Consider the following 57,671-nt stretch of genomic DNA (forward strand, 5'->3'; position numbering starts at 1 on the left):
TTCGGCAATTTTGGTTCTATTTTCTTCGTCGATGCCAATATTTACATTTTTTACTGTTGCTTGAGATGACATAATTTTCTCCTAAACTTATTATTTGAGGATGAGGGGCTAAGAATGATGAAGTTTAAAGGCTGAATTATGAAAGTTCATACTTCACACTTTATACTTCTTTACGCTAAGTGCATCTTGAGAACGCTGCGAGGAGCTTTACGGACTCTGGCTAATATGGTTTCTTGTCCTAAACGCTGACAAGCTTCATAACGATGGCAGCCAGAAAAGCCATAATATTGGCCGTCTACTTCTAAAATATCGATGGGTTCTTGCTGTCCAATCTCCGCAATGGATTCCATTAAGGCTTTAACCTTGTTGGGATCGTTGGCACGGGGTAGGGGACGTTTAATTTGATTTAAGGGAATTTCTTGGACTTTAGCCATCAGGAGTTAATCCAACTAATTCTGTTTTGTGCCTATAGATAAATCATAGTCGTTATGACTTTGATTTGCAAGTAATTTAGGTAGCTACATTGGCAATGGTACTATTGGAGCATTCATGCGACAAAACCACTACGCTACAAAGCAAATGGTAACTCTGCCCCGACGCAATACGAAAAGGCAGAATCAAGTCACAGTCGAATTTTCGTTTTGGCGTTTGTCTTACACAGTAGTAACGACATTTTGCCTATTGGGGCTGACAGCCGCATCCGGGCCGGGAAGTAACAGCCAAGATGTAGAATTAAGAGTCGGAATTATTCAGAGATTTGGCGAAAAATCCACAGCCAAGCTGCAACTAGAACCGACAAAAGGCGATCGCTTGCGGTTAAGCTTTCCTCTAGGTAACAAGCAACAGACCATAGTCACTGACAAACCGGTAAAACTAGAAACAGTGATGCAAGCTGTGGCTAAACCTGTAGTTCAGGAAGTAGTGGTTTTAGGGACATACCGTACCTTTGAAACAGCAGAAGATAGCGCCAAAAAATGGCGATCGCAAGGGGTAGAAGTAGAAATTGCCCAGCCAGAACGTTGGCAAGTTTGGGCCAAGCGGGATGTTTACAGCACAGCTTTATTGCGTCGCTTGCTATTTGAGAACTTGCAAAAGTCTGGCGCAAAAATGGCATATATCGATACGAAAGTGCAGAAAGAAGTACCGAAAATCAGTTGGGTAGTGAATGGTAAACGTTACAGCCCAATGAACTTAGCCATCAGCGCCGATAAAAACTTAATTCGCATCAACAAAGGTGAAAAATCGGGAACTGGGCGGGTGTATGCGGGGCGAATGGCATTGCAGCCCAATGCTTACGGTACATATACATTAGTCAATGAAGTCTCCTTAGAAACTTATTTACGCGGTGTTGTTCCTAACGAAATTGGTTCAAATGCGCCCAAAGCCGCCTTAGAAGCCCAAGCAATTTTAGCCCGTACCTACGCTTTAAGAAATTTGCGGAGATTTGCTGTTGATAACTACCAATTATGTGCTGATACCCACTGTCAAGTTTATTATGGGCTGAGTGGGGCAACTAGCAAAACAGATCAAGCGATCGCCGCAACTAGAGGCATGGTAGTAACTTATAACAACCAATTAATTGATGCCTTGTATTCTTCTACAACCGGTGGTGTCACAGCCTTTTTTAGTGATGTCTGGAATGGGGAAGATCGTCCTTATTTAAAACCAGTAGTTGATACGCCGATTAATTTTTGGGACTTATCACAACAGAGTTTGGCTGATGAAGAGAACTTCCGCAAATTTATTAACATGAAGCAAGGCTTCAATGAAAGCAACTGGGATGTGTTTCGCTGGAATAAAGAAACTTCCCTGGAAGATATAGCCAAAGATTTACAAAAATTCTTGCGCGTCAAAAACAGCCCCTACGCTAAATTTAAAACCATTGAGGCGATCGCAGTCACCAAGCGTAGTCACAGTGGGCGTATCCTCGATTTAGCAGTCAAAACCGATATTGGCGTATTTACCCTACACAAAGATGAAGTACGCAGCGCCTTTGCTGCACCTGTGAGTACATTGTTTTACCTACAACCCTTAAATAAAGGCCAAGCTGAATTATGGGGTTACGCTTTTATTGGTGGAGGGCTAGGACATGGTGTCGGCTTGAGTCAAACTGGCGCACAAAACTTAGCCAAACTGGGCTGGGAAACGTCAAAAATTCTCCAGTTTTACTATCCAGGGACAAAAATTCAAATCTTTAACGACAACATTAAGTTGTAAATCTTGCTGAGTCAGATCAACTCACACTCATAACGGCTGAAGCCAGAAAACGAAAAATGAAGGTTTGGTAGAAGGGTTTAAGGGTGTAGGGGTGTATGTATCTAAAGCTTTTACACCGTTCGGAAGTTCGGCGAAGCCTCATACCCTTATACCCCTACACCCAATCTCCACATACAAACTTTGTACGTAAATCCTCTATTAGTAGAGGTCTTCTTCTTTGTGAGTTTGGATTGTAACGTCAGAAGTAGGATAAGCTACACAAGTCAACACATATCCAGCTTCGATTTGATCGTCATCTAAAAAGGATTGGTCTCCCTGATCAACAGTACCACTGACCAACTTACCTGCACAGGTGGAGCAAGCACCAGCACGGCAAGAGTAAGGTAGATCCAGACCAGCTTCTTCAGCAGCGTCTAAAATGTATACATCATCATCAACATCAATTACGTTGGTTGTACCTTCAGCTTCATTGATCAGGGTAACTTTGTAAGTTGCCATTTCAGTATTCCTCTCTTTTATAAACGGCAGTATAAGTTATGCTAAAGCATTACTTACGGCTTAACTTATAGGATGAGCCGCGCATGAAAATTTACTTCAATTCTGATACTACGGGAAAAATTAAACTATGTAACAAGAAATCCAACGCGATTAGTAATGAAATTTAGTCACATCAAAACAATAAGTTTAATTTATAACTATCGACCCATAGGTTATAGGACAATGACGACAAAAAAGGAATGCACCTTTTGATTAGGGTACATTCCTGCTATTTCTTACTTGCTCTGATACTCAAGTTTTTACGTTGCAGTTACACATCTCACTGAATCAATAAGCTGTAAGGATTGTGAGAACCCAATTTTTAGTAAAGGTCTTCTTCTTTGTGAGTTTCAATTGTACAGTCAGAGGTAGGATAAGCTACACAAGTCAGGACATAGCCCTTTTCGATTTGTTCATCATCTAAGAAAGACTGATCAGACTGGTCAATAGAACCACTGACCAATTTACCTGCACAGGTGGAGCAAGCACCAGCACGGCAAGAGTAAGGTAAATCTATACCTTGTTCTTCAGCTACGTCTAGAATATATTCATCATCAGGAACATCAATTGTTGTATTTAAGCCTTCAGCTTCGTTGATCAGTGTAACTTTGTAAGTTGCCATTTCAGGATTCCTCTCTTTTGTAAACGGCAGTATAAGTTATGCTAAAGCAGTACTTACGGCTTAACTTATAAGATTAGCCGGTCATGAAAATTTACTTCAATTCTGATACTACGGGAAAAACTAAACCTTGTAACTGGAAATCCAACGCGATTAGTAATGAAATTTAGTTACATCAAAATAATAAGTTTCATTTATACTTGGCAGTCAGTATAGATGGAACCAAACCCAAAGGGGAGGAACGGAAAAGAACTTGCAATAAATCCTACCTACCAATCCTATTTCCCAGCGATGCCCCGGAGTGTTCTCTGTTCCCTTTTAAAATCATGTATAATTCAGAGGCAGTTTTGGGACAAGCATAAGTGCGCGTCGGCTTGGTAGGTACTGGGTATGCAGCAAAACTCAGGGCAGAAGCACTGCTGCAAGATGAGAGATCGCATCTCGTCGCAGTGGTTGGTCATACCCCAGAAACAACAGAAATTTTCGCAAAAGAATATCAAACCTCAGCTTTAAGTTCTTGGCAAGAGTTAGTAGCACGAGAAGATGTGGATATGGTAGTGATATCCACAGTGAATCGAGATCATGGCGCGATCGCCCGTGCTGCCCTGATCCACGGCAAGCATGTAATTGTAGAATATCCTCTAGCAGTTGATCTCACAGAAGCCAAGGAAATTATCGCCTTGGCCAAAGCCCAAAAGAAATTGCTGCATGTGGAACATATAGAACTTTTGGGTGGCTTACACCAAGCTTTAAAACAAAATTTAGAGCAAGTGGGGGATGTGTTTTATGTGCGCTACAGCACAATCAATCCTCAAAATCCGGCTCCGCGCAAGTGGACTTATAATCATGAATTATTTGGCTTTCCGTTGATTGGGGCAATTTCTCGTTTGCATCGCCTGATTGATTTGTTTGGTAAAGTCTTTACAGTCAACTGTCATCAGCGATATTGGGCAGTAGAATCAGAGTACTACCAAACTTGTATGTGTGTGAGTCAACTGTGCTTTCATAGTGGACTGTTAGCACAAGTAATTTACGGCAAAGGTGAAACAATTTGGCAGCCAGAGCGCAAATTTGAGGTTCACGGCGAAAAAGGCGGTTTAATTTTTGATGGTAATACTGGCTACTTAATTAAATCAGGAGAAACCACAGCCATAAATGTGGGAACACGCCGGGGTTTGTTTGCCAAAGATACCACTATGGTCTTAGACCATTTGTTTGATGATGCTCCTTTGTATGTCACTCCCGAAGCAAGTTTATATACGCTCAAGGTAGCAGATGCTGTCCAAAGAGCAGCAAACTCAGGGTTAACTATATTTTTGAATGATGCTTTAGATTAATGCCCATGAAAACCGAAACAATTGTTATTTTATCCTCAAGAGAAATTGAAAAAATGCGTCGGGCAGGGCGCTTGGCAGCTAAACTCCTAGAGCATCTTGAACCACTAGTAAAACCAGGGGTAAGTACACTGGAACTCAACGATGAAGCTGAACGTTGGACACAAGCGCACAATGCGAAAAGCGCACCCTTGGGTTATAAGGGTTTCCCCAAATCAATCTGCACCAGTGTGAATGAGGTCATCTGTCATGGCATTCCCAATGCTAAACAAATCCTCAAAGATGGTGACATTATTAATATTGATGTTACGCCGATTGTAGATGGATATCACGGTGATACATCAAAAACATTTATTGTCGGTAATGCTGCTGCTAAAACGCAAAAGTTGGTAGAAGTAACTCAAGAGTGCCTATATCGTGGAATTGCGGAAGTCAAACCAGGCGCAAAGATTGGGGATATTGGCGCAGCAATTCAAGAATATGCAGAGTCTCAGGGTTTTTCTGTGGTGCGGGATTTTGTCGGACATGGCATTAGTAATATTTTCCATACAGCGCCTGATATCCCGCATTATGGGACTCGCGGCAAAGGTAAGCGCCTGAGACCTGGAATGGTATTTACCATTGAGCCGATGATTAATGAAGGGACTTGGGAAGTAGAAATGTTGAGTGATGGTTGGACGGCTGTAACCCGCGATCGCAAATTATCAGCCCAATTTGAACATACAATTGTGGTGACAGAAGATGGGGTAGAAATTCTGACTCTGCCTGAAGCTGAGTAAAAAACTCACATTTACAGTGTTCCTTAGAGCTTATTCCGTTTAATTTTCACTTCAAGTTTGATACAAATAGGCCGCAGGGGGGCAGGGGGAAAGAATGAAAAACCCATAAATTTGTATCATTTTTTTTGTGAAACGGTATAGGCACATGGAAAAAATCATTATCGTGAAATGGAGAATTAAGGAGTCGGAAACGTCGCGGATCTTGAAATTGCTACCGGAACTGGCCGAGAAGACCAGATCGGAGGAAGGCAATATTTCCTACATGATTTATCAGTCGGAAAATGATCCTTGCGAACTCATTCTTTGCGAACACTACACCGACACCACTGCCGCAGAATCTCACAGGCAATCAGAACACTATAAAAGAATCGTTGCAGAAGAGATCATCCCCTATCTGGAAAGCCGCGAGGTGATATCGGTGAAGAAGCTTGTTTAAAGCTTTGTCCCGAACTGAGCTAAAAAACCACATTCAGGAGAAACTATGTCAAAGAAGATTCTTTTTATCGTGTCGAATGCGTGCGTTATTGGCCCGAACAACCGCAGGACGGGAAATTTTCTGCCAGAGGTCGCACATCCTTATGCTGAATTCGACAGAGCAAAATACCAAATTGATTTTGCAAGCCTCACCGGAGATACACCGTTTCTGGATGCGCTCAATCTTGCTGACGACCCTGATAACTTAGCCTTCTTGGTAGGAAAAGGGTGGGAATCAATGCAGAAAGCGAAAAAGCTCTCAGATGTAGACGTTAGCCAATACAACGCCATTTTTATGCCTGGCGGTTTGGCACCGATGGTCGATATGCCTGAGCATCCACTCCTCAAAAAGGTTGTGAAAGAGACGTACGAGCGGGGTGCTGTTGTTGGGGCTGTTTGTCACGGCCCAGTCTCGTTGCTGAACGTCAAGTTGAGTGATGGCACCTATCTGCTCGCTGGGAAGAATATCAGTTCATTTACAAACGACGAGGAAGAAAACTACGCAAAAGCTGATGTGCCTTTCGAGTTGGAAACGGCGCTCACTCAACAAGGCGCACTCTTCCACAAGACGGCACCTTGGCAGGCATTCAGCATCGTCGATGGAAATCTTGTCACCGGACAGAATCCTGCTTCTGCCAAAGGTGTTGCCGAGAAAATGATCGCACTCTTGGAGTCTGCATAACAATTGCGGTGCAATGAATTGAATGAAGTCGCTGGTGCTGAGTTCAAAGAGAATATCAGATCAGAACAGTTGGTGTAACCAAAAGAAGTTCGTAAACAGCGATCGCTTCATCCTTACCTTTTAACTTTACTGCTTGATCCACCAATTTTAATGAGAACAAATCTGGTTGAGATAAACTCTCAATCACTGCTTCTGTTACCAAAATTTTGCAGCCATATTGTTTAGTCAAGCCTTCAATGCGTGAGGCAATATTCACAGCATCACCAATGACTGTAGAATCAATGCGTCCAGTAAATCCGACTGTCCCCATGACTACTTCACCACGATGCAAGCCAATGCCAATGTTAATTTTTGGGAGTTCTTTTTGCATCCGTTCTTGATTAAACTGATCTAGGGCTTGCTGCATTAAAATTGCTGCTTTGAGTGCGCCATCAGTGTTGTCATCATCAAATAATGCCATGACAGCATCGCCAATATATTTATCAATAAACCCTCCTGAACGATCAATTACTTGCCCAATACAAGCTAGGTAGTCATTCAAAAATGTAAATATCTCGATTGGTGTCATCATTTCTGAAATGGAAGTGTAACCGCGAATGTCACAGAATAAAATTGTGATGTGGCGTGTGACTGCGATACCTACCTCAATATTTTCGATGCCTTGGGGTGCGATCGCTAAAATAAATTTATTCGGCACAAATAATTCAAAAGATTCTAAAGTTCTCTGTAATTTACTAAATGAACTTTGCAATGCAGCAGACATCTCATTAAACGATGTTGCTAATGCACCAATTTCATCTGCATTGGTAATTGCTGCCCGGTGTTGCAAATCTCCAGCTGCAATTTGAGCAGCACTAATTTGTAAACGACGAATTGGGTTACTCAAGCGTCTCGCCAGAATATATGCACACACCCAACTCACCAACAGCCCAATAGCACCGACTATTAATGCTTGATTGACTGCATTGGCGACAGCAAGGTTAACTTGGCGCAGAGACACACCTAAGCGTAAAGTGCCAATTTTTTCACCTGATAGCCGTGGAATAGATGAAGCTACTTCGATAATGCGATCGCCACGTTTCGCCCTGATATGATTAGCAAAGAGGATATCTGTTAATGCAAAAGTCTCAATAGAACTAGATTTTGGCGATGCTTTCTGCGCTGCATTGCTCACCTTCACAGGCACAATATCGGGAATGTATTGTCCTTGTAGATACTCAGGTGAAGCAGCAATAATCTGATTCTCCAGCCGTGCATCAGTTACCAAAATATAGACAAAATCCTCGTTTTCTCGCAGCATCACATTCAAGTTAAGACGCATTTGACTCCAGTTGCGCTCTTCTAGGTGATTAGCAAAGGTGGAAGTCCCCAACACCCTAGACATGAACCTGGCTTCATTCAATTTCTGCTCCCGGTAAAGGGTACTTTCAGTTTTTGCCCATACCAAAACAACTGCACCCACCAACGCCACACTTAATAGTGTTGTTGCAGTCATGATTCGGGTACGAATCGAGCGGAAACTAAATAATTTCATGGTGTAGTGGTTAATTCTTCTACAAATGTTACCCAGCGCGATTGGCTAATTTTGGCAGGACATTGAGAACTAAAAGCTAAAGTTACTGGGCCTCCCATCTTAGCGGGAATTAACTCGCGGCTTTCGCCCCAACGAGTTACTAGTAAAATATCGCACTTACTTAAATCTTTAGTAGTCAATCGTACTGGAGCATCATCATAAAATGGTGCTTTACCGCGAATTATGACTCCTCCCTGTTGGGGTAATGGTTCATTGAGGTGAGTGAAAATATCACGCAGCCTGACTCCAGAGAGTTTGATTTTGCCACTAGGCCAAGATATTCTGTAGCCGACTGTTTGCTCTAAGGTGATTTGCGATAATTGATCTAAAGTAGCTAAGTTAACTTGATGCTGATTAACTTGGAGTTTGACTGGTTCAGTCCCAACTACGATGTGACTGACATAAAATGCCCAATTCGCTGAGTCATACTTTTGCTTCAGTTGCGGATACTGAGTATAGGGAAAGACTAAATAAAGAGGCCCACCTTGAGTGCGGGCAATTGGTTGATTATTTTTAGCGATCGCCAACATAATTGGATATGTCAGCAAATCCTTGAGACTCAGGGTAGTTTGGTAAGAATCAAAGGAAACAAAAGTTACATCCGTAACATGACTGGCGACAGCAAATTGTTGTAAAAGTACCGCTACAGGCACACCCCGAAAATCAAAAATCTCGTTAGAATGCAGGATGTCTAGAGGATCAGTTGTTTTGAGATGATTGGTTGCTAAAGTTTGTAACTGCTGCCAATTGAAATTTAAAGATTCGCCAGTAGTCGTTTCACCTTGAATAACCAAATTCCACTGACTTTGCTGTGCTTTTTTAGTGTTATTTGCAACAATTTCCGCATTGCGAGCGATTGCTTCTTTGCGCCATACTTCCAGTTGTTTATCTGTTGGTTGGTTTGTGCAACCACCCACACAGACAATTGCGATGGTTAAAGGTATTAAGGCTAAGTTTTTCCACATTTTTAAGTGCTGAGTGCTGAGAATTACCCCCAGCGATTAGAAATCGCGGCTATACAGGCAAAACCCGCCTGCGCGGGTTAAAACCTTGATTTTTTATTAGTCCGCGCAGGCGGACTTAGTTTGTGTAGCCGCGACTTCCAGTCGCCCAGTGCAAGATATAAACGAGGTAATACAGTTTTACTCTGTGTGCCAAACTACTCTAGAAAAACTTAACTATCCTAAGTTTCTATAGCTGTAGCCAGACTCAGCAACGCCAGTTGCTACAACGGAGGGAACCTCCGCAACGCACTGGCTCCTCAGCACTTTGCTACAAGCAAAATTCAAGAGTCACAATAGAAGACGCGGACTGTCTATAAACAGTTATGCACTAAGTTAAGGAGATTATTATCTGTGGTGTTACAAATACAAACCAGCATCTACGAACCTAAAACCCAGGAAATTGCTAAACAACTCTTATCAGCTACCCAAGAAAATCGTTCGTTTTTAGCTTCCTTGCGCGACCAAATGCGCTGGGATGATAAATTACTTGCTTGGGCGATGAGTAATCCGGGTTTGCGGGTGCAACTTTTCCGCTTTATTGATACTTTGCCAGCGTTACGCAGTAAACCTGAAATTGCTGCCCATTTACAAGAATATTTAGGCGATGAAACTGTCGAATTACCAGCCGCCCTCAAGGGGATGTTAAATTTTGCTAACCCCGATTCGATGCCGGGACAAGTGGCTGCAACAACTGTCTCGACTGCGGTGGAAACTTTAGCACATAAATATATTGCTGGCGAAAATATTAAACAAGTCATCAAAACAGTTGAACGCCTGCGGAAAGAAAAAATGGCGTTCACAATTGATTTACTTGGCGAAGCTGTAATTACAGAAGTAGAGGCGCAGTCTTATCTAGAACGCTATCAAGAATTGATTGCCCAATTGGTAGAAGCATCAAAAAATTGGACGCATATTCCCGCAATTGATGAAGCAGATGGCGAAAGGCTGGCAAAAGTCCAAGTTTCTGTGAAATTAACCGCGTTTTATTCGCAATTTGACCCTTTAGATGCTAAAGGTAGTGAGGAAAGAGTTAGCGATCGCATTCGTAACTTATTACGTTATGCCAAAGAGTTAGGCGCAGCTATTCATTTTGATATGGAACAGTATGCGTATAAAGATTTAACTCTGAATATTTTGCAAAAGTTATTACTAGAAGATGAGTTTCGCCAACGCACAGATATAGGGATCACAATCCAAGCATACTTGCGTGATAGTGAGCAAGATGCCAGAAATGTGATTGCTTGGTTGAAACAGCGCGGATATCCTTTAACAATTCGCTTGGTGAAGGGTGCGTATTGGGATCAGGAAACTATTAAAGCAGCCCAGAAGCATTGGCCGCAACCTGTTTACAATGACAAGGTGGCGACTGATGCCAATTTTGAAGCGATAACTCAGTTGTTGCTGGAAAATCATCAATATGTCTATGCTGCCATTGGTAGTCATAACGTGCGATCGCAAGCACGGGCGATTGCGATAGCGGAAAGTTTAAAGGTTCCCCGCCGTTGTTTTGAAATGCAAGTTCTGTACGGGATGGGGGATAAATTAGCGAAGGCTTTGGTTGATCAGGGTTATCGGGTGAGGGTTTATTGTCCTTACGGGGAATTGTTACCGGGGATGGCGTATTTGATTCGGCGGTTGTTGGAGAATACGGCTAATAGTTCATTTTTGCGGCAGAATTTGGAGAATCGGCCTGTGGAGGAACTGCTTGCACCGCCGGATATATCTCGCGCAGAGGCGCAAAGTCGCAAAGAAGAGGAGGGGAGGTTTGTAGGTGCGGCGGATACTGATTATGCTGAGGAGGAGAGAAGGAGGAAGGCGGCGCTGGCTTTTGAGGGGGTGCGTCGGCAGTTTGGGAAGAGTTATCTACCTTTAATTAATGGGGAGTATGTGAATACTCTGGAGGTGATTGATTCTGTTAATCCTTCTAATTTTACTCAGGTGATTGGCAAGGTTGGCTTGATTAGTGTGGAACAGGCGGAACAGGCGATGCAGGCGGCGAAGGCGGCGTTTCCTGGGTGGAAGAAAACGCCTGTGAAGCAACGGGCTGATATTTTACGCAAGGCTGCGGATTTGCTGGAAGAACGCCGTGCGGAGTTGTCGGCTTGGATAGTTTTGGAGGTGGGTAAGCCTGTTAAGGAAGCTGACGCAGAGGTTTCAGAGGCGATAGATTTTTGTCGCTACTATGCTGATGAGATGGAACGGTTATCTCAAGGTGTTAATTATGACGTACCTGGAGAAACAAACCGTTATATCTACCAGTCACGGGGAATTGCGGTGGTGATTTCGCCTTGGAATTTCCCGTTGGCGATCGCCTGTGGAATGACTGTGGCTGCTTTGGTTACGGGTAATTGTACACTGCTGAAACCTGCGGAAACATCTTCGATTATTACTGCCAAACTCACAGAAATTTTGGTTGAGGCGGGGATTCCCAATGGTGTTTTTCAATACGTCCCCGGTAAGGGTTCCCAGGTTGGCGCTTACTTGGTGAGTCACCCTCATACTCATGTAATTGCTTTTACTGGTTCTCAAGAAGTGGGCTGTAGAATTTACGCAGAGGCAGCAACCCTAAAGCCTTTGCAAAGGCACATGAAGCGAGTAATTGCAGAGATGGGTGGCAAGAATGCCATCATCGTTGATGAAAGTGCTGATTTAGACCAAGCAGTTGTGGGGGTTGTGCAGTCAGCTTTTGGTTACAGTGGGCAGAAATGCTCGGCTTGTTCGCGGGTGGTGGTTGTCGAATCAATCTACGATACTTTTGTGGCGAGGTTAGTTGAGGCGACAAAATCTTTGAATATTGGCGAGGCTGAGTTACCTAGTACGCAGGTAGGGCCTGTGATTGATGCTAATGCCCGCGATCGCATCCGGGAGTATATTGAAAAGGGTAAAGCAGAAGCAAAACTAGCCCTAGAGTTACCATCTCCAGCCCAAGGTTATTTTATCGGCCCGGTTATCTTTAGTGAAGTTCCAGCCGATGGCATTATTGCTCAACAAGAAATATTTGGGCCTGTGTTAGCTGTAATTAAGGTGAGGGATTTTGCTGAAGCATTAAAAGTTGCTAACGGGACAAATTACGCCTTAACTGGCGGTTTGTATTCCCGCACACCTTCCCATATTCAACAAGCACAGGAAGAATTTGAAGTCGGTAACTTGTACATTAATAGGAATATTACAGGAGCGATCGTAGCTCGGCAACCCTTCGGCGGCTTCAAACTTTCTGGTGTCGGTTCTAAAGCAGGCGGCCCTGACTACTTGCTACAGTTCCTCGAACCGCGCACAATCACAGAAAATATTCAACGCCAAGGTTTTGCACCCATCGAAGGCGCAGAATAATCCTTGTAATTAGGGAAATTCAAATTCATTACTTCAAACAAGTTGATGAACAATGGAAAGGTTTTCGCCAACAAGTTTATAACTGGAATTGAGTGAATGAATTAAGCTACGCCAATTTTGTCACGGCTAGTAATAGCAAGTAATCGCTTTCCCACACACTGTTATGCTTTGTGTGGGGATATAAATTTAATTTTGAGCTTGTTTGTTTACGGATGGCGATCGCACAAAAAAACATCCATCAAATTAGTTGATTTGTATTACCATCGATAAAAGTAGCGCGAGAACAAATACGTCCGTTCTAAATCCCTCATTTCTTTCATAGTAGGAGTTAGAGGTCAGTTTTCCTCCTGTCTCCTGCCCTCTAACTCCTGCCTTCAAATGTAAACATGAGTATTATTCTTACCGACTACAGCCTCATTCAAGTTCTTGACGATAATACTAATACCTGTATTTATCGTGCCTACCAAGAATCAACACAAATATCGGTAATTATTAAAACTCTGAAAACTGAGTATCCTACAATCGAACAAATAACTCGCCTGAGATACGAGTATCAAATACTGCAATCTTTAGCAATAGAAGGAGTCATTCAACCTCTATTTTTAGAAAGTACACAAAATAAAATCGCACTGATTTTAGAAGACTTTACTGGCGAAACACTGCATAATTTTATTAGCACAAATAATTTAGAATTAACTCAAATTTTACAAATTGCAATTCAACTAGCCTTAACCTTATCTCAGTTACATCAAAATAATATTATTCATAAAGATATCCAACCCCATAATATTTTAATCAACCCCAATACCAATAAAATCAAAATTATCGACTTTAGTATTGCTTCATGCTTACATAGTGAAAATCCAACAATAAATAACATCAATTTGCTCGAAGGTAGTCTGGCTTATCTTTCACCCGAACAAACAGGGCGAATGAACCGTTTAATAGACTATCGTACTGATTTTTATTCTTTAGGTGTCACACTTTATCAAATGTTAGTTGGTAAACTGCCATTTGTAGCAAGTGACCCTTTAGAACTCATTCATTCTCATATTGCTAAAACTCCCATATCGCCTCAAGAATTAAATTCGCAAATTCCGGCAGCAGTATCTAATATTGTGCTGAAATTATTAGCTAAGACTGCTGAAGACAGATATCAAAACGCCTTGGGTTTAAAAGCGGATTTAGAATCATGTTTACATCAGCTACAAAAAACTGGTGAAATTACAGACTTGGTTATCGGTCAACTTGATTTAAACAGTCAATTTCTGATTCCGCAAAAACTTTATGGCCGTGAGCAAGAAGTTACTCAATTGATGAGTATTTTTGAGCGAGTCAGTTCAGGAATCACTGAGTTAACATTAATTAGTGGTTATTCAGGAATTGGTAAATCTTCCCTAGTTAATGAATTTTCCAAATCGATTATTCGCCACCGGAGTTATTTTATTGCAGGAAAATTTGACCAGTATAAACGTCATATACCTTATGCGGCATTCATCCAGGCTTTTCAAGAATTAATTCGGCAGATATTAACAGAAAATGCTGAAAAAATCACAAACTGGAAGATGAAAATCTTATCAGCAGTTGGGGTTTATGGGCAAGTAATCATTGATGTTATTCCTGATGTTGAAAAAATTATCGGTACTCAGCCAAAAATCCCATTATTAGGAATTAACGAAGCCCAAAACCGTTTTAATCGATTATTTCAACAATTTATTTATGTATTTTCCCAAACAGAACATCCTTTAGTAATTTTTCTAGATGACTTGCAGTGGGCAGATGTAGCATCTCTTAAGTTAATTCAACTACTCATCAGTGATATTGAGAGCAAATATTTATTACTCATGGGCGCATATCGTGATCATGAAGTCAATTTAACTCATCCCTTAATATTAACTCTCGCGGAAATCCAGAAAAATGGTGTAAATATCAATAAGATTGTACTTCAGCCCTTGAATATTATTCATGTTAAACAATTAGTTAGTGATACCTTGAGTATTTTTTCAGAAGATTCCCAAGAACTAGCTGATTTAGTTTTTCATAAAACCCAAGGTAATCCATTTTTTGTAACGCAATTACTCAAATCTCTGCATCAAGAAAATCTCTTGTTTTTTAATTTTGATATAGCTTGTTGGCAGTGGGATATCGAAACTATAAAAGATATTGACATTACCGATAATGTTATTGAATTGATGGTGAATCAAATTCAAAAATTATCACTGAGAACCCAAAAAATTTTACAACTAGCTGCTTGTATTGGCGATAAATTTAACTTAGATGTTTTGAGTATTGTGAATCAAAAATCTTGGGCAGAAACAGCTAAAGAACTTTGGGAAGCTTTACAAGCAGGCTTAATTTTACCTTTAGATTCGTCTTATAAAATACCTTTAGTTTTGACTGAAGAGCAAGTAGAACAGCAAATTAGCTATAAGTTTTTACATGATCGTGTACAGCAAGCATCTTATTCGCTAATTCCCGATGTTGAGAAAAAAATCACTCATTTTAGTATTGGTAGATTACTGTTACAAAAATTTTCACCAGAAGAACAGAAAGAGCATATTTTTTATTTAGTCAATCACCTCAACTATGGCATTGATTTGCTCACCTCAGATTGGGAAAGATATGAGTTAATAAAACTGAATTTGATAGCTGGAAAAAAAGCAAAAGACACTGCTGCTTATGAGTCTGCTATGGGCTATTTAAAGATAGGTTTAAGCCTTCTGAATAATTCTAGTTGGCATCAGCAGTATGAATTGACATTAAATTTACATCAACAAGCAGTAGAAGTAGCATTTCTGAGCGGTGACTTTGAGCAAATGGAGTCATTAGCAAAAGTTGTCTTACAACAAGCAAAAACCCAACTGGAAAAAGTGAAAGTTTATGAGTTGCAAATCAAAAGTTGTGAGGTACAAAGAAAATTAATAGCGGCGGTGCAGCTTGGTTTAGAAGTTTTGGAAATGTTGGGAATAAAACTCAAGCAAGTACCAACCGAGTTAGATATCCAGCAAGCTATTCAAGAAACCACAAATTATTTAGCAGAAAAACAAATTGAAGATTTAATTCATTCGCCTGCGGTGACAGATCATCATAAATTAGCAGCAATGAGGCTAATAGCAAGTTTAGTACCTGCGGCTTATCAATCTGCTCCGAAATTATTTATTTTGATGGCTTGTCAGCAAGTCAACTTATCTATTCAATATGGCAATACGCCATTTTCAGCCAGTGGTTTTGCTGATTTTGGCATAGTGTTTATTGGCTTATGCCAAGATATTGACGCTGCTTATCAAGTTGGACAATTAGCTTTAAATTTATTAGAACGTTTAGATACTTATGAAGTTAGAAGTCAAGTTTTATTTAAAGTTGCTACTTTCATAATTCATTGGAAACATCATGTCAAAGATACCTTACCACTTTTAGAAGCTGCTTACTTTAGTGGCTTAGAAACTGGGGATTTAGTACATACAGGATATTCAGCCAGTAAGAAGTGTCAATATGCCTATTGGAGTGGCGCAGAATTAACCAGTCTCGAACAGGAAATGGCAAGATATAGTAAGGCGATCGCACAAATTCACCAAGAGACTGCGCTAAAATGGCACCAAGTGTTTCATCAAGCTGTTTTGAATTTATTAGGATTATCAGAAAACCCTTGTCTGTTAATTGGTGAAGCTTACAACGAAGCAGAATTATTAGCAATTCATATCCAATCAAATGAGCGCACAATTATTCACTATGTGTTTCTCAATAAATTAATTTTGTGTTATCTCCTGGGAGATTTTCATCAAGCTGTAGAAAATGCCAGCAAAGCAGAACAGTATTTAGATGGAGTTACAGGATGGTTAAATGTGCCGTTATTCCATTTTTACGATTCTTTAGCACGACTGGCAATCTATCCATCGGCCACATCTGAGCATCAAAAGCTACTGCTAAATAAAGTCAATCATAATCAACAAAAAATGCAAACATGGGCGAGTTATGCGCCAATGAATTTTCAACATAAATATGAGCTTGTCGAAGCAGAAAAAGCTAGAGTTTTAGGGCAGTATTGGCAAGCAATGGCACATTATGACAAAGCTATTATGCAAGCGAAAGAGCAAGTATATATCCAAGAAGAAGCTCTTGCCAATGAACTAGCAGCAAAGTTTTATTTTGAAACTGGTAGAGATAAGCTAGCCCAGATTTATTTAATTGATGCTTACTATGGATATAGTAACTGGGGAGCCATAGCAAAATTGCGAGATTTGGAAGTTAGATATCCCCAAATTGTCGCGCGGCTGTCGGAACGGCAAATACCAAACTTAGGTAAAAATCAACTCATCAACTCTATCAATCACAATACAAGTGAAGCTTTTGATTTAGCAACAGTGATGAAAGCGGCTCAAGCACTTTCTGGCGAAATTGTTTTAGACAAATTACTCGCTAAATTAATGCAAATTCTCCTAGAGAATGCTGGTGCAGCCACAGGATATTTAATTTTAAATCAAGCAGATACTTTATTAATCGCCGCATCAGGTAGTTTTGATCAACCTGAAATTAATGTCCGTCAGTATACCCCTGTAGAATCAAGTGGAAATTTGCCCATATCCGTGATTAATTATGTTTATCGCACTGGGGAAAATGTAGTTCTCAGTGATGCCAATTGCGAAGGTGTATTTACCACTGATGATTATATTGTTAAGCATCAACCAAAGTCGATTTTATGTAGCCCAATTGTGAATCAAGGCAAGTTAATTGCCATACTTTACTTAGAAAATAAATTGATTGCTGGAGCATTTACGCCAGAACGATTAGAAGTTTTACAACTTTTATCATCACAAGCAGCAATTTCTTTAGAAAATGCCCGCCTTTATCATGATTTAGAAGAGTATAATCGGACATTAGAAACAAAAGTTAAAGAACGCACGCTGGAATTACAAGCAAAAAATTTTCAATTACAACAAGAAATTCAGGAACGCCAAAGAGCCGAAGAAGCAGCCGCATCTGCTAACCGTGCCAAGAGTGAATTTTTAGCTAATATGAGTCATGAACTGCGGACACCTTTAAATGGCATCTTAGGTTATACACAAATATTTCAAACAGATGCTTCTTTGAGTAGTCAACAGAGAAATGGTGTCAATATTATTCATCAGTGTGGTGAACATCTCTTAACACTGATTAATGATATTTTAGATATTTCTAAAATAGAAGCTCGGAAAATGGAGCTTGAGTTGAAAGAATTTAACTTTCCCGCATTTTTAGAAGGTATCGCCGAAATTTGCCATCTGCGGGCAGACATTAAAGGTATCGCTTTAGTTTATCAGCCGCTTGGTTATCTACCCAGGCGCATTCGGGGTGATGAAAAACGCTTACGGCAAGTTTTAATCAATTTATTAAGTAATGCGGTTAAATTTACAAAAAAAGGTAGGATAAATTTTAAAGTAGGTTATGTAAACCACGACGAAGACTGGATATTAAATGGAGAAGAACTTATTAGCCAATCTCCAACACCAAAAATTCGCTTTTTAGTAGAAGATACAGGAATTGGCATTGCTCATGAGCAATTAGAAGAAATATTTCTGCCCTTCAAACAAGCGGGTGAGGATAGTTTGAAGACGGAAGGAACCGGGTTAGGCTTATCAATTAGCCGTCAATTGGTGCAGATGATGGGTGGGGAGTTATGTGTCAAAAGTGAACTAGGTAAAGGCAGTATTTTTTGGCTAGATTTGGAACTTCCGGAAGTTGAGCAACAGTTGAATTTTGAAATTGAGCCACTTAATATTATTGGTTTTGCTGGCTGCAAACGCAAAATTTTAATTGTGGATGATAAATGGGAAAATCGCTCAGTGTTAGTCAATATTTTAGAGCCTTTGGGGTTTGAAATTTTGGCGGCAAGCGATGGTTTAGACTGTCTAGATAAAATACCTAATTTTCAACCAGATTTGATTTTGATGGATTTGGTGATGACGGGAATGGATGGTTTTGAAGCCACTCGACGCTTGCGATTGTTATCAAACTTTAAAGAAGTAGTAGTAATTGCTGTCTCAGCTAGTGTATTTGAGTTTAATCAACAAGAAAGCCGCAAAGTTGGGTGTGATGACTTTCTCGCAAAACCGATTCAAAGAGCCAAACTTTTAGAAAAGTTACAAGTTCACTTGGGATTAACATGGGTGTATGAAGACAAGGTAAGAAAGATAAAGGATGCACAAAAAAGTTCAATTGATCCTTTACAATTAACATCTCAGGCTTCGATTGTGCCTCCCTCAGCAGATGAACTGACGATTTTGCTAGATTTAGCTATGCGGGGTGACTTAAGAAGTATTGCTGAAAGAACGCAAAAACTACAAGAAAAAAGTGAGGAGTTACAACCTTTTGCTATTCGTTTATATCAACTGGCTAAAGGTTTTAAAGGGAAACAAATATTGGAGTTTCTCCAAAAGTATTCTGAGGCTTTATGAAAAATGATTTTAATAAATCCGGTGTCATTCTAATTGTTGATGACACTCCCATCAATTTAGAAATGTTATTTGATTTTTTAGGCACGGCCGGATTTACAGTATTAATTGCTGAGGATGGTGAAAGTGCGATCGCTATAGCAGAATATGGTAAGCCCGACTTAATTTTGTTAGATATCCTCATGCCGGGAATTGATGGTTTTGAAACTTGTCGTCGTCTAAAAATGCAGGAATCAACCCAAGATATTCCCGTGATTTTCATGACAGCACTTTCGGAAACTGTTGATAAAATCAAAGGCTTTGAATTGGGTGCCGTTGATTACCTCACCAAACCACTTCAACACCAAGAAGTGTTGGCAAGAATTCAACTGCATCTCAAGTTACGCACTCTCACCAAAACATTACAAGAGCAGAATTTACGTTTGGAAGCCGAAATTGCGGAACGTTTGCAAGTTGAAGAAAAAATCCGCGAACAAGCAGCTTTGCTAGATGTGACTAGCGATGCAATTATCGTGAAAGATTTTAATAATCAAATTTGTTTTTGGAACCAAGGCGCTGAAAATTTGTATGGCTGGAAAGCCGGCGAAGTTATTGGTGAGAATGTCAATCAAATTTTGTATACACCAGAGACTTTATCGCAAGTCCAAAACATTTATGCAAGTATAGCTGAGTCTGGATTTTGGCAAGGAGAATTAAACCAAGTTAACAAACAAGGACAAAATGTAATTGTGGCGAGTCGTTGGACATTAATGTGCGATCGCCATAACCAACCTAAATCAATTTTGACCGTTAATACTGATATTACCGAAAAAAAATATTTAGAAAATCAAATTCTCCGCGCTCAACGTTTAGAAAGCATCGGCACACTAGCTAGTGGTATAGCTCACGATTTAAACAATATTTTGACACCGATTTTAACAGCCGCACAATTACTACAACTCAAACTGCCCGATACTAACGAGCGCAATCAACAAATGTTGAAAACTATCGAAGCTAATTCTAAACGCGGCGCAGCTTTAGTGAAACAAGTTTTACAATTTGCACGGGGAGTAGATGGTCAACGTACCATTGTGCAAGTAAACCATTTATGCTCAGAAATTCAACAAATTGTCCAAGAGACTTTTCCCAAATCCATTGAATTAACAACTCAGATTCAGCCCGGACTTTGGGCTGTAATTGGAGATGCAACCCACCTCCATCAACTGCTGATGAATTTAGTAGTTAACGCTCGTGATGCCATGCCCAGAGGCGGTAGTATCAAAATTTCTGCATCAAATCTGTTAGTAGATGAACAGTATGCGCGGATGAATTTAGATGCGCGGGTTGGCGCTTATATTGTGGTGACGATTGCAGACACAGGTGTGGGAATGCCACCAGAGATTATTGATAGAATTTTTGAGCCATTTTTCACCACCAAAGAAATTGGGAAAGGTACTGGATTAGGTTTATCTACTGTGAGAGGTATCATTCAAAGTCATGGTGGTTTTGTGAATGTTTGTAGTCAAGTTGGTAGGGGTACAGAATTTAAAATTTTCTTACCAGCCGTGGAGGTAGCAAATCCACTCCTGGAGGAAGACTTAGATTTATTTAAAGGTAACGGAGAATTAATTTTAGTAGTTGATGATGAAAATGGAATTTTAGAAACTACCAAAATTTCCTTAGAGACCTACAACTACAGAGTATTAACCGCTACTAATGGTGTTGAAGCGATCGCTCTTTATGCTCAACACGAAGACGAAATTAGCTTAGTGTTGATGGATATGATGATGCCTTCAATGGATGGTGCTACGGCTATTAGTACTTTGCAAAAAATGAACTCTCAAGTCAAGGTGATTGCTGTTAGTGGTTTGACAGCTAGTAGTAAATTAACCAAGTTATCTGGGGTGAAAAAGTTTATTTCTAAGCCTTATACAACTAAGGATTTATTGCAAACCTTACACACCGCTTTGGTACAGGAATCTAGACACCCAGAGAGTGTGGCTAAATCTTAGATATAGCCGGAGGCAGAAGTCAGGAGGTAGGAGGAAAGTGCTTAGTAATTAATTATTTTCCCCCTTGAAAGCTGCACCCCGCCCCTTCCTTGCCTCTTAACTAGACTGTCGCCAGTGTGTAGGGGGTTCAAGATCATCAGGTAGCCGGGTTGTGCGATCGCCTACTGCCATGCCAATCTGTTGTGAGTCTAAATTTTTCGCACCTGTGAGAATTGCACCTTCTAATTTGACATCGCACAAATTTGTGCCGAATAAATTCGCGCCGATGAGGTTGGCTTTAGATAAATTCGCCTCATACAAAATTGCCCGATTCAAGTTTGCACCCATCAGGTTGGCTTGATATAAATCAGCTTCTGTTAAACTCGCTTCGGTGAGGTTCGCAAAAAAGACTTCTGTTTGCTGGAGTTTGGCAGCATTTAAATTTGCTCCAGACAAGTTAGCACCATTCAAGTTGGCTCCTTGTAAGTTCGCGCCAATTAATCCGGCTAAATGCAAGTTAGCTTTACCCAGCTTTGCTCCTTGTAAATTAGCCAAAAACAGCTTTGCACCAGCGAGGTTAGCAACTTTCAATGTTGCCTGTTGTAAGTTAGCTTTATAAAGGTTTGCTCCTTGTAAGTTAGCTGTACGCAGACTTGCACTTTGTAGGTTAGCAGCTCGTAAGTTTGCGCCATAAAGGTTAGCACGATTCAAGGTTGCCCCTTGTAAATTAGCTTCCCGCAGGTTGGCTTTTTGTAAATTGGTTTCGTAGAGAATTGAGCGCACTAGTTTGGCACTGTTGAGGTTAGCTCCCGAAAGGTTAGCACCGCGTAAATCTGCACCAGAAAGATCCGCACCACGTAAATCTGCCCTTTCTAAATTAGCTCCGAGTAAATCGGCTCGTCTAATATCTATGTTGCGTAAATCTAATTTTTGACTTTCTAACTCTAATAGGGAATTACGTCTACCAATGATTGTCAGTGCGGCTTGGACATCCCGCCGAATTTTGGGTGCGCCTTCACTGTTGTGTTTGGTTGTCAGTACCCGACTTTTGGGTTTACCCCAATATATTGGCTGTGCATCTTCTTCTTTGAAGAGTTCGCCTTCTGTGGGAATGCCTGTATTCTCCCGCACAAACGCCGCCAGGATTTCCATGATTGTCCAGTGTTCCTTAGGAAAATCCTGGGCAATGCGTTCTAACACATAAATTGCACCAATGCGCGTTTCAATTCTGTCATGACCAAGCTGCGTAATAGCAGCCATAAATCTATCTGCAATCAATCTGTCTTGGGAGATTTGCGTATTTTGCAGACTCACTTCGACATTCTTTTCGGAGGCGATCGCATTTTTTTGCATTGCCTCGGCTCGTTTACCCGCATAATAGGCATTAACCATCACTGCCAGTCCTAAAAACATAATTGCAGTTGTTGTTAATGCTTGCGTTCTGTATTGTATTTGCTGCGAAATTGATAAATCCTTTTTATTGGAGGCAGCAAATACAATTATATTCAGCGCCAGCGCGAATACAACTGTTGTACCTATCAACCAACGCAACATTTTGTCTGTCTTATTTGCAGACATAGGAATTAGATTCCTCACATTACAGAATTATTACTTAGATATTGGGATGAGTATAACATTTTGCTCAAGAGTTGAATAGGAAATTACGGATTTTTATTGATATTACTTTGATATTTAAAATTGTCTTTGTAATGATATTGTGACAACCCCAGAAACAATCTTGAATATTTGCGGAAAATTTAGTAGTTTTTCACTCTGATTCAGTACCATTATCTATACTTGTACTGCCATAAATTAATAGTAATATTGCAGAATCTATTCTATATTCAGTGTGAATTGTATCTATCCGGAAAATTTTGCTTCTCGGAAATTAGCTCCCTCAAGTATGGCATCTTGCAGATTAGTTTGAGACAAATTAGCGAGATAAAAGTTCGCTTTGGTTAAATTTGCTTTGGCGAGATTTGCTCCAGACAAGTTAGCCGCACTGATAATTGCTTCCGCAAGATTTGCACCCACTAAGTTAGCCTGTGATAAGTTAGCAGCACAGAGAATTGCACCACTGAGATTTGCCCCCGCCAGATTCATTCCTGATAAATTAGCTTGGTAGAGATTTACACCTGCAAGGTTTCCACCACTGAGATTTGCTCCACGTAAATCTGTATAACTCAAGTCGAGTTGTTCAGATGCTAAAGATTTTGGGGTGTCAGTTTTTGTGAGTATTTGCAACGCAGCTTGAATATCTGGATGAATTTTGGATGATGACTGACTTTTAACTTCCTGGTTTGTTCTGTAAAGGGAATTTTGCCGCACAAAAGCCGTGATAACTTCCATAATCTCCCAATTCTCTTGTCCATGATAATTGGCTAATTTTTCGAGTTCGGTAATTCCCTGTAATTTGATATCTAATGTTTGATGATGTAGCTTCTCTACTGCTACTTGCAAACGTTTTTTGAAGCTTTTTTGTGAGGTATGTTGCTGTTTATCTTGACAGTTAATTATCCCCAAAATGATATCAATAAATAAATTTTTATTAACTGTAATATTTTTTGCCGGATGTTTAAAAATACTGATGCGAGTAAACATTTTTTAAGATTTCAAAAAGATATGGTTGTGTTTTATTCTCTAAAATCAGTAAAAATTCGTCATTAGTAAATATAATGATTATTTCAAGTCAAAAATGATAAAATATCACTACGTCTAGAGGCATAAATTCACGTCAATACTTTGAAGATTAGTTGTATTTTTCAGTACAGATACTTTATTAGTAGAACCTATATCAATGGGCGCTTGGCGGGTTGGTTCTTGGTTGCTGTGGCAAATGCACCTGTTTTTGACTCGCGTGAAAGTGTGTAACAACAGTTGGCGATAAAGTCAGAAATTATTTAATTAAGGAATTAATATTGAGTCTTTCTGATATTGATATAGAACTTATACTTTTTGGTAAATGGCGTATTAACAGCGAGTGGGAAAAAGCTAGTTTTGTACGCTTGCCAGCAAATCATGATAATATGATTGTTTTACTTTTACCTAAGTTCAAGGTAATACATTTATCTACGTAATATTTCTGAGATAAAAATATGCCGAAAAAAGCACTTATTTGTGGAGTGTCAGGTCAAGATGGGGCTTATTTAGCAGAGTTACTCTTAAACAAGGGATACATTGTCTGTGGAACTTCACGGGACGCGCAGATGTCATCGTTTAATAATTTAGTGCGCTTGGGCATCCGTGATCAAATTAAATTGGCTTCTGTGGCTTTGACTGATTTTCGTAGTGTCTTGCAGGTTTTGACAAAAATTCAGCCAGATGAAGTTTACAACCTAGCTGGACAAAGTTCTGTAGGTTTATCTTTTGAACAACCAGTAGAAACTTTAGAGAGTATCGCTACTGGGACTTTGAATTTATTAGAAGCGATTCGTTTTATTGGTGCGCCGATTAAACTTTATAATGCTGGTTCTAGTGAATGTTTTGGGAACACGGGTGAACAGCCAGCAGATGAAAATACACCATTTCGTCCACGCAGTCCCTATGGTGTGGCTAAAGCTACGGCTTTTTGGGAAGTCGCTAATTACAGAGAAGCTTATGGCTTATTTGCTTGTTCTGGTATTTTATACAACCATGAGTCGCCGTTAAGACCAGAAAGATTTGTAACTCAGAAAATTATTTCTGGTGCTTGTCGTATTGCTAAAGGTGAGCAGAATCACCTTTATTTAGGTAATATCTCCGTTCAACGTGACTGGGGTTGGGCTCCTGAATATGTTGAGGCAATGTATTTAATGTTACAACAAAATGAACCAGATGATTATGTAATTGCAACTGGCAAGACATCAAAATTAGAAGACTTTGTAGCAGAGGCTTTTGCTTGTTTAGGATTAGATTGGCAGGAATATGTAACTACTGATGGTAGTTTATTACGACCTACTGATATTGTAATTGGCAGAGGCAATCCAGTAAAAGCAGAAGAAAAGTTGGGATGGCAAGCACAATATACAATGAAAGATGTAGTGCGAATGATGATAGAAGATAAGCAAAAAGATTATTTGTAATTTTGAGCAGCTGCACTTTATAAATTTTGTAGAGATGTTTTATGCAATGTCTCTACAACTACTTTAACTATATCATCTCAGTTAATTATACTTTTGGATACTTTACTTGTAGCAAATCTTTAGGTACATCGAGTAGGTATGTTGCCATCAGAAATTTTAGAACAAGCCATAGAAAATGTTAATGAAACAAATTCTTTGAAAAATGACAATAAAAATAAAGAATATTTCCCCTGGGAAACAAACAGAATGGTCTAGATTTTGAGTAGATTAGGAATAGATTATCCTAGATAAAGTTATGAGTGCTGAAGATTTGGTGCTAGTTGTTGGTGCTACTGGTGGAGTTGGGCAGCTAGTTGTAGGAAAGCTGTTAGAGAAGAATGTCAAGGTGCGCGTCCTGACACGGAATGCGGCAAAAGCCGAAAAAATGTTTGATAACAAAGTGGAAATTGCTGTTGGAGATATCCGGGAGGCTGACACATTAACACCAGCGATGCCGAATATTACTCACATTATCTGTTGTACTGGCACGACGGCCTTTCCTTCAACGAGATGGGATTTTGACCCTGAGCCGAATTTCTGGGAATGGGGACAAATTTTGCTGGACTCTGAATATCGGGAAGCTAAGGCAAAAAATACGCCGACAAAGGTGGATGCTGAGGGGGTGAGTAACTTGGTAGCGGCTGCACCTCGCAATTTGCAAAGATTTGTGTTTGTGTCTTCTTGTGGTGTTCACCGCAAAGATAAATTTCCTTTTAGTGTGCTGAATGCTTTTGGTGTATTGGATGCCAAACAAAAAGGTGAGGCAGCGATCGCTAATTCTGGTTTACCATACACTATCATTCGCCCCGGTCGTTTAATTGACGGGCCTTTCACTTCTTACGACTTGAATACTCTCCTCAAAGCCACCACTAATGGTAAGTTGGGTGTAGTTTTAGGTCAAGGCGATACCTTATCAGGAGATGCCAGCCGTATTGATGTTGCAGCCGCTTGTGTAGAATCAATTTTTATACCATCTACCACTAATAAAGCTTTTGACATTATTAATCAAGGAACCAGACCGGCTGTAATTAATTGGGAAACACTGTTTTCTCAGTTAACTAACACTAGGGAGTAGGGAGTAGGGGAGTGGAGAGTAGGGAAACAGATAACTTATTCAATTATTTGCAACACACACTGCAATTTTTTGGCGTTGACCAAGATAAAATAGCCACTACTTTTACTCAATTATTTGAGGCATATAATACCCCTGGGCGTTATTACCATACACTGCAACATATTAATGATGTGTTGCATAACATTCAAGCTTTGCAAGCTTATACTCAAAATCTCCCTGTTGTACAGCTTGCAGCTTGGTTTCATGATGTGGTTTATGATTCTCAAGCGCCAGATAACGAAGTTAAAAGTGCTGAATATGCTTCTCAGGTATTAACTTATTTGGCAATTCCCCTAAATCAAATCATAACTGTTCAGCGTCTCATCCTCAACACCAAACACCATCAAGCAGCCATTGACGATATTGATAGCCAAATTTTATTAGATGCTGATTTGGCAATTTTAGCTGCTGACCCAGTTGATTATCAAAAATATGCTCACGCCATTCGTCAAGAATATGCTTGGGTAACAGAAACAGCATATATTCAAGGGCGCAAACAAGTCCTAGAAAAATTTTTGCAAAGACAGCGTATATATTTTACACCTCTAATGTTTGAGGTAGCCGAAGCATCTGCCAGAGCTAACTTGCAAGCAGAAATTCACAGTCTTTCTAGTATTTAGGATTTCAACACAGAGGTTGTCTTTTGAGAAGATGTCTGAAAACTTTTTGGTGTTGTATTTGAGACTGATAGATTCCCCTAAATCCCCCTTTTTAAGGAGGATTTTAAGAAGTTTTCCCCCCTCAGCACTCAGCACTCAGCACTCGTGTTGTAGCTACCATTTGCATTCCGGTGGGTGTGGCTAAAGTTAAACCACGACGCACAGGGCGCACAGGGCGTTTATTTACTAGAGAGACTTGGAACTGCGACAAAATTGTAGCGAGGGCAATTTTCATTTCATACTGAGCAAAGGCTAAACCAATACATCGACGATTTCCGCCACCAAATGGTAAATATTCATAAGGGGAAAATTGTCTTTCTAAAAAGCGTTCTGGTTTGAATTGGTTTGGCTGTGGGTAAGCTTCTGGGCGATGATGGGCTAAATAAATACTAGGGACTACGGCTGTGCCTTTGGGCAATTTGTAACCCATAATTTCAATTGGTGACTTGACTATTCTAAAAAAGCCATTGATCACAATAGGATATATCCGCAAGGTTTCTTGGCAAACTGCTGTTAAATAAGATAATTTGGCAATATTATTTGGTTCCAGGTTAGTGCCTAAAGTAGACAATTCTTGGAGTAATTTTTCGCGGACTTCTGGTAAACGGTCAAGCCAGTAAAAAGCCCAAGTTAATGCCGAAGCCGTGGTTTCATGTCCGGCAACTAACATTGTCATTAATTCATCACGTAATTCTGCATCTGACATGGGTTGCCCATCATCATAACGAGCCGAAATCAATAAACTCAAGATATCTTGGCGATTCTGCCCAGTTTCAGCCCGTCGTTCTTGAATGAGTGTATAAATAAGTTGATCAATTTGTTGTAATTGCCTTAAAAACTTTCCCCAAGGACTCCATGCACCCCAGTCGCGTTGCATAACTTGAAAAAATAAGGCGGCGGACATCCGCGAGGAACTGATGAGGTCTAAGACAGAACTTAGTAATTGGCGCAGTTGTTGAAACTTTGTTCCTTCATCTACACCAAATACTACGCGCAAAATGACGCGCAAGGTGATTTCTTGCATGGAGGCGCGGATATTAAAGGGTTTACCCATCACCCATTCATGGCTAACTTGTTGGGTGATTTCGCGGATAGTTTGACCGTAAGCCCGCATTCGCTCACCATGAAAAGGCGGTGTGAGTAATTGGCGTTGGCGTTGGTGGCGATCGCCATCCAGTAAAATTAAAGAATTATCACCAAGCAAATATTTTAAAACACCGCCACCGCCACCAGTAGCAAAGTGACTAGCATCAGCCGTAAAAATCTGTTCTAATGCTTGGGGATGACTGAAATACACCAATTGATTATTGCCTTTGCGCCAAACCGTAAAGTTATCACCGTAGACTTTGGCAAAATCTTCGACGTAATCTATTGGTCGAAAAATAAACTTCATGATTCGCAGCCAGTACGGTATTCTTGGCCCATCAGGCAAACTGTTAGTTACTGTCATAAAATCTCGTCAGAACTTATCATAAATCTGTAAGAATCCAGCACTCAGGAGCCAGAAGTTAGAATTTCCAATCAATTTAGCCTGATTAATCCATTAATTGAGAAAAATTGCCGACATTCTGACTCCTGAATTCTGCCTCCTGAATTCTGCCTCCTGAATTCTTACTTGACTATTTTTATTTTGGCGATTTTTTCTGCTACTGCGGGTCACACAAAGCGGTATATTTTTGTATGGCGGGATAGAAAGCCATAGCAATTTAAAAAATGCGACACCTAAAGTCATCTCCAATCCAAAATCTAAAATCGTAGAAGCAGTGCCAAAAATCGTCGCTATCCTCAACGGTAAAGGAGGAGTCGGCAAAACGACTACCTCAATCAATTTAGCTGCACAATTTGCTAAACGAAAAAAAGTGCTGCTGGTAGATGCAGATATTCAAGGTTCTGCTAGTTGGTGGTTTGGACGCAATGAGCAAGGGATGGGATTTGATTTATCGCAAGAAACAGATCCACAGCTATTAGGCCATTTACGTAAAATAAAAGGTTACGATTTAGTAGTGGTGGATACGCCTCCAGCTTTGCACTCTGAAGCCTTGGCAACAGTAGTAGCGATCGCAGATTATATACTTTTACCTACACCCCCATCCGCAATGGATTTAGCTGTTTTGATTGAAACAGTAAAATCAGCCGTCGTTCCCACAGGAGTTCCCCATCGTGTACTCTTAACTAAAGTCGATGCGCGGAGTATTGGTGAAGCAATGGAAGCACAAAACACTCTCGTTAAGCTAGGTATCCCCGTTTGTAAAGGCTTCGTCCGTACCTATAAAGCCCACGAAAGAGCCGCATTAGAGGGTGTCGCAATCAATCAATGGCGGGGCAAAAATGCTTGGGAGGCGGAATCAGACTATCGCCGCGTGGCTGATGAATTACAGCGTGATTGGAGAAAATAATGGCTAGGAAACAAAATCTTTCTGACTTAATTCAAGCAGAAGCACAAAAATTAACACCCAATAGTGCAGTAGACGAAGGTGCAATCGAAGTTCCGGCTGTGGAAGTTGTGGAAGTTGTGGAATCAACAACAGCCGCAGATGCAGAAGTAAATGAATCCACATCTGCTAAACGTGCTACTCCTACCAAAGCAGACTTAGAAGCTACTATTAAAGACTTAAAAACAACTTTAGAAAAAAATCAGGATACAGAAAAAGCTCTGCAACAACAAATTAAAAAATTACAATCAGCTTTATCAGAACAGCAAACCTCTTTATCAGAACAGCAAGCCTCTGTAGAACGCCTAACCAAAGAATTAGAAGAAGCAAAAACAACTGTACTTCAATTAGCAGAAGCCAACTCTAAACTCATCGAAGAAAATAAAGCCCTAAAACAACCAAAGGCGAGTATTGTTCCTCAGAAAAAAGACAATTATCACCAAACTGATTACAGAAAATCTCACCGCGCCCCCGAAAAACTCCCTGATATGCCAGCAGAAACAAAAGATGATTTTGCGGCTAATACTTGGTTGTATGACTAAATATCAGTAACTTAAAGCCCTCAGACTGGAAGTCGAGGGATAGATAAACAAAGCCTGCCTAGCCAACGCAGGCTATTTGTCTTATATTTTGCGTGAAATTTGATAAGACCAAATTAAGTAATGGACTGACACGACTAAAATGTTGTATTAGAGATGAAATAAAATTAACCGCAGATAAACGCAGATGGACGCGGATGGAATTCCGATGATTGCAATAAATTAGCTGTGTCAGTCTACTAGTTTGCTTGTGGCATCAGATAAATTAGCTGTGTCAGTCTACTAGTTTGCTTCTGGCATCAGATAAATTATTGTGTGATAAATAATTATTCATCAAAATATAACTTGCACTCTACTGAAATTATTGATTTTGTCGCTGGCAAGTATTACTGAAGGGGAAAACATGAAATTGTGTGGTTATACGATCGCAGGTACTCTTGTGACAATTTTAGTAGGAGCGATCGCAAATGGATGTACAAGTTTTGCAACTTCTAATGTGCAGCAAAGCAAAAGCTTAAATCCTCCCACCACCAGTCAAACAGAAAATACTTCCACAGCCACACATCAAGCCCAACGCCCTCGCACTCAAAATTCCGTCTCCAAGTTGAATCTGCAAGCAGGAATGCCATATCAAAAAGCGCGAGAACAAGTGCTTCAACAAGGTTGGGAACCGAATTTGCAAGGCGATGCGCCTAATCTTCAAGATACCTCTGTGAAAGAATTATATGATTTCGGATATACAGAGGTAAAAGACTGTTCCGGGACAGGAGTTGGTGCTTGTCGATTTGAGTTTACCAACCAAGCCGGAGAACTATTGTGGATTTCAGCCACCATCGCTGACCGCAGTAATACAGAACGAGTCGTTTGGCATTGGTCAATTGAGAAAAATATCAATGTTCATCAACAAACTTCACAATCTTCTCGTCCAGAAAAACCACCATTTATCGGTACGCGCTTATTTAATTTTCTAGGAGGAAGTGGCACAGGTCAATCAATTGCGATCGCACCTGATGGCACTACTATAGTTAAACTTCAGGGTACCTTTGAAAGTTCCATTCAATATCACGGCAAATTCTCCAATCCCATCATCTTGCAAGATGGTAGTGGACTGGGATTACTTTTTAAAGACGGTAAAGTTTACAGCCTCGCAGCTAATGGACAAATCGCCAAAGGTTGTAAAGGTGATGAAACAGTTTGTGAATCATCTTTAATCGCAAATACATCTGCGCCAATTAAACCAGGTTTTTATGTACTTGGCGGAACTGATCAAGGTCTAGAAGTCAAAGGAGAACAGTATCGCTATTATGATGAGGCTGGCAATCAAGAATGGAGACCAATTTCGGAATTAAATTATATTCAAGAAAATCTCATATTTGATGGACAGAATTATTGGTGTATTCCACCCAGAAGCGAAGCAGGAGTATGCACAGAAAATGGCTGGATGCCTGTAAGATAATAAATTGTATCTTTGATTAGTGTAAAAATCTGATAACTATTTATGGTCAGAAAAACTCAAAGCCCTGTCAAAAAAAAATGGCTAAAAGAAATATTTAGATTCCACGGTTCTGTGATTCCCGGAGTTTTAGAACGCTCTGTTTTTTGTGGTGCATTTGGCGTGATCATTTCTTTTCTTGACTTCAAGCAATTGCCAGTTGCTCAACCCGTATTAGGCACTGTAATTCCTAGTATTGTTTTGGGTTTATTGTTAGTTTTTCGGACTAATACAGCTTATGAGAGATTTTGGGAAGGAAGAAAACTTTGGGGTAGCACAGTTAATACTATCCGCAATTTAGCTTGGAAAATTTGGGTCGCAGTGGACGAAGTGGAATCTGACGACAGAGAACGCAAAATAGCCGCTTTACGTTTATTACCAGCATTTGCGATCGCCAAAAAATTATATCTTCGTTATGAACCAGCCAGTGAAGAATTAAAACCTTGGATTTCCCCGGCTCAATATAGCAATTTGCAAAATATTCAAAACATGCCTTTAGAAATTTCCCGCTTGTTAGGAAATTACTTACAGCAAGAATATAAACGTGGTCTTTTAACAAATTATCAATTGACTAGTATTCACACTCTCATGAATAACTTGATGGATAATGTCGGCGGTTGCGAACGTATTTTAAAAACACCAATTCCCCCGGCTTATGTGATTCATCTCAATCAATTAGTATTTATTTATTGTTTAATTCTACCATTTCAATTTGTTAAAGATTTAGGTCTATGGACAGGTTTATTTGTAGCTCTTGTCAGTTTTGCTTTGTTTGGCATTGAAGAAATTGGCGTAGAAATTGAAAATCCCTTTGGTTATGATCATAATGATTTGCCATTAGATAAAATTTGCCAAACTATCAAAAGTAATATTGAAGAATTTATTGCTTTTCAAACAATTCAAGACCAAGACAACATAGAAAAAAAAATTAACTTTTCATACACTAATCCAGATATTTAACCTCACAGATTTTTGGATATTCAATCAAGTGCGATCGCTTATTTTCAAATAATTCATTTTTATGGAAACTCTTGGCATACATCATATAGCAATTATTTGTTCCGACTATGAACGCTCGAAAAGATTTTACGTAGAAGTTCTCGGCTTTGCCATTATTCAAGAAACATTTCGAGCCGCCAGAAACTCTTATAAACTAGATTTACGTGTTAATGAACATACTCAAATTGAATTATTTTCTTTTCCCAATCCTCCCCAACGATTCAGTAATCCTGAAGCTTGTGGTTTAAGACATTTAGCCTTTGCTGTGGAAAATATAGAAGCAACCGTGGCTGACTTAAACTTGCACAACATAGAGACAGAAAATATTAGGGTTGATGAAATTACGGGTAAGAAGTTTACCTTTTTCCAAGACCCAGATAACTTACCATTAGAAATTTATGAAGTTTAAAAACACAATTCTTGGCTACTTAATTTGTCAGTCTCCATAGATGGGTTTGAGTTGCAAATCCAATATTTATGCTTACTTGCAAAGAATATGCTGTGTGTGTGGCTCAAGATGGATGATTGAATTACTTATTTCATATATCATAATATATAGCAATTAGAGCAAAGCTTAAAATAAAAAAAATGAGCAAATAAATCCCTATACAATAGATATAAATTAAAAATCCAGGATTTGCGGATGACTCAGATTGATTCCTTATCATCACAATCAAAACAGCCAGATTTTGTTATTAATGCAGAAGCAAAAACATCTTTAGGTATTCTCATTGCTGGTCTGATTTTAGGATTGTGGGTAATAAGTATCACATTATTTTTCTTACTCAATATTTATCAAACCCCAATTCCCTTAATAGCTATAGCGATACTTTGGCAGACATTTTTATACACGGGATTATTTATTACTGCTCATGATGCTATGCACGGCGTAGTGTTTCCCCAAAATCCCAAAGTTAATAATTGGATAGGTAGAATATGTGTATTTTTGTACGCACTATTTTCTTATCAAGAGCTACTCACAAAACACTGGTCACATCACCGCTATCCGGCTACTAAAGATGATCCAGATTTTTATGATCATCAGCAGCAAAACTTTTTTGCCTGGTATTTTAACTTCATTAAATCATATTGGAATTGGCGACAACATCTGAGATTTATATTCGTATATATTTTTTTGAGATATGTCTGTAATATACCTGAAGCTAATCTAATTTTATTTTGGTGTATACCATCTATTTTCAGTTCAATTCAATTATTTTATTTCGGCACATTTCTTCCTCATAGAAGACTTGCAGAGGGATACACAAGTTTGCACTGTACACGCAGTACACATTTACCTGTGTTTTGGTCATTTATTACTTGCTACCATTTTGGTTATCATAAAGAACATCACGAATATCCTCATGTTCCTTGGTGGCAATTACCAGAGGTTTATCAAGCTGGGAAGCAGCAATAAGTTTATCAGGTATTTTAGCAACCTAACTTAGCGATTTATTCAAATACGACAGTGCGATTACCATAAACTAAAACACGGTTTTGTAAGTGTAGCCGCACCGCTCTGGCTAATACTATTCTCTCTAAATCTTTACCTTTTCTGACCAAATCTTCTACTTCATCGCGGTGGCTAACTCTCACTACATCTTGTTCTATGATTGGGCCTGCATCTAAATCTGTAGTCACATAATGAGAAGTTGCACCAATAATTTTTACGCCTCTTTCAAAAGCTCTGTGATAGGGATTTGCACCAACAAAAGCTGGTAAAAATGAGTGATGAATATTAATAATTTGAGGAAATTGAGCAATAAAATCAGAACTGACAATTTGCATATATTTTGCCAATACAACCAGATCAATTTTGTATTGGCGTAATAATTCTAATTGTTTAGCTTCTTGTTCTGGTTTGTTTTCTTTTGTAATGGGAATGTGATGAAAATCAATCCCAAATTGCTCTGCGGCTACTTTTAAATGAGGATGATTGCTAATAATTAACGGAATTTCGGCGGCAAATTCTTTAGCACGGTGTCGCCAAATTAAATCATAAAGACAGTGGTCTTGGCGGCTGACCCAAATTGCAATGCGTGGTATAGTATCAGAAAAATGAAGTTGCCATTTAGCGCCCAAAGGTTGAGCGATCGCATTAAACGCTGGGCCAATTAAATCTTTAGGTAAATTAAATCCTTCTAACTGCCATTCTATACGAGTGAGAAACAACCCCGCCGAAAAATCTGTGTGCTGATCTGCATGAATAATATTGCCACCATTGGCATAAATAAAGTTAGCAATTTTGGCAACAAGTCCTCTTTGATCAGGACAAGAAATGAGCAGGGTGGCAGTTGTCGTGGACATAAAATAATGCGTAATTCAATAAATTTTATTTGAGTTTATTTACCTTTCATACTTCACACTTCATACTTCTTCTAAGGTGTTGGGAGAGGAAGATTAGTGGGTAAAGGTATTGATTTACTGTTATCAACAGTTTGTCGCCATTCTGATAACTCCCGGTTAACGGCATTGACAAAATCGGTAGATACTAATAATACATTGATATTGCCGTTTGGTTGTGTAGCTGAGTCAGCTTGAGCATACACAAAACGATTATTAAAATTAGATTTGCCCAAAATTAACTGATGAGTTTGCTGATTTTTCAGTTTAATCTCAATGGTGGCGTTGGGTTGAGCTAAACCAAATTCTGTGAGTTGGTTAGCAGAGGTTGATATAATGCGATCGCTTTTACCTTTAACCAACAAATCCATTAAGTAAGAAACGATCGCATCATTGGCTGGTTCTGAGACTGGATATTTCAGCAACCATTTAGGTTCGCTACCCTGGGAATTGCGTTCCAACATCAGAGTGTAAGCTTTGGTTTTGACTGTCAAAGACTGCACATCATCTTCCGCAAACGCAAAAATTTGCTGTTGTTTCGCCTTGACTTCTTCTTGCTGAGTTGCACTTCTAATTTCATGGAAATACACGAAACCACCCAAACCCAGCGCCAACAATACTAATATTAAAGTTGTCTTTGGAAATTTCATTGTTTAGTTAGGTACTGACAATTAAAAAAATATCCATTATTTAGCGACAAGGAAGACAAGGAGGACAAGGAAAACAAGGGAGATAGAGGTCTTGTTGAGTGAACAAAATTGGATAATTTATTTTTTGGAGTACCCTTAATCATTGAACGGATCTATCTCTGTTCACCTACTCCCAACTCACCACTCCCAACTCCCTAAGTTCTTATCTTCTTCGCCACCAAATGAAAGCGGCTGTTAAAAAGCCAAGCAAAGGTAATACCAACAAAGACGACAATGTTAAAACATTGGCTTGTGATGTTGATAAAGTGATGCGACGATTTTTCGGTTCTTTGGGACGAATGGAAAGAGTCTGCTGATCCTGTTGACTCAGCCAAGATACAGAGTTGAGGAATACATCACCGTTTAATTGCTGTTGAAACACTCCATCGGTAGCAAAATCTGAATTTCCAAAGACTACTAAACGTGATTCTTTCGGAGTTTGTTCAGATTTCTCGGCTGTTGCGGGAGTGGGTGTAGCTTGTGCTTGTGTTGTTGGTGTAGGTAATGGTGAGGGTGTTGCTGGGGTTGTTGGTGTTGGTAACGGTGAGGGTGTTGCTGAGTTTGTTGGTGTGGGTGTAGCTGTGGGAGTAGGCGTTGCTTGTGCTTGGGTTGTTGGTGTGGGTAATGGTGTGGGTGTAGCTGGTAATTTTCTTGTCAACGCTGCGCCTAAAGTTAGTGGCCCTTTGAGGTCTTTGTCAGGATTAAATTCTAATTTTTCGCTTTTTAAGTCGCTTTCCGCCCAACTATTAGGATAGGCTTTGGTTCGCACTAGGGGCGTAGACTCAACACCAGCCACGGAGGTAATTTCTACGGGTCTAGCCAAGCGATAAAAAGAAATACCGTTGCCAAAATCCTTGGTAATTGGGTGTTGTCCGTAGTCTGTAATGATGGGTGCTGCGGGGCCAAGTCCCACACCTGCACCGGAAACATCGACGGCTAAACGGTTATCGAGACGCACACCCCACTCTTGTAATAAGGGGTTGAGTTTGGGGTCAGTGTCAGGGTCAATCATCAGCAGCAAGTTACCGCCACGATTGAGATAATCTTGTAAAGCTTTCACCTCTGCGTCAAAAAAGCCACGTTTAGCACCAGCGACGACTACAACAGCCGCATCATTCGGAACTTGCAATTTATCAGCTAAGTTGAGTGGTTCAACGGTGTAACCTTTCTCGCTTAATCCTTGCACAGCCTGAGAAATACCACTTTCGCCACCAGTCAGGGGATGTTCACCGTGACCTTGCACAAAGTAAGCTTTAATAACTGTGGAATTAATTAATTGTTGTAGTCGGTTAGTTAATTTAATTTCTGATAAACGTTCATTGACATTTAACGATTGCACTAATTGGCGTTTGTTATCCGATTCTAAATAAACTTCACCATATTCTTTTACCCCAAATCTTTCTGCGATTCCGGGTCGGCTTTGGGGGTCAACATATTCAAATTGAAATTTAGAACTTTGACGTTGATAATTTTCTAATAATTCTCTATCTTGGGGATTTTGATTAGTATCAAATACCCAAATTTTGACTGTTTGTGGTAGACGGCGGACTAATTCTTGTGATTGGGGTGCAAGGGTAAATAACTGAGTTTCGGTTAAATCTTGGCGTAGTTGATAACGAACACCTAAAAAATTAATTAACCCTAAAATTACCAACACAGCCGCAGTCGCCACAACCGCATTAGTTCCGGCTTGGGTAGAACGACTCGCCCACCAACGGTTGTGCTGACTTTGCCAAAATACCCAAAATCCAATAATGGCAATTCCGGGAATCATAAATGCTAGGGGTAATAATCCCCAGCTACCAGATACTAACCCGGCTGTAAAACCGACCATAAATAGAAATGGCCCCAGCCAAAACAAATATTTCCAAGGTTGTTTTTTTGTGATTTTTTTCATATTTTGTTCTCTGTCATTTGTCTTGACTAATGACTAATGACTACTTATTTACTGCCGTTGAAAACGCAGCGCATCAATTGATTGTGCTGTGAGAAAGATACCTAAAAAAATGTAACTAGCAAATAAAATTAAGGCGCTGGTGTCAAAAATTCCTTGAATAAAGGTGTTGAAATGTTTGAGTAATGACAAATGAGCGATCGCTTCGCCCACGGGGCCGCCTATACTTTTAGCAATTAAATCCACAAATAACAGTAACAACACTAAAGCAAAGGTCATGACAGCAGAGAGAATCGTACTGTCTGTTAAAGAGGAAACAAACATTCCCAGTGATAAAATTGCGGCTGCCAGCAAAATTAAGCCTAAATGACCGACTAGAAGAATAACTGGCGACATCGGAGGGTTAGAAGCACCAATGGCGATCGCTTCAAATATCAACAGTGGTGCGACCATTGTAATTAAGAATGTCACCACGCCTAATAATTTGCCAACTGCTACTGCCCAATTGGTTAAAGGTGAGGTGGCTAATAACTCTAATGTGCCGCGTTTGCGTTCTTCGGCGTACAGTCCCATCGACAAAATTGGCAAAATAAACAGCAATAACCAACCCATCCGGTCTAAAAATGCCCGAATAAATTCATAAGGGACATCAATTAATGGGACTGGTACACCCAATTGTTGACCTTGTAAGTCGATGGCTGCAACGGAGGGTAAAATTCCATCGGGGCCGAACAAAATGGTGACAAAAAATAACCCTGAGATAAACCAAAACACCCCAGCGATCGCATAAGCTAAGGGCGAGACAAAGTAACTCTGTAACTCTCGGCGATAAATGGCAATAATATTCGCCAGTACTATACCCATTTATGCTGCTTCTCCTTCATTGGCGATTGAGTCTGTCTCTGGTTCAAAACGCTTTTCTTCTGTGGTTAGTTGCAAGAACACATCTTCTAAAGTGGCGCTGACTCGGCGCATTTCTTGTAACCCAAATCCAGCGCGGATTAAGGTGGCAGCGATGTCTCTTCCCGGTTCGGTTCCCGGTTGAGCAATCACGCGCAAATAAGCCCGTCCGTCTGTAGGATTGATCAGATGATGACCAGGAATTGATTCTACCAGACTCACGCCTGCAACATTTTGTAATACTTGTTTGGCGAGATTCGCTTCGCCATCAATTTCTAATTCATATCCTGAGCCACCTGTCAACTGTGTCATCAGACTTTCGGGCGTATTAGTAGCTACGACTTTACCCCGATTAATAATGGCAACACGACTACAAGTCATACTCACTTCTGGCAAGATGTGGGTAGACAAAATGATGGTATGTGTACCGGCGAGGCTTTTAATTAGATTTCGGACTTCGATGATTTGTCTGGGGTCAAGTCCAACAGTGGGTTCATCCAGAATGATGGCTGGCGGATCATGGACGATCGCCTGAGCGATACCGACTCTTTGGCGATATCCTTTAGAAAGTTTGCGAATAATGACTTTTTGCTTATCTTCTAAATTACAGCGTGCGATCGCTGCTTTGACTTTTGCAGTGCGATCGCCTGCGGAGACTCCTTTGATTCTGGCGACAAAATGCAAAAACCCCTCCACCGTCATCTCTGGATATAACGGCGGGGTTTCTGGTAAATAACCAATGCGTTGACGCACCGCCAAAGAATTTTCATGGACATCAAACCCAGAAATTTTCGCTGTACCGCTAGTTGCAGGTAAATAACCTGCTAAAATTCGCATCGTTGTGGTTTTACCAGCGCCATTCGGCCCTAAAAACCCTAAAATTTCCCCTGGTTCAACCCGAAAAGTTACATCCGTAATCGCTGGGGTAGAACCGTAAGTTTTACTGAGATGTTCAACTTCAATCATCGGTCTGGTTTATGGGAGATCGTAAATTAAACAATACCCAACAATCTTAGATCATCATAGAATAGCAATTCGTTATAAATCCTATTAGTAAAAACGCATAGGGGCGCAATATTATATATTGCGCCCCTATAAATTGCCTTAGCAATCAAAACATTCAAGAGTGGCAGTTTTAACGCAGGCTGGTCAGTGGTATACCTAACCAACCTGCAAAATTTTCTTTTTGTTTGGTGTTAGGATTTTTGACTGGAACTACTTGATATTTACTTGGACGTGGTGCAGCCAGAGTCACAGAACAGGTACGTAGTTCATCTTGATGGAAAACAGTTACTTGAATTACGTCGTTTGCTTGGTAATCTTTTAAGCGATCGCTCAGTTGATGAGAGGTAACACGGATACCAGCGATCGCTAGTAACTCATCACCCGCATCAATTCCTGCCAATTGTGCAGGCGAACCAAATTCTACAAACTTGACAATCTCTCTACCATTTTCGGTATTTAACCTCAACCCCAAGTAAGGTTCTTCTTCTTTATCGGCAATCACTTGTAAGCCAAAAGGTTCCAGGTACTGATTAAACGGCAACTCATCAGTGCCATTAATGTAGCGATTAAAGAAGTCTGTCAAATCCATCTCTGCGACAGATTCAATTACTTCTTGCAATTCTTCGGGTGTATAACCAATTTCCGATTTACCAAATTTGCGCCACATCAGCCGCATCACATCATCCAAAGAACGCTGATTTACCGATCGCTCTCGAATCAGCAAATCTAGCAATAAAGAAACCATTTCTCCTTTCAAATAGTAAGAAACTTGGGAATTATTGCTATTAGTGTCTGGACGATAAAGTTTAATCCAGGCATCAAAACTGGACTCAGCCAGTGATTGCACCTTACGCCCTGGGGTAGTTAAAAATCTGGAAATTTCTTTACTCCAATTATGAAAATATGATTTGGCATCATAAATTCCTGCCCGCAAAGGAATCAGCAAATCATAGTAACTGGTTGTTCCTTCACAGAACCACAAAGACGAAGTGTAGTTTTCCCGGTCGTAATCAAAAACCTCTAAAGCTTTTGGGCGAATGCGTTTCACATTCCACAAGTGAAAGAACTCGTGCGCCACCAATTGAATGAAGCGATCGTATTTATCTGGTGAATTAAAACCAAAACGCTGATAAATCAAAGAGCAACAGTTTTTATGTTCCAAACCACCATAGGCTTGAGCAAACAAATGCAGTAAAAACACATATCTGTCGTAAGGCAAACCGCCAAACATCTGTGCTTCTACATGAATGATTTTTTGAATATCAGCAATTACTTGTTGTGCTTGGTAATTGCCCTGTCCCCAAATAGCCAGTTCATGAGGTTTTCCTAAAACCTCAAAGTGGTATAACTCATGATAACCAATTTCAAAGGGACTATCGACAAGAGTATCAAAATCGGCTGCGTAAAAAGTGGATGACTGTCCATCAACTGAAGGCAAGGCAGTCGTCACTCGCCATTCGGGATGCGGTGGTACAATTGTCACTTGAATGGGCAACGTTTCACAGCCCCGGACTCTAAAAAACAGAGCTGCACCGTTAAAATAACCGTGGGTACCATCCAAATGGTTTGTCCGTACCGATAGCTCATTGGCAAATATGCGGTAACGTACCGTTAATTCCGAAATACCGTTTGTGTTGATCTGCCAGTGGTTTTTGTTGATTTTACGCCAAGGTAAAGGTTGCTCCCCAGCAAAAGCGGCAAAATCTTGGAGATTCTTGGCGTATTCCCGCACTAGGTAAGAACCTGGTGTCCAGACGGGCATTTTCAAATCCAGGGTTGGGGATGAGTGATTAACCAGCTGCAAGCTCACTTCAAACAGATGGGTTTCTGGTTGGGGCATTGCTACCAGGTAATGAATCGTCGGGACGGTTTCCTTAACGCCAATTTCGAGACGAGGTGCTGTTGCTTCAGTCATTTGTAGTAGTAGACAGGAGTGATAAGTTATGAGTTTATAGTTATTAGTCAATAATTAATAGTCAATGGAGGGACTTTGTAAAGAACGAGGAATCAAGCAGTGTGAAAGCAAGATTTGAAAAAAATTTACAATTAATTAATATTTTATAATTGAGATCAAAGATTCCGGTCTTTTTATCCATAATTAATTAATTTTTCCCACCAAGCATGTGTTTCCAGCATTCTTGATGCTTGGGTGTTTTTCATCAAAATTAGTCAGTAGAGCTGATTTCAAAGCTGGTCACTCAACTCTTCATGCTCACCATTATCAGCAAAATTTGTATCTGTGGTCTCTGCTGTTTCTTTTTTTCAAGACTTCCTAACACAAGCATTGGCCATTAGTCCCAAAGTTTGTAAGTCTCTGACTTGGGGAGCTAATGTACATCCGTTTTCGTAGCAGCTGAATTTCTTTGAGCCTATACTCAGCCCACAATTAGACTTTCCCTGCCAAATTCACCAGTTGCTTGAAGTTAACCAAGTAAATGATGTTATTAGCATTATCAATTGTGATCCATCCTTTTTCATGTAGTTTTTCCATGATTTTGGTGGTTTCCTCAACTCCAATTTCTGTCACTTCTGCCAAATCTTTAAAGGGAATATTAAAAATTTCTTTACCACGTTCGGAGTCTTGTCCATAGCTTTCACCCAAACTAACTAAGGTATGAGCCAGTTTGACGGCTGGTGGTGAAGAGCGAATTTGTAATCGCTGGTTAAATTGTCGGATTCTTCGCACCATCAGTTGCAGCATCCGATGGTGTAATTGTGGATCTTTAAACAAGATTTGAATAAAACGCTCTCTAGAAATACTCAGTAATTTTACAGGTGAAAGGGCAATTACATCAGTAGAACGTGGAGATTCATCTAAAATCGCCATTTCGCCAAAAAAATCACCCCGACCTAAAATCGCTATAGCCACAGAATCTTCGCCAGAGGTACGACGGACTTTTACCCAGCCGGATACCACAAAGTAAACGGCGTTACCCCAGGCATCTTCCATCAATACGGCTCGTCCTACGGGATATTCGTGATCAACGGCAACATTGAGCAGCCATTCTAAAGTTTGTGGGTTGGCTGTACTCAGCAAGGGGAAAAGTTCACTAAAAACCTCAGTCTGCATGAAATATCTGTAAAAAATGAATTCAATAATGGAAAATTTAGTTGACTGCTATAAGTTTTAAACCCACTACCATAGTATTAATACATATTTAAAATGTAATAATTAAGACTGATAACCTATGGTTTTTGGTCTAATGTTCCCTTACAACATAGCAATTATGTCAGGGATCGAAATCAGCGGTTTTACTGACAGAATTGTGATTTATTATTTGCTCATGGAATCGCTATTTGCCGTGAGTATTTTGACTTGTTGGTCTAAGTTTTCCACGATGCGATTTAAATTATCTAAAGCCTCTGCTTGCTCTGCTGTGAGGCTAGAGTTAAGTATTAGCCGTTGATGCAGTTCTTGTAATTTATAGCTCAGTTGTTGAGAAATACCCAAAACATCACGGCTGAGACGAGCTAAATGTTGTTGTTGATAAAACTTTAAAGCGGCTCCTCGCAATACTTGTAGTGTGGCTTCTTCACCATAAATGCCTGGCATAACTCGCAGGCGTAATAACAAACGATTTTGTTGATATAAACATTCTTTTTCTATTTGTTTTGGTTCTGTAATTGTGGCTACAGGTAAACTGGCAAATCGCTTTAATTCATTCAGTACGCCTTGAAAAACAGACAGAGGTAAATTATCCAGTACCGACTGTACAACACCATTATCACTCCAGAGTATTCTACCTTGGTAGGGTTGTCTTTCTAAATACAAGCGACCAATGCCACCACCCAAAACTCGACCAAGTAATTCTTCTAGTAGTTTCTTGGGTGGGAGTAGTGCCAGCACTTCCACAGGAGTGGATAGTTCTGGGGTAGGCACTGGCAGGATGGTTAAATTATTTGCCAGTGTAGCTTCTGTGATTTCTTCTTTGAGCTTTTGGGCTAAAGCTGAAAGGTTGGGTTCTGGCAGCGGAGGAAATTCTGTTAATTTGCTAGGATTTTTGGGAGTTTCCATATTTGCCACCATTGATTTTGGTGGTTGCTGTTGAGATGATTTGAAATCAGTATGATTCAGGGCTGGGATATTGGAGCTAAAGGTATTTTTATAGTTGAGGTAGGCTGAGAGAATGTGGCGGTGGCTGTCGCTGGCAATTTCTTGAGCCACCATTGTGCAGTTGATATAAGCTAGGATGCGATTTACGTAATCAAGGGCGCTACTGTCTTGCGGATGCACCATCCCTAGGAGTAATTTGTTACCTTCTAATCGAAAGGGCAGAATTTGGTGGTACAAGCAAGCTTCAAAGGACAAAAGATGATCAATTAGCTGAAATATTTGTTGGCGATCGCTTTCTTGCTCTAAGCTGATCGGTATATTCGATAGTACCTGCTGCTTACTGGCTTCGGTATCATTTGATTTGTCCTCTGAAGACAACATAGGTTTAATTATTTACAGTTTCCTTATATTTTATTTTGCTCTAAGCTAGTTGGCAGTAAATAAAGATACTTTGTTATCTTGGTAAAAATTAAATTAATCTCAGTAAGATAATGCTGGGTTAGACAGGTATAAATTTTTTCTACTAGGTAGTTTGTTTTGATCTCAAATTGGTGTCAGGGAGCGGGGGAAAGGTTGCTCTCCCAAGGGCATTCCGCAAAGTACCCGATGAATTCATGGGTAGGAATTGCGGCGGCTGCTTATGCTCCTGATTCTTCGGTTCTCAAGGATTGGGCGGTGAGATAAACTTTTGTCCATTCTCCCATTGCCTGATGGGTTTTAAGACCTAACTGTTGAGCGATCGCTTCTAGGGAATGACCTGCTTTGCGTAAATCTAGCACTTTCTGACCCAATGGCGTTAATTTTTGATAAAGTTGCTGCCATTGCCTAGGTGTCAGTCCCAAATTATGTTCTTCCAAGGAAATTGATAGCCAGCTATTGACAAGTTCTGGTTTCCCTTTGAGGGCAAAAACCCGGACTGCATGGTAGCTGATTTTTTCCCGCAGACGATAGATTTCTCGAATGGGCTTTTGCAGTTGTTTGGCAATTTCGTCTTGAGATTTGCCTTGGAGATATAGCTGCAACCAATCTACTGCGTCTTGTCCGAGATTTTCTTGTAAGTAGTCGGCAAATTCTGTTTGCACGGACTGGCGCAGTGCTTGTTGTTCTTCTAGTTGTTGTGCTTCTTGATATTCGGCGATCGCTTGATTATCCACTAAGTTGACGCGATTATCACTGTCATCGGTGAGAATTTCTTCGGAAACCAGTCTCACCATATCGCTACCCGGTACTTGTGTTAAGCCACCGCGCTGAGTCCGACGCAAGTAATTAACAAATCTGTAAACTAGTAGCGGTTGATTGCGGACTGGCCGCAAGGCATACTCTTCAATGCTGGCAAACAGTAATGTATCTTGGAGTCGCCTGTCGGTGGTAAATTCGGCAATGCAAGCCATTTGCTGCTGCATATAAGTATCGCTTTGCAGTAATTCTTGGATGACTTCTTGTAAGACATCCATAACACTACGTTGGCGATCGCGGCTGAGTGCTACCCAAGTTTGAATTTTATGGCGTAAGCTGACTAAACTCCCCAAGCGAGTAATTAAGTTACGATAAGCTCGGTCTCTACCAAGACCCAAGTAGCGTTGATGTAAAATTTTCCAGCGATATTCCATTGCTTGTTTAGCAATTTCTAGTTGTTTGGGGTCTAATAGTTCAAACCTGTTTAAGTCTTTGCCTAAAAGCCACAAAACAATACTCTCCCTCACAGATACACTTTGTTCTGGAATTTCTACAGCTAGGCGTTTATGCCAATACTGGGCCAGTTTATTTGCATCTGTTGCCATAGTGAGATTGTTTTCCTCAAAACCTTGCCTTAAAGTTTGCATCACAACCCCCGTTGATCGTCACTCACTCTTAACATCTTGGCTGGCAGTTGTCTATGAATTAGTCGCTTTCATGAAGACATTTCAGCGATTCTATTCTTATTTACGTTTTTATTCCCAAACTTTATGCAGAAGTTTTCAGATTAAATTTTTATTTTTATTCTCTGCACAATCAAAATTTTTATAGTTAGCATTTTTTTCATACCTCACAATTTTCATTTTTTGTCAACTTATCATCAACACACCTAAAAAAGCTGACTAATCCTCAATCAATCTGATCAGGACAAACTAGGATTATAGTGCTTCAGTTAGTAAAAATGAGAAAGTCTACACTGCTGCTCAAGAACTAGTGAGATTTACCCACATTCCAGACGTTATCTTGAGTAGATAAGTTTCACGTCATCGAGTCTTTGTTTAGTGTTTTAGGAAATATGTAATTTTTCTTATCAATTTTTACTGGCTTGTCTATGGCAATCATATCTAAAAGCCACAGTTTACAGTTCACTCCTTAATTCTGCTCGGTGGGGGAAGTTGTGTGAGAGATTGCCACGATCGCTAACACTACAATTTTCTTAAAATCTCATGCTGTTGGTAACGCAATTTTTTTTAATTATATGCAGATTTGACAACCAGTCATACAAGTAATTTGTTTCTCTTAAGACTTACTTGTGCAGGAGAGTAATGCTTGTGACAAATGGAATTAAATGGGAACAGCATACCTAGCAAAAAGTCAATAGTCTAGTCGCAATTATTAATCATTGATTCGCAATTGGACTGGTGACTTTTGACTTTAGCTGTGGGATGAATCTGCGAATAAATCTAACTTTATCTGCCGTTACCAGACCTGATGATCGGATTTTCTACAGAGTCACGATACTGTTGCACCTCTGCGGTGTAAGCAATTGGTAAAACAGCTTCAACGTTTTCATGGGGACGAGGGATAATTACCCAAGATTCTAATGTGCCTCCATAAACATTTTCTGCTGCTTCCACACCGGCAGCCATCGCGGTTTTTACTTCCGAAACATCTCCCCGAATATTCACCGTAAAACGTGCGCTACCAACTCGGATATAACCCACAAGGGTAACTCGTCCCGCTTTTACCATTGCGTCTGCTGCGGCTAAAACAGCAGGAAAACCCTTAGTTTCCAGCGAACCAACTGCCTGTAGTGACATTCTTCATCTCCTGATATAGATAAACGTATGTATCGCTGCAAAATTAATTGTAGGCAGCTTTGTTACAAATTTTAATGGCGCAACTGTTTAGAAGATCCGGAAAGGCTCAGATTTCTGGGTGAAGTGGATGGGCAGAACTGTTTCCACATTTTCCGGGGGATTAGGAACTATATAATGGGTGATTACTGTTTCAGCCTTTACCTGCTCCCCAGCGTTTATACCTTGTTCAACAGCTCTGTTGACTTCAGCAACTTGTCCTCGGATAGCAACAACAAAGCGACCACTTTCCGCTAGTCCATAATACACCAGCGTGACTGCGGCAGATTTCACCATTGCATCTGCTGCGGCTAACACAGATGGAAAACCTAAAGTTTCAATTACGCCAACAGCCATTGGCATGGCATTAGCTCCTGAGACAATAATATAGAGTGATCTTTATTTTACGCGGGTTTGGCTCCAATGGTGACATTCAGGACTGTTTTTTTCAGTACACTGAGTCATCGGCTGACAAATCAACACGATTTTGGTGATGGGGTGCTGTAAACTATAAGTTATGTTTCCCAGCTTTTTACCAGCCGCAGTTAGGCAATTAACCGAACCAAACTCGATCGCACTAGCTTGTAGTATGCAAAGTCAAGCGATCGCTACTCCTTTATCTGATCAACCAATTACCACCACTTATGTGAAACAAGGCAGTGGTGGCACACCAATTTTACTCATCCACGGTTTTGATAGTTCTGTATTAGAATTTCGCCGACTACTACCACTACTAGCAGAAAATAATCAAACTTGGGCAGTGGATTTACTCGGTTTTGGCTTTACCGACAGACTCCAAGGCGTAGCATTTAGTCCAGTTGCCATTAAAACCCATCTATATTATTTCTGGAAAACCTTAATTAAGGAGCCTGTAATTTTGGTGGGTGCATCGATGGGAGGTGCAGCCGCCATTGACTTTACTCTCACTTATCCAGAAGTCGTCAAAAAACTGGTGTTAATTGATAGTGCTGGGTTAAAAGCAGGTTCACCTCTAGCAAAATTCATGTTTCCGCCCTTAGATAATTGGGCGACACAATTTTTGCGTAGTCCCAAAGTCCGCGATCACATTTCTCGCACTGCCTATAAAAATCCCAGTCTAGTGACTCTAGATGCTACCTGTTGTGGCGGACTGCATCTAGAAATGCCGAGTTGGCATCTAGCTTTAATTGCTTTTACCAAAAGTGGTGGTTACAGTGCTTTTAGATTTAAGCAACTAGGACAAATTCTGCAACCCACATTAATTCTCTGGGGCGACTCAGATAAAATCTTAGGCACTACAGATGCGAAAAGATTCAAACGCGCCATTCCCAATAGTAAACTCATTTGGATTCAAGACTCTGGTCATATCCCCCATTTAGAACAATCACAAGTTACTGCCCAGCATATTCTCGAATTTCGAGATGAATCATAAAAAGTAAAGAGGCTAGGGAGTGTTTTCAAACTCATTATCATGGCATCCTCTGGATACTGAGAACAGGAATACTTCTCACTTTATTGTTCTGATTCATGATTTAGTCGTTTGAGTAAATCTTGAATTTCTGCAATGGTATCTTTGGAGATTTTTGGCTGTTTCTCTAGCCAAGCAATAGCACTTGCATCTCCTTGTTGAACAGCTAAGATTAAAGCACCCCAGGTGAGTACATCTGGCTGTTGTGGATTAACTTCTAATGCTGATGCTACACGATTCCACAACTTGCCTTTTTCGCCTTTTAACAGAATAGAAATTTCTTGAACATTTTGGGGTGATGCTTTAAATACTTTTAAAGCTTTATTCCAACGACCATCAATTAAATCTGCTAAGACTTGTTCACTGGGACTAGCCCAAGTTTTTTCGGCTTGTGCTTTAGTGAATTCAGAGTGTAAGCGAATAAAATCAACTTGGGCTTGGGCTGTGGTGGGTAAAGCGTTTTTGCGTTGTTTTTGCAGAGATTTTAAAGATTCTAGGGCTGGTGTCCATAAACCGCTACGGGCAATTGAGATGGCATTTTGGTAAGCAGTATCTTTAATAGCTGGTGGTTTGAGAGAAATTTTATCTAACTGAATGGGGTTGAGATAAAGTTTGGTTGGTTTAACTTGGTAAACTCGTAATTGGGGTTCTAAACCTACTGTTTGGTCTAAGATTAATTCTTTATCATCATTACCAGTCACTTGTTGCCATTTTGGTGATTCACCGTTAGAACTCTTCCACGAAAGCAGTTGGATTAAGTTAGAGCGTTCTGGATTGTAATATAAAATCTGTCCATAGGCGATCGCACCTGAGCCTTTTTGATATTCTCCTTGTAAATTCAACCAAACACCTGGGGCTGGTGTGTCATCATCAAAACCTTTGATTGTGGTTAAAGGTAAGAGGTTACTATCATCATTTTCGACTTTACTATCTACAAAGGATTTGTCTATCCCAGTTACCGATAGTTGAGTTGCTAGACGATAGTATTTGTTGCTTTTTGATTGGAATTCTGAGTCTGTTGCTAGTTGATAAACCCGCAACGCTACCAGTTCTTCACAATCAGACTGACAATTAGGACGTTGCTGAAAAACCGGCAATAAAAATGTGTTGTCGTTTTTATCTAAAGCCAGAGTCGCGCCGGATGTTTGTTTTTGTGCTTGTATGCTGGCTTGAATTTCGGGAAGAGTGTGGGGATGTTCGCTATAACCAAAGGGAATTTGCGCCCATTCTGGTAAAAACTTGTTCATCCAAACAATTTTGTCGGGATTGAAGATAAACAGCCAACTAATCCAAGCAAATATCAAAATTAGCCCAGCACTACTGAATAGAACAGTAACCGCTACTGTTGATGACAGTAAACTTCCCTGTTGGGGCGCTTTTTCGGTAATTTCGGGGGAAGTTTGATTGCGTCTCAAGAATTTTAGCGATAGTCTGCGCGATTGATGTGCCATATTGCTTCTCGGTCAATCTAGTAGGTGGTGCAAGGCTGGTTATTTCTACTTTTATACTCGCGTTTTTGCCTATTGCCCAGAATTTGCTTCGTCTTATTTGGTACAAAGTCGGTAAAATTTCTCATGCCGAAACTGATAATTTTGCTTACACTCGAACTTCAGTATTCCATGTAGACTTTAATAAATTGGAACTTAACGTGATTCGCTATAATCATCTCAAATTCTGGATAATTGCGTCTTTTTTGATGGCGGGATTAAACGGCGGATCACAGATAGCCTCCGCCCAAGATTATACTAGTACTGAAACACAATCAAGTTTAAGTTTAGACAATCAAGATTCTTCAATTTTTCCTGCCGCTTCTATTGATCAGGGTGTAATAGAAAATACCGAACCGATGGCACAAGTTACATCGGTGTCACAATTGAATGATGTCCAGCCTAGTGATTGGGCTTTTACGGCGTTGCAATCTTTAGTAGAACGCTATAACTGCATTGCGGGCTATCCTAATAATTCATTTCGGGGCGATCGCGCTGTCTCTCGCTATGAATTTGCTGCCGGGATGAATGCTTGCTTAGATAAAATCAACCAAATTCTTGCAGTTGCAGCACCCAGTGCCGAATTAGTAACTCGTGCAGATTTAGATACAATTCAACGCTTACAATCAGAATTTAGCAGCGAACTAGCCACCTTGCGGGGACGAGTAGATAGTTTAGAAGCGCGGACTGCGGAACTGGAAGCGAATCAATTTTCTACCACAACTAAACTGAACGGACTGTTAATTGTAGGTGTTCAAGGGCGGAGTTCTAACCGTGGTGATGTTAATCCCAGAGATGGTGTCAAAGACTCAGATGATAATGGCACAAACTTTAATGTTATTAACTTTTCCTACCTGAGTTTAACTACCCAACTCACGCCCCGTAGTTATCTATTTACCGGCTTAGTGGCTGCCGATGGTACCACAAAACCTAAATTGAGTAATGACTTTGCCCTGAGTTACGAATATCCCACAGATAACAAATTAACTGTAATTGACTTGAATTATCGCTGGTTAGTCACTGACAAATTAGCGGTGATGGTAGGCACAGAAGGCGTAAATATGACCAACGCTTTCCGTGGCCCTGTGCGAGTTGAGAGTGCAGCTACAGGGCCTTTATCTTGGTTAGCGCAAAGAAACCCGATTTTAGATATCGGCTTTGGTCATGGTGGAATTGCTGTAGATTGGCAATTTGCCAAACGTGCTAGTTTACAAGCTTTGTATACTAGTTATACTCCTGGGAAGCCTGGTGAACGTAGTGGTTTGTTTGATGGAACTACGACTACAGCAGTGCAATTGTTATTAACACCAACTGATAATGTTGATTTGAGTTTGTACTACGTTAATAATTATGCATCTGATGGTTGTTTGCTCACCTTTGTTGGTGATGAATGTTTAACAGCGACTAACGCACCCTTACAAACCAACGCCTATGGTGGCACACTCAGTTGGCAAATTTCGCCCCGCTTCACTGTCGGCGCGTGGGGTGGTTATACTACTTCCTCGATTCCTGGGCGATCGGGTAGTGTGGAAACGACTAATTACATGGTGTTTTTAAACTTCCCCGATTTATTTGCTCAAGGTAATTTAGGTGGTATTTATGTCGGACAACCACCAAAAATTACTAGTAGTACTTTACCTGTGGGTAATAATGTCCCTGATTTTGAGAATACAGGTTTAGGACGTGCAGGCGGACAACCAGGAACCACCACTCAAATTGAAGCTTTTTATCGTTTCCGAATGACAGATAACATCTACATTACGCCAGGGATCATTCATATATTGGAACCTGGTCATACACCAGACAGTGACCCGGTTACTATTGGAATTCTTCGCAGTACATTTCTGTTTTAGCTCAAACGAATACAAAAATAATTCATTGAAGAAACAGTAACTCTGTATCGTCCGACTGGCCCTAAAGAGTTGGAACTGGTAAAACAAAGCGGTTACACAAAATGGCCGCCGCGACTACCAGAACAACCGATTTTTTACCCAGTGACAAACGAGCAATATGCAACAGAAATTGCCACTAAATGGAATATTCGAGATAGTGGTGTGGGTTATGTCACCCGCTTTGCAGTCAAAAAAGAATTTATGGATAAATATGAAGTGCATCAAGTAGGAGCTTCATATCATACAGAATGGTGGATTCCCGCAGAAGAACTAGAGCAGTTGAACGAAAATATCGTTGGTCAAATTGAAGTAATTGGAGAATATAGAGGTTGACACAAAAATTAAGTAGGTTGCACAAGTATTGACTATTAACCATCATTTTTACCTGATGGATTTGTAGCTAATTCTTTGAATAACTGCAAAAAGAAAAAAGGTTTGGCTCACCACCAAACCTGACTATAAATCCAGTGCATAACAACATCCCGCATTTATTTACTCATGAATTTTGCCTCGTAGCATCTTCCTATAGGATGTATCCAAAACTTATAAAAGCTGATATTAAGCGAGACAGGTATTCTTAATTACATTGAAATAAAATAATTGCCATAAATTCCTTCAAAATTCAAAACTGCTGATATAATTTACCGACTTTTATATTGGGGCTAGGCTTTGCTATATCAGCAAAATAAAAGACGGGCTTGCACCCGTCGAAATAGCTTGAAAGTGGCGACACACCTTGGATTATCGAAAAGAATAGTAATTAAACTTAATAGGTCGTCAAGAAGACCAATGATTTAGGCAATATGTTTCCATCAAAGTCATTCTTGTAATATTGCTCAATTTAGCACAAACAAATTTTAATTAACTGCCAAAATGCCAAAATATTCAAGACATAAAAAATATTTTGAATTGCTTTATAAGTCTTATTCAGTAACTTAGCTAGGAATTTATAGGATATATCAAACTATACTTGGAACCAACTGACCAAAATGAGGATTAGTAGTAAAGGTTCCTAAATTTTTTGCGTATCTTATAGGCACGCACAATCATCTATTTTTATTTCTTTGGTCAGAATTTTTCTCTTTTTCCTCTACCTAGAGTAACAAAAGAAATATATGAGCTTTGGAATTAATTCCAAGACGGATAATTAATTGCGACACTTTAAAGCTTTGAGGGTGCAACTTAAGCCTCTGAGATGATGTTTGGAAAGTCTAAATTATTACTCACTGGGCGATTGGAAATCGCGGCTACACAGACAAAACCTAGTCCACGTAGGTGGACTTTGCTTGTGTAGTAGCGAATTTTATTAGCCCAATACTTTTCAAACAACCTCTGAGGTTGAAGCATGAGGTTCTGAGGTTCAAACTTGAAGCTCTGAGCTTGGAGCCTGACAGTATAGATAAGCACAACCCTGACATCCCTACACTCTTACACCCAGTATCAACAGACAATTAATTGTCCTACACTACATAACTCCTGTGTAAAATAACTAGGCAGATCAGCAACAGGTATCAAAAATTATGCTTAACCCTAAGATTGGCATTATTGGTGGTAGTGGACTATATAAAATGGCCGCTTTGCAGGATATAGAAGAAGTGCAAATCGAAACACCCTTCGGTTCCCCTTCCGATGCTGTAATTGTGGGGACACTAGAAGGAACAAAGGTAGCTTTTTTGGCGCGTCATGGGCGAAATCATACCTTATTACCTTCCGAATTGCCTTTTCGTGCCAACATCTATGCAATGAAAAAATTAGGTGTAGAGTATTTAATTTCTGCTAGTGCGGTGGGTTCTTTAAAAGCCGAAGCCAAACCACTAGATATGGTTATCCCAGACCAGTTTATCGACCGGACAAAGAATCGCATTTCCACCTTTTTTGGTGAAGGAATTGTGGCTCACATTGCCTTTGGTGATCCGATTTGTCACAATTTAGCTGGAGTTTTAGCAGAGGCGATCGCATCTCTCAATTTACCAGATGTCACCCTACATCGTGGCGGCACATATATCTGTATGGAAGGGCCAGCATTTTCCACCAAAGCCGAATCTAACCTTTACCGCAGTTGGGGCGCAACAGTAATTGGGATGACCAACTTACCAGAAGCCAAATTAGCCAGAGAAGCCGAAATCGCCTATGCAACCTTAGCATTAGTCACAGATTACGATTGTTGGCATCCAGATCATGATAGCGTCACCGTCGAGATGGTAATTGGTAACTTGCAACGCAACGCCGTCAACGCCCAAAAAGTTATTCAAGAAACAGTCCGCCGTTTGAGTAAAAATCCCCCACCCAGTGACGCGCACTCAGCCTTAAAATATGCTATTTTGACTCAATTAGATCAAGCCCCAACAGCAACCAAAGAAAAATTACATCTGTTATTACAAAAGTATTTATAAATGTAGATTGGGTGAAGCACAGCGCAACCCAAAATAAGTCTCGGTGTTGGCGTTAACTTTGTTTTGCCCAATTTACTAGCAAAAACCTAGCATTCTTTTAACTCCCAATTTCCACAAGAGTCACAAAATTTTTTGACATCTGTACATATTATTGAAGTCTATTAATAATTTTTTAGTTTAGAATTATGGAGAGACCAGAAATTATACATTGTTTAGAGCGAATTCTTAATTGGTTACAGCAGAATGCTCCATCGTATATCGAAGGGTTCTTACCTAGTCTATCATACGAAGAAATTGAAGAAAAAGTTAGTAATTTACCTTTCAAACTATCAGAGGAAGTATACAACCTTTATCACTGGCGTAATGGCACAAATTCACAAGCAATGATTTTTGTTTACCATTACTTCTGGCATCTAGACATGGTTTTAGAAATTTCCTCTGATTGTGTTAATGATCCTTTGTCGCAAGAATTTCGCCAGCAAGCAGGGGAACCTTTGTATTTATTTCCTATCTTTGAGTATGAAGGTGAGTATTTTGCAGTTGCAGGACAGACAACCCCAGTTGAAACTGCTCCTGTATATCATATTGATGCTGACGCAGGAGAAGTCAGTCTAGCATTTAATAGTTTGACAGCAATGATGCAGACAATAGCAGAAAGTTATGAAACAGGTGGCTATTATTTAACTCCTGAAGGACAACTAGAATGGGATGATAAAAAATTTCGGAGTATACGGCTTAAATACAATCCTGAATTAATTGATGATTTGTATGTCTATTGAACTGAGCCTGATAAAAGTTAATTATAATGCACTCAAGAACATTGAATCATTTTTAATTCAATGGGCTGAGAATTATGATGGAGAAACTGATGATTCTTTTGAAGTTAATAACGGTTTTCCAGAGGTATTATATTTTCTGCTGACTGGTTCAACTGACATATCAGCAGCATGGTTCAGTGATTCTAAGTTCTTAGTACAAGAAATATCAATACCGAACTATGGAAATGTTCCACTAGTCGATGCTTTAGCTGGCGGAAGATGTTTAAAATCATTACGTTCTCATGGACTTGTAGCAACTTGTTTAACAGTTGAACAGGTTCAGGAAGTTGCTCAAGCTTTGTCTAGAATTGCTCAAGAAGATTTAGCAACACGTTGGGATGCTTTGAACATATTCGCTAGTGCAGAGCGTCGTAAAATAATTGGTAGTTTGGAGAAGTTGCAACCAAATTTTAAGAGCTTGGAAGAGTCTGTGGAGAATATTGAAGATTTTTCAGAATATTTTATCAAAGAATTTGTTGCTTACTATATTGATGCTGATCAAAATAATATGGGAATTGTAATTCTTGATTGTACGTAGTCAATGTTTTGTCTACTAATTTTTAGCAAAACCGCAAATTTCAATTTCTGCCTGATTAAAATTATCCTTCAATATTTTACGCAACACACGCTGAAGATGCAGGTGTTTTCCTGGCTTAACTTTTGTCAGCGTCAGCAACAATAAGTTATCCTCACCAAAATGTTCTATTCCAGCTACTCGCGTTGGTTCTAAAACATCAGCTTCTTCCGTTTTTAACTGCTGTCCTACCTTTTCCACCACTCGATATACATGATCTAAATTACAATCGTAAGAAACACTAAATTCTACTCTTGCATATATATATTGCTTTGAAAAATTTATAATTGAACCTATATCTCCATTGCGAATAATCTGCAATTGTCCATCAGGATGTCTGACATGAGTAGTTCGTAGTTCAATGGCTTCAACAATTCCCTCTACACTTCTTTCTTCCATTTTCCCGGCTTCGATATAGTCACCTACCAAGTAATAGTTTTCAAATAAAATCAAAAAGCCACAAACAACATCATTAATTAGATTTTGCGCCCCCAGGCCAACTGCTATACCAACAATTCCTGCACCTGCTAATATTGGCGCAGGATCAATGCCAATCAGTTTGAGGATAGTCACTCCGGCAGTAAAATAAATAAAGTATTTAGCGAAACTCCGAATTAAGGGAATCAGCGTCAGTCGTTTTTGTCGCTGTGAATCGTTGACATCTGTGGTTCTTAAATAGAATTCATCTAATAAAAAGTAAGCAACTTCTATCACAACATTGCTAATAAAGAAAACCCCAATTATCTGAATAACTCTAGGAGTATAAGCACTTATCCAAGCAATAGGTTCTATTTCTGGAAGAACGAGATTTACAATTCCAACATAAAGGACATATTCTAAACATTTTTTAAATAAGGGAATTAAGTGGCGTAACCGTTCATATAGGCGCAGCAGATCGTTAGAATGGGAAAACTTGAGACTGAGAGCATCAAGAGTATCAACAATAGTTGCAACAGCTTTGACAATTAATAACCCAACTGAAATAGTGATATATATTTTTAAAGCAATAAACAGATATTTAGTAACAATTGCAGGGAGATACAAGAAATTAGCGCATAAAATAGCGGTGGCTATCCATGAACTATAAATAATAATTCTTTTGAAAGTCTGGAAAAAAGCCTCGACACTCTCATCATTAGCTTTGATTTGATCTATTTTCTTAGCGTAGTTGCAAACCCAGTCTATGCCACGGCTTAAAGGTGGTATGCTAAATTTAACTAGCAAGAGCAAACTGATAGTCTTTAAACTTGCAGTGACCAGATTTACCCAAAATTGTGTGGGAAGACTGCGAATCAAATTAAGTTGAAATTCTTGAACATTTTCACCTCGATAAATTATCATCCCATTCACACCAACCAGCGCCAAACATAGAACCACAGAAATCAGCATTAAAATTCTGCCAATACTCTGACGTAAAAAAGTGATGTTCGCAGTTCTTTCTTGCAACCAATTAACTTTAGCTAACTGTTTAAAAATGATGCCAATTAGCCAATTTAGTAGCCAAAAAATAATTAATACAAATATGACTTCACCAATAATAATTGCTATATTTGCTATATTCATTTTTGAATAGGATTATTTAAGAACAAAAAACAAAATTAGTTAGATACGCAATGTTTTAATAAAATCGGTATCTGTTTGCACAAAAACAATACCAATTAGTAATACCAGATAACTAATACCAATTTTATAAGATCAATATTTTTTAATCTCTCTGAGTTCGCATAAAAATGCAAGGACACTTAAGACATTTAAGACAGTCTAGCCTAATTAATAACTAAAACAAATTGTTTATTTATTTTTTGTAGTTTTATACTTATATATTAGACCTTTTGCAAAAAAGTTTTGCGGTAGATTAGGGGGTTAAACAAAATGATTTTCATACATGAAATCAGCAACGCCAAAAACTCAATACACTTGACCGTCGAAAGATCATTTGTCTGTTGGTATGTGGAGTTATTGGCGTGTAAGGTTTTTACTGTATATGTTTAACTCAACTGCGCGACAAGCTGATTTTCCAACAAAGTGTCATTCGTCAACAAATCCTCAACGGTGATGCGTAAAAAGCGTTGTTCATCAACTTGAAAGAGGATTTTCACGCGATCGCTCCCCGGATACCCTGGCGGTGTAAGTTGAGCAATGGTTCTCGCGCCTGCGCTATCATTCAGAGGTTTAACAGTGGTTTCACCGCTATCGAGACGGCGGGTAATTAAGCGATCGCCATCAAAATAAACTTCGGTGTTACCTGTGTCTGCGCCTAGTTCCCCAATAATTAACTCAATGCTGGGTTGATTTTCTACTGATGCGCCTAAAAATAACTCTACAGCTTGATTCATCGGGTAAGCTTGCCCTGATTTAATAATAGGATGCCAACTGTGGCGTTGGTTGCGCCTATCCCAATAACGAATCCCGTAACTGTGGTAGAGAAAGTCTTTGATTTCCACGCCTTGAGATAACTGTAATGCACCTTGGGCGATCGCTTCAAAAGGCTTTTCACACCTGATTTTTTCTGGCTCAAAATACTGTTTTACCCATGTCTGCACTGCTGGTAGTTGGACAGTTCCCCCAACTAACAACACAGCATTAATATCTGCAAGTTCAATTCCCTGGCGGCGTGCTTGCTGCAACAGATTTGTCATTGACTCATCTAGTCGCTCAAAAAATCCCTGTTCTTTGAGAATATTATCTAAATTATCCCTGTCTAAATTTAATTCGTAACTTTCAAATGTTTCATCATCAAAATAAACTTCGCTGACTTGGTTTTGAGTTGATAGCTGAATCTTGACTTTTTCGGCTAATCTCGTTGTTAATGGACTCACCGCCAAATCTTGAGTTTTGGCAAAGTAATCAACTAACCAATT

The 57,671-nt window shown here is 39.8% G+C and carries 47 protein-coding genes (2 of these 47 running past the window's edge); 23 read left to right on the forward strand and 24 right to left on the reverse strand.

Features of this window, described 5'->3' with window-relative positions; all coding sequences use genetic code 11:
- Together H6G74_RS02990 and H6G74_RS02995 are read right to left on the reverse strand one after the other, a co-directional pair.
- A protein-coding gene (locus tag H6G74_RS02990; protein WP_190591945.1) for a Dps family protein crosses the window boundary here: on the reverse strand, window positions 1–72 show its 5' portion. 420 nt of this gene lie to the left of the window's left edge; the window shows 72 of its 492 coding nt (coding positions 1–72); it begins with the start codon at window positions 70–72; its stop codon lies beyond the left edge, outside the window.
- A 98-nt stretch (window positions 73–170) separates the two neighbouring features.
- Window positions 171–434, reverse strand: coding sequence for a ParB N-terminal domain-containing protein (locus tag H6G74_RS02995; RefSeq protein WP_190966244.1), 264 nt, complete (start codon window positions 432–434; stop codon window positions 171–173).
- A gap of 115 nt (window positions 435–549) precedes the next feature.
- Here H6G74_RS02995 and H6G74_RS03000 point away from each other — a divergent pair, with 115 nt between their 5' ends.
- Entirely contained in the window at window positions 550–2,217 is a 1,668-nt protein-coding gene (locus tag H6G74_RS03000) for a SpoIID/LytB domain-containing protein (protein WP_190966245.1), read from the forward strand.
- A 198-nt stretch (window positions 2,218–2,415) separates the two neighbouring features.
- On the opposite strand, the gene H6G74_RS03005 is transcribed toward H6G74_RS03000, so the two are convergent.
- Both H6G74_RS03005 and H6G74_RS03010 read right to left on the reverse strand, forming a co-directional pair.
- Window positions 2,416–2,715 (reverse strand): ferredoxin, encoded by a 300-nt coding sequence (locus H6G74_RS03005; protein WP_190966246.1) that lies wholly within the window; start codon window positions 2,713–2,715, stop codon window positions 2,416–2,418.
- 361 nt (window positions 2,716–3,076) lie between these two features.
- On the reverse strand, window positions 3,077–3,376 hold the full coding sequence (locus H6G74_RS03010) for a ferredoxin (protein ID WP_190966247.1): 300 nt from the start codon (window positions 3,374–3,376) through the stop codon (window positions 3,077–3,079).
- A 359-nt stretch (window positions 3,377–3,735) separates the two neighbouring features.
- On the opposite strand from H6G74_RS03010, the gene H6G74_RS03015 reads away from it, so the two are divergent.
- The 4 genes from H6G74_RS03015 to H6G74_RS03030 all read left to right on the forward strand — a co-directional run bounded on the left by H6G74_RS03015 (window position 3,736) and on the right by H6G74_RS03030 (window position 6,642).
- On the forward strand, window positions 3,736–4,710 hold the full coding sequence (locus H6G74_RS03015; protein WP_190966248.1) for a Gfo/Idh/MocA family protein: 975 nt from the start codon (window positions 3,736–3,738) through the stop codon (window positions 4,708–4,710).
- A gap of 5 nt (window positions 4,711–4,715) precedes the next feature.
- Window positions 4,716–5,486, forward strand: a complete 771-nt coding sequence (gene map, locus H6G74_RS03020; RefSeq protein ID WP_190966249.1) for a type I methionyl aminopeptidase — start codon at window positions 4,716–4,718, stop codon at window positions 5,484–5,486.
- A 145-nt stretch (window positions 5,487–5,631) separates the two neighbouring features.
- Window positions 5,632–5,922, forward strand: coding sequence for a putative quinol monooxygenase (locus H6G74_RS03025; RefSeq protein ID WP_190966250.1), 291 nt, complete (start codon window positions 5,632–5,634; stop codon window positions 5,920–5,922).
- 45 nt (window positions 5,923–5,967) lie between these two features.
- Window positions 5,968–6,642 carry a type 1 glutamine amidotransferase domain-containing protein gene (locus H6G74_RS03030; protein WP_190966251.1) on the forward strand — a complete coding sequence of 225 codons (675 nt, stop codon included), beginning with the start codon at window positions 5,968–5,970 and terminating at the stop codon, window positions 6,640–6,642.
- A gap of 55 nt (window positions 6,643–6,697) precedes the next feature.
- Here H6G74_RS03030 and H6G74_RS03035 read toward each other — a convergent pair whose 3' ends face one another.
- Entirely contained in the window at window positions 6,698–8,176 is a 1,479-nt protein-coding gene (locus H6G74_RS03035) for an adenylate/guanylate cyclase domain-containing protein (protein WP_190966252.1), read from the reverse strand.
- Entirely contained in the window at window positions 8,173–9,180 is a 1,008-nt protein-coding gene (locus H6G74_RS03040; RefSeq protein WP_190966253.1) for a molybdopterin-dependent oxidoreductase, read from the reverse strand. The genes H6G74_RS03035 and H6G74_RS03040 overlap by 4 nt, the downstream gene beginning before the upstream one ends.
- A gap of 390 nt (window positions 9,181–9,570) precedes the next feature.
- Here H6G74_RS03040 and pruA point away from each other — a divergent pair, with 390 nt between their 5' ends.
- The 3 genes from pruA to H6G74_RS03055 all read left to right on the forward strand — a co-directional run bounded on the left by pruA (window position 9,571) and on the right by H6G74_RS03055 (window position 20,968).
- The gene (gene pruA / locus H6G74_RS03045; protein WP_190966254.1) at window positions 9,571–12,549 is read left to right on the forward strand and encodes an L-glutamate gamma-semialdehyde dehydrogenase; all 2,979 of its coding nucleotides are present in this window, start codon (window positions 9,571–9,573) and stop codon (window positions 12,547–12,549) included.
- A gap of 386 nt (window positions 12,550–12,935) precedes the next feature.
- Complete coding sequence (locus H6G74_RS03050; protein WP_190966255.1) at window positions 12,936–18,980, forward strand: hybrid sensor histidine kinase/response regulator; 6,045 nt, start codon at window positions 12,936–12,938, stop codon at window positions 18,978–18,980.
- Complete coding sequence (locus H6G74_RS03055; protein ID WP_190966256.1) at window positions 18,977–20,968, forward strand: ATP-binding response regulator; 1,992 nt, start codon at window positions 18,977–18,979, stop codon at window positions 20,966–20,968. The genes H6G74_RS03050 and H6G74_RS03055 overlap by 4 nt, the downstream gene beginning before the upstream one ends.
- A 96-nt stretch (window positions 20,969–21,064) precedes the next feature.
- Here H6G74_RS03055 and H6G74_RS03060 read toward each other — a convergent pair whose 3' ends face one another.
- Entirely contained in the window at window positions 21,065–22,525 is a 1,461-nt protein-coding gene (locus H6G74_RS03060; RefSeq protein ID WP_190966257.1) for a pentapeptide repeat-containing protein, read from the reverse strand.
- A 282-nt stretch (window positions 22,526–22,807) separates the two neighbouring features.
- The gene (locus H6G74_RS03065; protein WP_190966258.1) at window positions 22,808–23,548 is read right to left on the reverse strand and encodes a pentapeptide repeat-containing protein; all 741 of its coding nucleotides are present in this window, start codon (window positions 23,546–23,548) and stop codon (window positions 22,808–22,810) included.
- A 494-nt stretch (window positions 23,549–24,042) separates the two neighbouring features.
- Between H6G74_RS03065 and H6G74_RS03070 the strand changes: the two genes are divergently transcribed.
- From H6G74_RS03070 to H6G74_RS03080, 3 genes are all read left to right on the forward strand, one after another.
- The gene (locus H6G74_RS03070) at window positions 24,043–25,008 is read left to right on the forward strand and encodes a GDP-mannose 4,6-dehydratase (protein ID WP_190966259.1); all 966 of its coding nucleotides are present in this window, start codon (window positions 24,043–24,045) and stop codon (window positions 25,006–25,008) included.
- A gap of 295 nt (window positions 25,009–25,303) precedes the next feature.
- Window positions 25,304–26,122 (forward strand): SDR family oxidoreductase, encoded by an 819-nt coding sequence (locus H6G74_RS03075; RefSeq protein ID WP_190966260.1) that lies wholly within the window; start codon window positions 25,304–25,306, stop codon window positions 26,120–26,122.
- A gap of 11 nt (window positions 26,123–26,133) precedes the next feature.
- Window positions 26,134–26,781, forward strand: a complete 648-nt coding sequence (locus tag H6G74_RS03080; RefSeq protein WP_190966261.1) for an HD domain-containing protein — start codon at window positions 26,134–26,136, stop codon at window positions 26,779–26,781.
- A 121-nt stretch (window positions 26,782–26,902) separates the two neighbouring features.
- Here H6G74_RS03080 and H6G74_RS03085 read toward each other — a convergent pair whose 3' ends face one another.
- A complete protein-coding gene (locus H6G74_RS03085) occupies window positions 26,903–28,270 on the reverse strand; it encodes a cytochrome P450 (RefSeq protein WP_190966262.1) in 1,368 nt (455 codons plus the stop codon).
- Window positions 28,271–28,583: 313 nt separating this feature from the next.
- Between H6G74_RS03085 and H6G74_RS03090 the strand changes: the two genes are divergently transcribed.
- The 6 genes from H6G74_RS03090 to crtW all read left to right on the forward strand — a co-directional run bounded on the left by H6G74_RS03090 (window position 28,584) and on the right by crtW (window position 33,699).
- Complete coding sequence (locus tag H6G74_RS03090; RefSeq protein WP_190966263.1) at window positions 28,584–29,216, forward strand: ParA family protein; 633 nt, start codon at window positions 28,584–28,586, stop codon at window positions 29,214–29,216.
- Window positions 29,216–29,794, forward strand: a complete 579-nt coding sequence (locus tag H6G74_RS03095; RefSeq protein ID WP_190966264.1) for a hypothetical protein — start codon at window positions 29,216–29,218, stop codon at window positions 29,792–29,794. Before H6G74_RS03090 ends, H6G74_RS03095 begins: the two co-directional genes overlap by 1 nt.
- Window positions 29,795–30,194: 400 nt before the next feature.
- Window positions 30,195–31,247 carry a hypothetical protein gene (locus H6G74_RS03100; RefSeq protein ID WP_190966265.1) on the forward strand — a complete coding sequence of 351 codons (1,053 nt, stop codon included), beginning with the start codon at window positions 30,195–30,197 and terminating at the stop codon, window positions 31,245–31,247.
- A 42-nt stretch (window positions 31,248–31,289) separates the two neighbouring features.
- Entirely contained in the window at window positions 31,290–32,243 is a 954-nt protein-coding gene (locus H6G74_RS03105; protein ID WP_190966266.1) for a bestrophin family protein, read from the forward strand.
- Window positions 32,244–32,304: 61 nt separating this feature from the next.
- On the forward strand, window positions 32,305–32,691 hold the full coding sequence (gloA2, locus tag H6G74_RS03110; RefSeq protein ID WP_190966267.1) for an SMU1112c/YaeR family gloxylase I-like metalloprotein: 387 nt from the start codon (window positions 32,305–32,307) through the stop codon (window positions 32,689–32,691).
- A gap of 234 nt (window positions 32,692–32,925) precedes the next feature.
- A complete protein-coding gene (gene crtW / locus H6G74_RS03115; protein WP_190966268.1) occupies window positions 32,926–33,699 on the forward strand; it encodes a beta-carotene ketolase CrtW in 774 nt (257 codons plus the stop codon).
- A gap of 35 nt (window positions 33,700–33,734) precedes the next feature.
- Here the strand turns inward: crtW and purU are convergent, their stop codons facing one another.
- The 11 genes from purU to H6G74_RS03170 form a co-directional block, all read right to left on the reverse strand.
- On the reverse strand, window positions 33,735–34,589 hold the full coding sequence (purU, locus tag H6G74_RS03120; RefSeq protein WP_190966269.1) for a formyltetrahydrofolate deformylase: 855 nt from the start codon (window positions 34,587–34,589) through the stop codon (window positions 33,735–33,737).
- Window positions 34,590–34,660: 71 nt separating this feature from the next.
- Window positions 34,661–35,275, reverse strand: coding sequence for a DUF4340 domain-containing protein (locus tag H6G74_RS03125; protein ID WP_190966270.1), 615 nt, complete (start codon window positions 35,273–35,275; stop codon window positions 34,661–34,663).
- Window positions 35,276–35,477: 202 nt separating this feature from the next.
- The gene (locus H6G74_RS03130) at window positions 35,478–37,211 is read right to left on the reverse strand and encodes a GldG family protein (RefSeq protein ID WP_190966271.1); all 1,734 of its coding nucleotides are present in this window, start codon (window positions 37,209–37,211) and stop codon (window positions 35,478–35,480) included.
- A gap of 48 nt (window positions 37,212–37,259) precedes the next feature.
- The gene (locus tag H6G74_RS03135) at window positions 37,260–38,072 is read right to left on the reverse strand and encodes an ABC transporter permease (RefSeq protein ID WP_190966272.1); all 813 of its coding nucleotides are present in this window, start codon (window positions 38,070–38,072) and stop codon (window positions 37,260–37,262) included.
- The gene (locus tag H6G74_RS03140) at window positions 38,073–39,074 is read right to left on the reverse strand and encodes an ABC transporter ATP-binding protein (RefSeq protein WP_190966273.1); all 1,002 of its coding nucleotides are present in this window, start codon (window positions 39,072–39,074) and stop codon (window positions 38,073–38,075) included. It lies immediately after the preceding gene.
- A gap of 169 nt (window positions 39,075–39,243) precedes the next feature.
- The gene (locus H6G74_RS03145; protein WP_190966274.1) at window positions 39,244–41,028 is read right to left on the reverse strand and encodes a M61 family metallopeptidase; all 1,785 of its coding nucleotides are present in this window, start codon (window positions 41,026–41,028) and stop codon (window positions 39,244–39,246) included.
- Between the two features lie 471 nt (window positions 41,029–41,499).
- A complete protein-coding gene (locus H6G74_RS03150) occupies window positions 41,500–42,183 on the reverse strand; it encodes a Crp/Fnr family transcriptional regulator (RefSeq protein WP_190966275.1) in 684 nt (227 codons plus the stop codon).
- A gap of 204 nt (window positions 42,184–42,387) precedes the next feature.
- Window positions 42,388–43,548 (reverse strand): GspE/PulE/PilB domain-containing protein, encoded by a 1,161-nt coding sequence (locus H6G74_RS03155; RefSeq protein WP_190966276.1) that lies wholly within the window; start codon window positions 43,546–43,548, stop codon window positions 42,388–42,390.
- Window positions 43,549–43,805: 257 nt separating this feature from the next.
- Window positions 43,806–44,948: a HetZ-related protein 2 gene (locus H6G74_RS03160; protein WP_242051142.1), complete on the reverse strand. Its 1,143-nt coding sequence runs from the start codon at window positions 44,946–44,948 to the stop codon at window positions 43,806–43,808.
- An 864-nt stretch (window positions 44,949–45,812) separates the two neighbouring features.
- A complete protein-coding gene (locus H6G74_RS03165) occupies window positions 45,813–46,163 on the reverse strand; it encodes a carbon dioxide-concentrating mechanism protein CcmK (RefSeq protein WP_190589813.1) in 351 nt (116 codons plus the stop codon).
- 87 nt (window positions 46,164–46,250) lie between these two features.
- Window positions 46,251–46,562 (reverse strand): carbon dioxide-concentrating mechanism protein CcmK, encoded by a 312-nt coding sequence (locus tag H6G74_RS03170; protein ID WP_190966278.1) that lies wholly within the window; start codon window positions 46,560–46,562, stop codon window positions 46,251–46,253.
- 154 nt (window positions 46,563–46,716) lie between these two features.
- Here H6G74_RS03170 and H6G74_RS03175 point away from each other — a divergent pair, with 154 nt between their 5' ends.
- Window positions 46,717–47,610: an alpha/beta fold hydrolase gene (locus tag H6G74_RS03175; protein WP_190966279.1), complete on the forward strand. Its 894-nt coding sequence runs from the start codon at window positions 46,717–46,719 to the stop codon at window positions 47,608–47,610.
- 80 nt (window positions 47,611–47,690) lie between these two features.
- On the opposite strand, the gene H6G74_RS03180 is transcribed toward H6G74_RS03175, so the two are convergent.
- Window positions 47,691–49,097, reverse strand: a complete 1,407-nt coding sequence (locus tag H6G74_RS03180; RefSeq protein ID WP_190966280.1) for a hypothetical protein — start codon at window positions 49,095–49,097, stop codon at window positions 47,691–47,693.
- Between the two features lie 245 nt (window positions 49,098–49,342).
- Here H6G74_RS03180 and H6G74_RS03185 point away from each other — a divergent pair, with 245 nt between their 5' ends.
- Together H6G74_RS03185 and H6G74_RS03190 are read left to right on the forward strand one after the other, a co-directional pair.
- A complete protein-coding gene (locus H6G74_RS03185) occupies window positions 49,343–50,986 on the forward strand; it encodes an iron uptake porin (RefSeq protein WP_190966415.1) in 1,644 nt (547 codons plus the stop codon).
- 69 nt (window positions 50,987–51,055) lie between these two features.
- Window positions 51,056–51,358: a hypothetical protein gene (locus tag H6G74_RS03190; protein WP_242051143.1), complete on the forward strand. Its 303-nt coding sequence runs from the start codon at window positions 51,056–51,058 to the stop codon at window positions 51,356–51,358.
- A gap of 849 nt (window positions 51,359–52,207) precedes the next feature.
- Here H6G74_RS03190 and H6G74_RS03195 read toward each other — a convergent pair.
- On the reverse strand, window positions 52,208–52,372 hold the full coding sequence (locus H6G74_RS03195; protein WP_190966281.1) for a hypothetical protein: 165 nt from the start codon (window positions 52,370–52,372) through the stop codon (window positions 52,208–52,210).
- A gap of 173 nt (window positions 52,373–52,545) precedes the next feature.
- Between H6G74_RS03195 and H6G74_RS03200 the strand changes: the two genes are divergently transcribed.
- The 3 genes from H6G74_RS03200 to H6G74_RS03210 all read left to right on the forward strand — a co-directional run bounded on the left by H6G74_RS03200 (window position 52,546) and on the right by H6G74_RS03210 (window position 54,774).
- Entirely contained in the window at window positions 52,546–53,418 is an 873-nt protein-coding gene (locus H6G74_RS03200) for an S-methyl-5'-thioadenosine phosphorylase (protein ID WP_190966282.1), read from the forward strand.
- Window positions 53,419–53,603: 185 nt separating this feature from the next.
- Window positions 53,604–54,197, forward strand: a complete 594-nt coding sequence (locus H6G74_RS03205; RefSeq protein ID WP_190966283.1) for an SMI1/KNR4 family protein — start codon at window positions 53,604–53,606, stop codon at window positions 54,195–54,197.
- Window positions 54,187–54,774: a DUF1877 family protein gene (locus H6G74_RS03210; RefSeq protein ID WP_190966284.1), complete on the forward strand. Its 588-nt coding sequence runs from the start codon at window positions 54,187–54,189 to the stop codon at window positions 54,772–54,774. The genes H6G74_RS03205 and H6G74_RS03210 overlap by 11 nt, the downstream gene beginning before the upstream one ends.
- Window positions 54,775–54,789: 15 nt before the next feature.
- Here the strand turns inward: H6G74_RS03210 and H6G74_RS03215 are convergent, their stop codons facing one another.
- Together H6G74_RS03215 and H6G74_RS03220 are read right to left on the reverse strand one after the other, a co-directional pair.
- Complete coding sequence (locus tag H6G74_RS03215; protein ID WP_190966285.1) at window positions 54,790–56,373, reverse strand: mechanosensitive ion channel family protein; 1,584 nt, start codon at window positions 56,371–56,373, stop codon at window positions 54,790–54,792.
- A gap of 425 nt (window positions 56,374–56,798) precedes the next feature.
- A protein-coding gene (locus H6G74_RS03220; protein WP_190966286.1) for an Hsp70 family protein crosses the window boundary here: on the reverse strand, window positions 56,799–57,671 show its 3' portion. It continues 726 nt past the right edge of the window; 873 of the gene's 1,599 nt are visible here — the last part of the coding sequence; its start codon lies beyond the right edge, outside the window — the gene reads right to left on this strand; it ends in the stop codon at window positions 56,799–56,801.

Source organism: Nostoc spongiaeforme FACHB-130 (assembly GCF_014698475.1).
In the GTDB taxonomy this organism is placed as follows: Bacteria; Cyanobacteriota; Cyanobacteriia; order Cyanobacteriales; family Nostocaceae; genus Nostoc_B; species Nostoc_B spongiaeforme.

Bases quoted from the DNA above. Each gene is read 5' to 3' on its own strand.
- H6G74_RS03025 (WP_190966250.1), top strand. From the start codon at position 5,632: ATGGAAAAAATCATTATCGTGAAATGGAGAATTAAGGAGTCGGAAACG.
- H6G74_RS03185 (WP_190966415.1), top strand. From the start codon at position 49,343: ATGGCGGGATTAAACGGCGGATCACAGATAGCCTCCGCCCAAGATTAT.
- H6G74_RS03055 (WP_190966256.1), top strand. From the start codon at position 18,977: ATGAAAAATGATTTTAATAAATCCGGTGTCATTCTAATTGTTGATGAC.
- crtW (WP_190966268.1), top strand. From the start codon at position 32,926: ATGACTCAGATTGATTCCTTATCATCACAATCAAAACAGCCAGATTTT.
- H6G74_RS03200 (WP_190966282.1), top strand. From the start codon at position 52,546: ATGCTTAACCCTAAGATTGGCATTATTGGTGGTAGTGGACTATATAAA.
- H6G74_RS03210 (WP_190966284.1), top strand. From the start codon at position 54,187: ATGTCTATTGAACTGAGCCTGATAAAAGTTAATTATAATGCACTCAAG.
- H6G74_RS03155 (WP_190966276.1), bottom strand. From the start codon at position 43,548: ATGTTGTCTTCAGAGGACAAATCAAATGATACCGAAGCCAGTAAGCAG.
- H6G74_RS03140 (WP_190966273.1), bottom strand. From the start codon at position 39,074: ATGATTGAAGTTGAACATCTCAGTAAAACTTACGGTTCTACCCCAGCG.
- H6G74_RS03145 (WP_190966274.1), bottom strand. From the start codon at position 41,028: ATGACTGAAGCAACAGCACCTCGTCTCGAAATTGGCGTTAAGGAAACC.
- H6G74_RS03070 (WP_190966259.1), top strand. From the start codon at position 24,043: ATGCCGAAAAAAGCACTTATTTGTGGAGTGTCAGGTCAAGATGGGGCT.
- H6G74_RS03005 (WP_190966246.1), bottom strand. From the start codon at position 2,715: ATGGCAACTTACAAAGTTACCCTGATCAATGAAGCTGAAGGTACAACC.
- H6G74_RS03100 (WP_190966265.1), top strand. From the start codon at position 30,195: ATGAAATTGTGTGGTTATACGATCGCAGGTACTCTTGTGACAATTTTA.
- H6G74_RS03010 (WP_190966247.1), bottom strand. From the start codon at position 3,376: ATGGCAACTTACAAAGTTACACTGATCAACGAAGCTGAAGGCTTAAAT.
- H6G74_RS03135 (WP_190966272.1), bottom strand. From the start codon at position 38,072: ATGGGTATAGTACTGGCGAATATTATTGCCATTTATCGCCGAGAGTTA.
- gloA2 (WP_190966267.1), top strand. From the start codon at position 32,305: ATGGAAACTCTTGGCATACATCATATAGCAATTATTTGTTCCGACTAT.
- H6G74_RS03030 (WP_190966251.1), top strand. From the start codon at position 5,968: ATGTCAAAGAAGATTCTTTTTATCGTGTCGAATGCGTGCGTTATTGGC.
- H6G74_RS03170 (WP_190966278.1), bottom strand. From the start codon at position 46,562: ATGCCAATGGCTGTTGGCGTAATTGAAACTTTAGGTTTTCCATCTGTG.
- H6G74_RS03060 (WP_190966257.1), bottom strand. From the start codon at position 22,525: ATGTCTGCAAATAAGACAGACAAAATGTTGCGTTGGTTGATAGGTACA.
- map (WP_190966249.1), top strand. From the start codon at position 4,716: ATGAAAACCGAAACAATTGTTATTTTATCCTCAAGAGAAATTGAAAAA.
- H6G74_RS03180 (WP_190966280.1), bottom strand. From the start codon at position 49,097: ATGGCACATCAATCGCGCAGACTATCGCTAAAATTCTTGAGACGCAAT.
- H6G74_RS03065 (WP_190966258.1), bottom strand. From the start codon at position 23,548: ATGTTTACTCGCATCAGTATTTTTAAACATCCGGCAAAAAATATTACA.
- H6G74_RS03175 (WP_190966279.1), top strand. From the start codon at position 46,717: ATGTTTCCCAGCTTTTTACCAGCCGCAGTTAGGCAATTAACCGAACCA.
- H6G74_RS03165 (WP_190589813.1), bottom strand. From the start codon at position 46,163: ATGTCACTACAGGCAGTTGGTTCGCTGGAAACTAAGGGTTTTCCTGCT.
- H6G74_RS03035 (WP_190966252.1), bottom strand. From the start codon at position 8,176: ATGAAATTATTTAGTTTCCGCTCGATTCGTACCCGAATCATGACTGCA.
- H6G74_RS03085 (WP_190966262.1), bottom strand. From the start codon at position 28,270: ATGACAGTAACTAACAGTTTGCCTGATGGGCCAAGAATACCGTACTGG.
- H6G74_RS02995 (WP_190966244.1), bottom strand. From the start codon at position 434: ATGGCTAAAGTCCAAGAAATTCCCTTAAATCAAATTAAACGTCCCCTA.
- H6G74_RS03095 (WP_190966264.1), top strand. From the start codon at position 29,216: ATGGCTAGGAAACAAAATCTTTCTGACTTAATTCAAGCAGAAGCACAA.
- H6G74_RS03215 (WP_190966285.1), bottom strand. From the start codon at position 56,373: ATGAATATAGCAAATATAGCAATTATTATTGGTGAAGTCATATTTGTA.
- H6G74_RS03130 (WP_190966271.1), bottom strand. From the start codon at position 37,211: ATGAAAAAAATCACAAAAAAACAACCTTGGAAATATTTGTTTTGGCTG.
- H6G74_RS03125 (WP_190966270.1), bottom strand. From the start codon at position 35,275: ATGAAATTTCCAAAGACAACTTTAATATTAGTATTGTTGGCGCTGGGT.
- H6G74_RS03160 (WP_242051142.1), bottom strand. From the start codon at position 44,948: ATGGCAACAGATGCAAATAAACTGGCCCAGTATTGGCATAAACGCCTA.
- purU (WP_190966269.1), bottom strand. From the start codon at position 34,589: ATGTCCACGACAACTGCCACCCTGCTCATTTCTTGTCCTGATCAAAGA.
- H6G74_RS03075 (WP_190966260.1), top strand. From the start codon at position 25,304: ATGAGTGCTGAAGATTTGGTGCTAGTTGTTGGTGCTACTGGTGGAGTT.
- H6G74_RS03050 (WP_190966255.1), top strand. From the start codon at position 12,936: ATGAGTATTATTCTTACCGACTACAGCCTCATTCAAGTTCTTGACGAT.
- H6G74_RS03205 (WP_190966283.1), top strand. From the start codon at position 53,604: ATGGAGAGACCAGAAATTATACATTGTTTAGAGCGAATTCTTAATTGG.
- H6G74_RS03195 (WP_190966281.1), bottom strand. From the start codon at position 52,372: ATGCTTCAACCTCAGAGGTTGTTTGAAAAGTATTGGGCTAATAAAATT.
- H6G74_RS03040 (WP_190966253.1), bottom strand. From the start codon at position 9,180: ATGTGGAAAAACTTAGCCTTAATACCTTTAACCATCGCAATTGTCTGT.
- H6G74_RS03105 (WP_190966266.1), top strand. From the start codon at position 31,290: ATGGTCAGAAAAACTCAAAGCCCTGTCAAAAAAAAATGGCTAAAAGAA.
- H6G74_RS03150 (WP_190966275.1), bottom strand. From the start codon at position 42,183: ATGCAGACTGAGGTTTTTAGTGAACTTTTCCCCTTGCTGAGTACAGCC.
- H6G74_RS03000 (WP_190966245.1), top strand. From the start codon at position 550: ATGCGACAAAACCACTACGCTACAAAGCAAATGGTAACTCTGCCCCGA.